Origin of the sequence: Cyanobium sp. Cruz-8D1 (assembly GCF_024345975.1) — a bacterium.
GTDB lineage: Bacteria > Cyanobacteriota > Cyanobacteriia > PCC-6307 > Cyanobiaceae > Cyanobium.
This window is the reverse complement of record NZ_JAGQCD010000019.1, coordinates 1-54,911: the sequence shown is the minus strand read 5'-3', so window position 1 is coordinate 54,911 and position 54,911 is coordinate 1. Positions and strand designations below refer to the sequence as shown.

Genomic DNA, 54,911 nt, shown 5'->3' with positions numbered 1-54,911 from the left:
TTGACGATGGCGTTGAGGGCCTCGTTGCGGCCCTGCATGTCGTCGGACTTGACGGTGAGCAGTTCCTGCAGGGTGTAGGCGGCGCCGTAGGCCTCCAGGGCCCACACCTCCATTTCCCCGAGTCGCTGACCGCCCTGCTGGGCCTTGCCGCCCAAGGGCTGCTGGGTCACCAGGGAGTAGGGGCCCGTGGAGCGGGCGTGGATCTTGTCGTCGACAAGGTGCACCAGCTTGAGGATGTGGGCGTAGCCCACCGTCACCGGCTGGTCGAAGGGTTCGCCGCTGCGGCCATCAATCAGCTGGATCTTGCCGGGATTGGTGGGGTCGTAGACCCACGCCTTGCCGGGCAGCTTGGCGGCTTCCTCGAGGTAGGCCTGCACCGTCTGCTTCGACTTCTCGGGGCCGTACATCTCATCGAACGGCACCACCTTGACGCGGCAGTCGAGGTGGGACGAGGCCCAGCCCATCAGGCATTCGAACACCTGACCCACGTTCATACGGCTCGGCACACCCAGGGGGTTGAGCACGATGTCGATGGGGGTGCCATCAGGCAGGTAGGGCATGTCCTCCCGGGGGAGGATGCGGCTGATGATGCCCTTGTTGCCGTGGCGGCCGGCCATCTTGTCGCCCACCTGGATCTTGCGGCGCTGGGCCACGTAGACCCGCACGACCATGTTCGCGCCCGGCGGCAGTTCATCGCCCTGCTCGCGGGTGTAGATGCGCACGTCGACGACCCGGCCCCGTTCGGTGCTGGGCACCCGCAGGGAGTTGTCGCGGACGTCGCGGGCCTTTTCGCCGAAGATGGCGCGCAGCAGCTTTTCTTCCGGCGGCTGGTCGGATTCGCCTTTCGGGGTCACCTTGCCCACCAGGATGTCGCCGGATTCGACGTAGGCGCCGATGCGGATGATGCCCATCTCATCGAGGTGGCCCAGGCTCTCCTCGGCCACATTCGGGATTTCCCGCGTGATCTCCTCGGGGCCGAGCTTGGTCTGGCGGGCTTCGATCTCGTACTTCTCGATGTGCACCGAGGTGTAGAGGTCGTCCTGCACCAGCCGATCGCTGACAAGGATGGCGTCCTCGTAGTTGTAACCCTCCCAGGGCATGTAGGCGATCAGCACGTTCTGGCCGAGGGCAATCTCACCGCCTTCGCAGGCCGAGCCATTGGCCAGCACCTGGCCGGCGATCACCGGATCGCCCTGGCGCACGATCGGCCGCTGGTTGAGACAGGTGTCCTGGTTGGAGCGCTGGTACTTCTGCAGGAAGTGGGTGTGATCCCGGCCCTGGTCGTCACGGATGACGATGGCGGTGGCATCGACGAAGGAGACGGTGCCATTCACCTTGGTGATCGGCACCATGCCGGAGTCACGCGCCACCTGGGTTTCCAGGCCGGTGCCCACCAGGGGCCGCTCGGGCCGCAGCAGGGGCACGGCCTGGCGCTGCATGTTCGAGCCCATCAGGGCGCGGTTGGCGTCGTCGTGCTCCAGGAAGGGGATCAAGGAGGTGGCGACCGAAATCACCTGCACCGGCGACAGCTGGACATAGTCCACCTGCTCGGGGGGAACCTTCTCGAAGTCCTGGCGGTAGCGGACCGGCACCAGGTCGACGGTGATGCGGCCGGTGGCATCGGTGGGCACGTCACCGGGAGCCACCCGGCATTCATCCTCCAGGTCGGCGGAGAGGTAGAGGGGATCGCCCTGCTTGAGCACGATGCCGTCTTCCACCCGCCAGAAAGGGGTTTCGATGAAGCCGTACTCGTTCACCCGGGCGTGGGTGGCGAGCGAACCGATCAGACCGGCGTTGGGGCCTTCCGGCGTCTCGATCGGGCAGATGCGGCCGTAGTGGGAGGGGTGGATGTCGCGCACGGCGAAGCCGGCCCGCTCCCGGGTGAGACCGCCTGGGCCGAGGGCACTGATACGGCGCTTGTGGGTCAGCTCGGCCAGGGGGTTGGTCTGGTCCATGAACTGGCTCAGCTGGCTGGAGCCGAAGAACTCCTTCACCGCCGCCACCAGGGGCTTCGGGTTCACCAGCTGGGCGGGGGTGAGCGATTCGGTCTCGCCGACGGTCATCCGTTCCTTGATGATCCGCTCGAGGCGGTTCAGACCGACGCGCACCTGGTTCTGCAGCAGCTCGCCCACCGAACGCACCCGGCGGTTGCCGAGGTGGTCGATGTCATCGAGGCAGGCGCCGCCCACATCGAGCTCGAGGTTGATCAGGTAGTCGATCGTGGACAGAACGTCCTCGGCGGTGAGCGTGCGCACCGCATCGGGGATGGTGAGACGCAACTTCTTGTTGATCTTGTAGCGACCCACCCGGCCCAGGTCGTAACGCTTGGGATCGAAGAAGCGGCTGTGCAGCAATTGCTGACCGCCACTCACCGAAGGCGGTTCACCCGGACGCAGCTTCTTGTAGAGCTCCAGCAAAGCCTGGTCTTCGGAGCTGATGCCCTCTTCGTTGGAGGCCTCGATCGACTTCTGGTAGTACTCCGGGTGACGCAGCTTGTCGAGCACGTCGTTGTCGGACAGGCCGATGGCCCGCATCAGCACATGGGCATTGATCTTGCGGGTCTTGTCGACGCGGACGTGCAGCAGGTCGTTCTTGTCGGTCTCGAATTTCAGCCAGGCGCCGCGATTGGGGATCAGGCTGGCGTTGAAGGTCTTGCGGCCGTTCTTGTCCTGTTCGTCCTTGAAGTAGACGCCCGGGCTGCGCACGATCTGGTTGACGATCACCCGCTCGGCGCCGTTGATGATGAAGGTGCCGCGCTCGGTCATCAAGGGAAGCTCCCCGATGAAGACTTCCTGCTCCTTGATCTCGCCGGTTTCCTTGTTGACCAGACGACAGGTGACATACATCTGGGAGGCGAAGGTCGCATCGCGACGCTTGGCCTCTTCCACGTCGTGGCGGGGGCGTTTCAGGCGATACTGATCGCCAATGAAATGCAGCTCCAGCTTGCCGGTGTAGTCGGTGATCGGAGAGAAGCTGTCCAGCTCTTCGATCAGGCCCTTCTCCAGGAACCATTTGAAGCTCGCCCGCTGTACCTCCACGAGATCGGGAAGGTAAGTGACGGTCTTGGCGACCTGGATCGCGCTGCTCATGCGGTGAACCTGCAGGAACGGTGGTGGTAGGGCGGACCTGGACGGGGAAAGGCGATTACGCTGAGACCTGCCTGGAGGAGTGCCCGGTGACGGGCCATGCCAACAGGCGCCTAGCTGTGGCGTCCGCCCATGGGAATGGGACGAACAATCCAGCTGAAGCGCTTACAGGGCTCGCTGCGATATTGCCGACTCAGTTGCCGACTCAATGGATGCCGTCGTGGACAAAAAGAGCGCTTCCGCTTCCAGGCCAATAAGACATCATACAACCTGGTGGGGCAGGCGGAACAGACGGGTGGAGTTGGCGGTCGTCGCCTGCGCCACCTGCTCCAGCGTCTCGCCCCGCAGGTCGGCCACCCTGGCCGCCACGGCGGCCACGTAGGCGGGCTCGTTGCGCTTGCCGCGGCGGGGCACCGGCGCCAGGAAGGGACAGTCGGTTTCGACGAGGTAGCGATCGGCCGGCACCAGGCGGGCACAGGCGTGGATCGGCTCGGCCTTGGCAAAAGTGACCGTGCCGCTGAAACTGATGTAGAGGCCAAGCTCCAGGAAGCCTTCCATCTCCTCGGGGGTGCCCCCCCAGCAATGCATCACCCCACGGGGGCAGGTGCCCTGGCGCTCCCGCCGGCGCAGCTCGGCCAGCATCGGTTCTGCCGCATCCCTGCAGTGGATGATCACCGGCAGATCCAGGGCTACAGCCAGATCCAGCTGGGGACCCAGGGCCGCCAGCTGCTCTTCAAGATTCGTGGCGCGGAACAGATCCAGGCCCAGTTCACCAATCGCCACGACGCGGTCGTCGGCGCAGGCCGCGGCTTCCAGCACGGCAGCGGTGTCGCTGTGCCAGTGCTGGGTGTCAAGGGGATGGACCCCGACCGCGTAACGCAGCTCCGGGAAGCGGTCGGCCAGGGCTCGGATCGCCCCGATCTCCGACGGCTCCACGCAGGCATGGACAAGGGCCTTGACCCCCGCCTCCCGCCAGCGTTGAGCCACTTCGTCGAGATCCGCCTCAAAGTTGCGGAACACGATGTGGCAGTGGCTGTCCACCAGGGATGGAGCAGCCTCGGAGCTGACGGCCATGGGGTGGCGCTCAGGCGCCGGTGCTGCCGGCGGCCGAGGGCTCCAGCACCTGCTTCACCGCCACGCTCAGCCGCGACTTCTGGTTGGCGCCGGTGTTGCGGTGCACGACCCCGACCTTGACCGCCTTGTCGATCTTGCTGAAGGCGGCGCTCATGCTGGCCTGGACGGCGGCCTTGGCCTCCTCTCCTGGCTTCTGGCCGTAGGAGCTGCAGGCCGTCAGGCAGCGCTTCATCAGGGTGCGCAGGGCGGACTTGTAGGTGCGGTTGCGCAGTCGATTGCGTTCGGCGATCTCGATGCGTTTCTTCGAAGACTTGTTATTGGCCACAGGCGTAGGGGCGCTGACTCGGCAATCGCGGATCCTACCTCCTGGAGCCTGGCGGGTCCTTGGCCCTAATTTTGTGGTGGCCCTTCGCCTCCGGCACCGACCCGTGGTTGCTTCCACCCCGACCAGCAGCAGCAGCGCCGCTGACGCCTCCGCGGCGCTGCCACCGCTGCGGATCGCCTGTCTGCGGGCGGGGCCACAGGCCGGTGAACGGCTCGAAGCGATCGCCGCCCGCACCGAGGGTGCCCGGATGCATCAGGAGGAGGAGACAGTCGCGGCGATCCTGGCCGAGGTGCGCCAGCGCGGCGATGCCGCCCTGCTGGAGTTCAGCGAGCGCTTCGATGGCCTGCGGCCCGATCCCCTCAGGGTGCCGCCGGAGCGACTGGCCCAGGCCTGGCAGGCCTGCCCCGAGCTCCTGCGCCGGGCCCTCGACCTCGCCCACGAGCGGATCCTCGATTTCCACCGCCGCCAGAAGCCCGCGGATCTGGCCGTGGTTGGCCCCCATGGCGAACGGCTGGGACGCCGCTGGCGCCCGGTGCAGCGGGCGGGGATCTACATCCCCGGCGGCCGGGCCTCCTACCCCAGCACCGTGCTGATGAATGCGATCCCCGCCCGGGTGGCCGGCGTGGAACGGCTGGTGATGGTCACCCCGCCCGGCCCCGGCGGCGAGCCGAACGCCACCGTGCTGGCGGCCGCCCACCGGGCCGGGGTGGAGGAGGTGTACCGGGTGGGGGGCGCCCAGGCGATCGCGGCCCTGGCCTACGGCACCGAAACAATCCCCGCCGTCGATGTGATCAGCGGCCCCGGCAACCTCTACGTCACCCTGGCCAAGAAGGCGGTCTACGGCAGGGTGGGCATCGATTCCCTGGCCGGCCCCAGCGAGGTGCTGGTGATCGCCGACCACACCGCCAGCCCCGCCCAGGTGGCCACCGACCTGATGGCCCAGGCGGAGCACGATCCCCTGGCGGCCGCCATCCTGATCACCACCAGCACGGGGCTGGCCGCCGCCCTGCCGGCCGCCATCGAAGCCCAGCTGGTGCGGCACCCCCGGGCCGCCATCGCCCTGCAGGCGCTCAACGACTGGGGCCTGATCGTGGTCTGCGGCGATCTGGCCGAAGCGGCGGCCCTCAGTGACCGTTTCGCCCCGGAACACCTCGAGCTGCTGGTGGCGGACCCCGAAGCCCTGGCCGATCGCATCCGCCATGCCGGCGCCATCTTCCTCGGCCCCTGGTCGCCCGAGGCGGTGGGCGACTACCTGGCCGGCCCCAACCACACCCTGCCCACCTCAGGCACCGCCCGCTTCGCCAGCGCCCTGAGCGTCGAGACCTTCCTGCGTCACACCAGCCTGATCCAGTTCAACCGGGCGGCCCTGGAGGCCACGGGCCCAGCCGTGGTGACCCTGGCCGAGAGCGAAGGACTGCACAGCCACGCCGAGTCCGTGCGCCAGCGGCTTCAGGCCGACTGACGGCGCCACAAGAACGGCGCCGTGATCAACGCCGGGGCAGATCCCTCACCCGGGGCTCGCCGTCGACGATCTCCCCCACCAGCACCTGATCGGCGAGATTGACGAACAGACCGTTCTCGAGCACGCCGGGGATGTTGTTGATCGTCGCCTCCAGGGCGGCGGGGTCGCCGATGCCCCCTTCGAAGGCCACATCCAGCACCAGGTTGCCCTGGTCGGTGACCACCGGACCGGCCTTGCGCACGGCCATGCGCAACGCGACGGAACTCCCCATGGCGGTGAGTTCATCCCGCACCTGGCGCCAGGCGCCGGGCAGCACTTCCACCGGCAGCAGGAAGCCAAGGTTCAGGCGCTCCACCAGCTTGGTGGCATCCACCACGATCACGAAGCGATCGGCCCGGCGGGCCACCAGCTTCTCCTGCACATGGCAGGCCCCGCCCCCCTTGATCAGCTGGAAGGAAGGATCCACCTCATCGGCGCCGTCGATGGCCAGATCGATGCTGGTCACAGCGTTGAGGGCCATCAGGGGAATGCCCAGCTCGGCCGCCAGCACCTCCCCCTGGAAGGAGGTGGTGACACCGACGATGCCGGTCAGCTCGCCCTGGCGCAGCTTCTGGCCGAGGGCACGGATCATCAGGGCGGCCGTGGAGCCTGAACCCAGCCCCACCACCATGCCGTCACGGATCTGATCCACCGCCGCCGTCGCCACGGCCTCCTTCATGCGGTCCTGAAGATCGGACATCGAGGTCTGCCGGAATCGGGCCAGACCGTAGCAAGGGGGACTGTCCTGTCCCCCCTGGGACCTAGCCCGCCTGGGGCAGGGCCGCCGGCCGGATCGAGAGCTGCAGCTCCCGCTGGCCCCGGACCACTCGCAGCGGCAGGGGTTGACCCACCTGGGCCTGCTCCACCTGGTGCAACAGCGCCGAAGGGGTGTTCACCGGCTGGTCGGCAATCGCCACCACCAGATCACCACGGTGCAGCCCGGCCGCCTCGGCCGGGCTTTCCGGCAGCACCCGCTGCACCAGGGCCCCGTCCCGCTCGGGCAACTGCAACAGGGCATCGGGATCCTTGTTGTTGTCCCGGGCCATCCGGGCCGTGAGCGGCACCAACTGGAGGCCGAGATAGGGATGCACCACCGTGCCCCCCTCGCCGAGCTGGTCGGCCACCCGTTTGGCCAGGTTGATGGGGATGGCGAAGCCCAGACCGGCCCCAGGCCCGGAACGCACCAGGGTGTTGATGCCGATCACCTCACCAGCGGCGTTGATCAGGGGGCCGCCGGAATTACCGGGATTGATGGCCGCGTCCGTCTGGATCAGATCGAGGCGCTTGTCGGCGAAACCGAGACTGTTGATGTCGCGGTGCAGGCTGCTGACGATCCCCAGGGTGACGGTGCGCTCCAGGCCATAGGGGCTGCCCAGGGCGATGGCCCAGTCGCCCACTTCGAGGGCCTCGGAATCGCCCAGGGGAGCGGCGCTTAGTGGGGCCTTACCGGTGATGCGCACCACCGCCAGATCGGTGACCGGGTCGCTGCCGACCACCGCGCCATCCAGCTGGCGGCCATCCGCCAGGGTCACGGTCACCCCATCCACCTTGTCGACGACATGGGCATTGGTGAGCACCAGGGCGCGGCGCCCATCGATGACCACCCCCGAACCCTGGCCCCGTTCCCGCGTGCTGCTGGAGGGGTCGCCGAACAGATCCCGCAGCAGGGGATCGAGCAGGGCGGGATCGAAGGCGGGCCTGGCCACGTTGCGCTCGGTGTCGATCCGCACCACTGCCGGAGCCACTCGCCGGGCGGCGTCGGCCACGAAGCTGTGGGGGCTAAGGGCCGGGGGGGCCGTCTCGAGGGCCGCCGCGGGCAGGGGAAGGGCAGTCAACGCCAGCAACAGGGCCAGCAGCGCCAGGCCCCGCAGCCGCCGGCTCAGGGAAGACAAGGGATGGGAGCGTTGCATCCGGCGAGGCTAGGGCCGTCGAGCGGCGCCCAGCGCAGCAACCGCTGCCGCAGGACGCCGTCCTCGCCGATGTGAAGCCAGCGCCCGCCTGGGTCGTCCGGACGTTCCAGGGGGCAGGGCTGCACCGCAGGGAAACTGCGCAGAGTGGAGGGACAGCCCAGCAGGGGCACCTCCGGCCGGCCGGGCAGTTCCCCTTGCCAGTGCTGGTGGACATGACCAAAGACCAACCCCCGCAGACCGGGCAGCGGCCGCAACCCATTCAGCAGGGCCTCGCCATCCCGCAACCGGATGGCATCCATGCCGGCATCGCCGATCGGCACCGGGGGATGGTGGACGGCCACCAGCAGGGGCTGGCCCGCGGCCGGCGCGGCGTCGTCCAGTTGGCGCTGCAGCAAGTCCAGCTGGAGCGGGCCCAGTTCGCCGGCGGTGTCACCGCTGCGGTGGCTGTCGAGCAGCAGCAGCCAGCCCTGGCCGCAGCGCACCAGGGCCGGGGCGATAACGGCGCGGCGCCCCAGGGCGGCGCGCAGCAGGGCGGGTTGGTCGTGGTTGCCCGCCAGCAACGCCACCGGCAGCGGCAGCGTCTGCAGCAATTCCCCCAGGCGGACATAACCGCCCCAGCTCTCGTCATCGCAGAGGTCGCCGCTGATCAGCAGCAGATCGGGGGCCTCCCCGAGCGCCCGAAGCTGGCCGAGGGCCTCCTGGAGTGCATGGCGCAGCAGGTCCAGCGCCGGCCGGCCATGGCAGCGGCCGGCGGGATCGGCGAGCAGATGGGGATCGCTCAGTTGAAGAATTCGCATGGGAGACCGCTCCGGCCGGCCCCGGGCAGGACCGCTCGACCTGAATCGGCTTAACTTTGCCCCCAGTCCTCCCCGAGGCCATGGCCACAATCCCTCCCGGAACCAGGCAGCGCTGCACCCTCTGCAAGGTGGAGATCCAGGGGATGGCCGGAGGCAACGACCTGGTGCACTTCAGCCAGGGGGCTCCCGGCAGCCGCGCCAAGCTCTGGGCCCGGGTCTGCCAGTTCCTGCGCACGCCTGAGCAGTGCGGCCAGTGCCTCAACCAGGACCTCAGTCAGCGGGGCGAGGTCAGCGCCAACGATTACTACGCCGAGGCTCCTGTCCTGGAGCTTCCCAGCCCCCCGGGGGGCAATCCCTTAGGGTGAATCCATGCCCGCCGGGCATCACCCTTTTTCCCGGATGACGTTCCCCCTGACAGGGGCAACGCCTCTGGTCGGGGGCAGTGAACACTGCAGCGCACGGCGGACCATCCCGCCCGCGCCGCCTGTCCTTGCCCGATCCCCTTACCGACGACCTGGAGACATTGGCCCGGCCAGTGGTCCAGGAAGCGCACCTCACGGTGCAATCGGTGGAGGTGCTGGCCCATCGCATCCCCCTCACGGTCGTGGTGCGGGTGCAGCGCGCCGATGGCACCGACGTGAATCTCGACGAGTGCGCCGCCGTGAGTGGTCCCCTTGCTGAGGCCATCGAAGCGTCGGGTCTGCTGACCATGGCCTATGTGCTGGAGGTGAGCAGCCCCGGCATCGGGGAAGAACTCCTCACCGACCGGGACTTCGTCAGCTTCCGTGGGTTTCCGGTGGAGCTGATCCGCCAGGAGGCCGGCGCTGCGGAGGTGCGCCGCACCGGCCTGTTGCTGGGCCGGGATGACGAGGTGGTGCAGCTCAATGAGCGCGGCCGCATCCTGCGCATCCCCCGCGACGAGGTACTGCGGGTGCGGCTCAGCGAAGCTCCACCCGATTCCTGAGCCGCCCCGGTTCACCTGAGCCGCTCCGGTTCATCCTTCTTCCCTTTCATCCCAACTGCCTCCGAGTTCATGGCCCTGGTTCTGCTCCCCGGTCTCAACAACCTGATCGAGGACATCAGCGACGAGAAGAAGCTGGCTCCCCAGGTGGTGGAGGCGGCCCTGCGGGAGGCACTGCTGAAGGGCTACGAGCGTTACCGCCGCACCCTCTACCTGGGCATCAGCGAGGACCCCTTCGAGGAGGACTACTTCAGCAACTTCGACGTCGCGCTCGATCTCGAGGAAGAGGGCTACCGGGTGCTGGCCAGCAAGATCATCGTCGAGGAGGTGGAGAGCGACGACCACCAGATCGCCATCGAAGAGGTGCGCCAGGTGGCGGAAGACGCCCAGATCGGCGACACGGTGGTGCTGGACGTGACACCGGAGAAGGATGATTTCGGCCGCATGGCCGCCGCCACCACCAAGCAGGTGTTGGCCCAGAAGCTGCGGGACCAGCAGCGCCGCATGATCCAGGAGGAATTCGCCGACCTGGAGGATCCCGTGCTCACCGCCCGGGTGATCCGTTTCGAGCGCCAGAGCGTGATCATGGCCGTCAGCAGCGGCCTGGGCCGGCCAGAGGTGGAGGCGGAGCTTCCCCGCCGCGACCAACTTCCCAATGACAACTACCGCGCCAACGCCACCTTCAAGGTGTTCCTCAAGGAGGTCAGCGAGGTCTCCCGTCGCGGCCCCCAGCTGTTCGTCTCCCGGGCCAATGCGGGCCTGGTGGTCTATCTGTTCGAGAACGAGGTGCCTGAGATCCAGGAGGGCTCGGTGCGGATCGTCGCCGTGGCCAGGGAAGCCAATCCCCCCTCCCGCGCCGTCGGCCCCCGCACCAAGGTCGCTGTCGACAGTGTGGAGCGGGAAGTGGATCCGGTGGGCGCCTGCATCGGCGCCCGCGGCTCCCGCATCCAGCAGGTGGTGAACGAATTGCGGGGCGAGAAGATCGACGTGATCCGCTGGTCTCCGGATCCGGCGCAGTATCTGGCCAACTCCCTCAGCCCAGCGCGGGTGGAGATGGTCCGCCTGGTGGATCCCGAAGGGCACCACGCCCACGTGCTCGTGCCCCACGACCAACTGAGCCTGGCCATTGGCCGGGAGGGTCAGAACGTTCGCCTGGCGGCCCGGCTCACCGGCTGGAAGATCGACATCAAGAATGCCCAGGAGTACGACCAGGTCAGCGAGGACCAGACGGTGGCGACCCTGATCGCCCAGCGCCAGGAGGAGGAGGCCCTGCAGGCCGAAGCCGAGGCCCGTCTGGAGGCCGAGCAGGCCACCCGGGCCGAGGAAGATGCCCGCCTGCGTGAGCTCTACCCCCTGCCCGAGGACGACGGGTCCTACGAACTCGAGGAGGGCGAAGACGGCGTTCCCGCCCAAGAGCCCATCGACGAGCAGGCCGAGCCCAGGGCCGATTCCGAAGACCCGGCCCCGACCGAAGATCAGGCCGAGGCCGTCACCGGCGAGGACGTCCGGTGACGTCGCCCGCGAGGCGCCCGGTGCTGCGCCGCTGCGTCTCCTGTCGTCGCCTCTGCGACCGCAGCCAGCTCTGGCGTGTGGTGCGTCAGGCCGACGGGACGGTGAGCCTGGATCGGGGCATGGGTCGCTCGGCGTACCTCTGCCCGGAGCCGAGCTGCCTGGAGGAAGCCCGTCGCCGCCGCCGCCTCCAGCGCGGCCTCCGCTGTGCCGTCAGCGATGCCATCATCGTCAGCCTCGAGGCACGTCTCGAGCGATCGGCCCCGCAACCTCTGAGGCAAGATGAATCATGGTCGCAACGTGTGTGCGGCCCCGGGGTCCTTTCGGCCCCACCGTACGGAGACCTTTCTGAATGACCAGCAGCGGCAAAGTGAGAATCTACGAGCTGTCGAAGGACCTGGGCCTGGACAACAAGGACGTGCTCGATGCCGCCGAGAAGCTCTCCATTGCGGCCAAGAGTCACAGCAGCTCGATCAGCGATGACGAGGCGAGCCGCATCCGTTCGATGATCGGTGTCAACGTCGGCAGCCAGACCCCGTCGCGGACCGAACCTGCGGCGCCCGCCCCCCCGGCCAAGGCGATCCTGGCGGTGAAGAAAGCCGCGCCGGCACCCGTGGCGGCTCCCCGGGCCAGCACTCCGCCCGCCGCGACGGCACCCGCCACCCCGGCCCCGCCCGCGAGCCGCCCCCCCGCACCGCGTCCTGCGCCAGCGGCCTCCGCTCCCGCACCCTCCCGTCCCGAGCCACCTGCGGCTCGCCCCAGGCCCGCCGGAGCTCCGGCACCGTCCCCGGCCCGGCCGCGACCGGTGGAAGCCGGCAAACCGGCCGTTCGTCCGCCCACGATCATGGGCAAACCGGCTGCTGCGGCCCCGGCGCCCACTGCCCCGGCCCCGGCCCCCACGGCGCCCGCTGCCGGCGGCCTGCCGGCCCGCCCGCTGCCGGCGGCCCCGGCCCGCCCCGTTTCCCTGGCCCCACCGGCCAAACCCCTGGCAGCACCCAAGCCCACCAGCCCGGCACCGGTGAACCGCACCTCCCAGCCGCCCGTGCGCGTCGGCTCCCCCCAGCGGCCTCCCGCCCCGGCTCCGGGCCGACCCGTGCAGGGCGCCACGGGAGCCGCACCCACCCGCCCCCCGGCCACCCGGCCCCAGCTGGTCGGACGTCCGCAGCCCGGCCAGGGCGCCACCAGCAGCCGGCCGGCCCCACCGTCGGCCCGCCCCCAGCGTCCTGGCACTCCCGCACCGATCCGTCCCGGCAGCCCCGGCTCCAGGGCCGGCTCGGCCCCGGGCCGGCCCGGCCCCACGCCGCTTGAGCTGGTCGGTAAGCCGATCCGCCGCGACTCGGCGGGTCCCGGCACCACCGCCGCCGGGCGTCCGGCAGCCCCCGGCCGCCCGGGCATCCCGGCCGGCATGCGCAAGCCGATGGCCCCCGGCGAGCTGATGCAGCTCCAGAAACCCACCGGCCGTCCCACCGCCCCGCCGCCGCGCCGCCCCGACCGGAGCGAGGGCGGCAGCGAAGCCGGAGGGGAGACCGAGGGCGTGACGCGTCCCACCGCCACCCCGCCGGCGGCCCCCCGTCGCCCTGGGTTCCGCCCGCCCACGCCGGCCGGCGCCCGCGCCCCCGGTGCACGGAGACCCGACTGGGACGACAGCGCCAAACTCGAGGCCCTGCGCAGCCGCACTCCCCAGAAGCAGCGCCAGAAGGTCCACATCATCGGCGAGAACGATGATGCCCTCACCGCCGAAACCGGTGGCTACGCCGGCGAGCAGGAAGCCCTGGTGCTCCAGGCCAGCCTGGCCCGGCCAGCGAAGCCCCGCACCGCGCGCGGCGCGCAGGCCAAACCCACGGTGGCGGTGCGCAAGCGCAAGAAAGAAACCACCCGCCAGCGTCAGCGCCGCCGTGCCATGGAGCTGCGGGCCTCCCGCGAAGCCAAGGCCCAGCGTCCCGAGATGCTGATCGTGCCCGAGGGCAACCTCACCGTGCAGGAGCTGGCCGACCGACTCGGGGTGGAGAGCTCCGAGATCATCAAATCCCTGTTCTTCAAGGGGATCAGCGCCACCGTCACCCAGACCCTCGATCTGCACACGATCGAGACCGTGGCTGAGGAGTTCGGCGTGCCCGTCCTCCAGGACGACATCGAAGCCGCGGCCAAGAAGACCGTGGAGATGATTGAGGCCAGCGACCTGGCCCACCTGATCCGCCGGCCACCGGTGGTGACCGTGATGGGTCACGTCGACCACGGCAAGACGAGCCTGCTCGATGCCATCCGCAAGACCCGGGTGGCGGCGGGCGAAGCCGGCGGCATCACCCAGCACATCGGCGCTTACCAGGTGGATGTGCCCCACGGCGATGAAACCCGCAAGATCACCTTCCTCGACACCCCGGGCCACGAGGCGTTCACCGCCATGCGGGCCCGTGGCACCAAGGTCACCGACGTGGCCGTGCTGGTGGTGGCCGCCGATGACGGCGTCCGCCCCCAGACCCTGGAGGCGATCAGCCACGCCCGGGCCGCCGAGGTGCCGATCGTGGTGGCGATCAACAAGATCGACAAGGAAGGGGCTCAGCCCGAGCGGGTCAAACAGGAGCTCTCCGGCCTCGATCTGGTGGCCGAGGACTGGGGCGGCACCACCGTGATGGTCCCCGTCAGCGCCATCAAGGGCGAAAACATCGACAAGCTGCTGGAGATGATCCTGCTGGTCACCGAAGTGGAGGACCTGCAGGCCAACCCCGACCGGATGGCCCGCGGCACCGTGATCGAGGCCCACCTCGACAAGGCCAAGGGTCCGGTGGCCACCCTGCTGATCCAGAACGGCACCCTCAAAGCCGGCGACGTGCTGGCGGCGGGGCCGATTCTCGGCAAGGTGCGCGCCATGGTCGACGACACCGGCAAGAGGGTCAAGCAGGCCGGCCCCTCCAGCGCCGTGGAGGCCCTCGGTTTCAGCGAGGTGCCCACCGCCGGCGACGAGTTCGAGGTGTACACCGACGAGAAGAGCGCCCGGGCGGTGGTGGGCGACCGGGCCAACGAGGCCCGGGCCACCCGCCTGGCCCAGCAGATGGCCTCCAGGAGGGTGTCCCTGGCCTCGATGTCGGGCCAGGTCAGCGAGGGCGAACTGAAGGAGCTCAACCTCATCCTCAAGGCCGATGTCCAGGGCAGCGTGGAGGCGATCCTCGGATCCCTCGAGCAATTGCCCCAGGAGGAGGTTCAGGTGCGGGTGCTGCTGTCGGCACCGGGCGAGATCACCGAAACGGACGTCGACCTGGCCGCGGCCTCGGGCGCCGTGATCGTGGGCTTCAACACCTCGATGGCCTCCGGTGCCAAGCGTGCCGCCGATGCCACCGGCGTCGACGTGCGCGATTACGACGTCATCTACAAGCTGCTGGAGGACATCCAGATGGCCATGGAGGGCCTGCTGGAACCGGAGCTGGTGGAGGAGAACCTGGGCGAGGCGGAAGTGCGGGCCGTGTTCACCATCGGCAAGAGCGCCGTCGCCGGTTGCTACGTCACCAACGGCAAACTGCAGCGCAACTGCCGCATCCGGGTGCACCGTGGCAAGGAGCTCGTCTATGAAGGCGATCTCGATTCTCTGCGTCGCAACAAAGACGACGTCAAGGAGGTGGCCACCGGCTTCGAGTGCGGCATCGGCTGCGACCGGTTCACCGGCTGGCAGGAGAGGGATCGGGTCGAGGCCTTCAAGCTGGTCACCCAGCGCCGGACCCTCAGCACCTGAACCCGTGACGCCCCGCAGCGAGCCCCTGCTCTGGCTCCAGCTGATCTCCTTCGGGGTGTTGCCGCTCGAGGCCCTGCTGTTGCTGCTGGTGCTGGCCGGCAGCGACCCCGGCCCCCTGCCGGGGCTGGAGAGGCTGTTCTGCTGGGCGATCGGCGCCCTGGCGCCGGCGCTGCTGCTGGTGCGGCGCCCGGCCGACGTCTGGTCGTTGCTGCTGTTGCAGACACCCCTGCGCGGCCGTCGGGAGCTGCAACGCCGGCTCAGTCGCCTTCAAGCCACCCCGGCTCTGGCGCTGGCCACGGCCGGCGGTGCCGCCCTGGGCCTGCCCCTGCTGTGGTGGATCGACCGCCAGGCCGCCGTGGCCTCCCCCATGTCCCCCTTCAGCTCCTGTCCCCGCCTGGTGGCCCTGCTGCTGGCGGCCCTGCTGCTGGCGGTGATGCTGTGGCAGTGGCAGCAGCTGGTCCAGTCGTTGTGGCTGCTCAGCCGCAAGGCCGAGACCGTGGCCGGGACGCCGCCGCTCAGCTTGGCGGAGCTGGAGCAGCAACGTCTCTGCCTGGGCCTGCCGCTGCTGCTGCCGGAGCCCCTCCTGCTGCCGGAGCCCCAGAAGCTGCCGGAACCCTCAGTCGTCGTCCCGGTTGCGGTCGAACCAGAGCAAGGCACCAAAGAGGCTGAGGGCTCCGACCTGGATCAGCAGGTCCCCTGAGGCCACCTCCGAGCCGGCGGAGGCCCGCAGCGCCATGGTCGCCAGGCCCAGACCGGCGGAAGCCACCAGAGCGAACCACAGCGCCCGTCGCAAGCCCCGCCAGGGCGTCCTGGCTTCCGCCAAAAGGCGACGACGCAGCTCCGGATCCAGGGAACTCTTAGGGTCGGATCCCATGGAATGGCACGCAGCAGGAGTCGATCCGACGAATGCTAGTTTCTTGACCGATGCCGGTGTAGCTCAGGGGTAGAGCAACTGATTCGTAATCAGTAGGTCGTCGGTTCAAATCCGATCACCGGCTTCTCGGCTCAGCCCGCACCGATACCCGTTCCGATCCGTTCCCCTGAGGCGGCGTTGGTGGCGATACTCGGGCCATGGATGAACTCAGGACGCGCCACGAGCGGCTACTGGAGAGCCACCACACGGCTCTGCGTGAGGCCGCCCAACGGCTGCTGGCTGAAGCGACCTGGTCGCTGGCTGCCACGGCCCTATTGCTGGCGTCCGACGACCCGGACCGCAGCCGGGTGGCGGCGGTAGGGGATCTCGGCCGCTGGATCGACCATCTGGGGCCGGACCTGGACAGCTTCGTGAGGCTGCGGCGCCAAGGGATGGGGACCGAAGAGGCCTACGGCCAATGCCGCGAACTGGAGGGGGACTCCTTTCTGCTCGCCTGGCAGGCCCTGCAGGGAAGACATCCACTGGTGAGTCACGATGATCTCAACCACTTCGCCATGCTGTCCCAACAGGGATTCTCCAGAACACCCCGAAACCTGCTTGTGGTGGTCAACTGGGGTGACCAGGTGACGGCGTTCCTGGTGTCCTGTGATCGCGTTAAGAGGGAGACATAACGTTCTGCAGCCTGAGCAAGCACCCGGCGAGGGCGTGATTTCTGCCGAGCGACTCTCCGATCACTCGTCGTCTTCGGAGAATCCGGCGGGAATCAGGCGGATCTGCTTGCGGCCCAGCTTGATCTCGAATTCATCGCCGGGCCTGAGATCCAGCATGGCGGTGTAGGCCTTGCCCACCAGAAGATTGCCGTTGCCCTGGACGGTGGCCACGTAGCTGAGCTTGCGACCACCTTTGGACGCACCCTTGCCACCACCTTCACCGAGGCTGACGCCCTTGGCTTCCAGCAGGGCCTCATAAAAAGCCGTGAAATTCAGACGTTCAGCCCCATCCTTCTTGGTGCTGACGTAGCCGCAACCACGCACCAGATCGGATTTCGAGACATCGCCCAACTCCTTGACCTTGGCCAGGAGATCAGATCCGGTGAGCATGGGGAACAAAAAAGACCTTACAAGACGAACTATAAAGGTTTATCGGCTTGTCGTCATTAGGCGAACTGCCGATACTCGCCAGGGTCGGAACTCGCCCCTGGACCATCTGATCTGTTCAAGGCGGGGCCTAGCAGGGCTAGGGCCCGGCCCCCAGGCAGGGCCGCGACACAGCACAAAGGGCTACTCCACCTTGACGACGTCGAAACCGTCGCTCCCGAGGCGATTCAGTTCGCCGGCAGCGCGCAGAGCCGCCTCATGGGTGTGGAACAGATAGGCCCTCGCCGGATCGCTGACGTCCCCCAGGCCCTGGTCGTCGGGACGGATGGAGACGTAGGAGCCGTCGGAGAGGCGCTGCAGCACATAGCGCTCGGCCTGGGTGCACTCCAGGGGATGGGCTGGATCTATATCGGGTGCCCAGAAATGCATCACAACCCCTGTGGGTGGCTTCTCTGAGCTACTCCAGTGAACCGACCTCTCGCGAGCCGGCGCCACATGTCGTTGCAACCTGCCGACACCAGGTGATCACGTCTCATTACCGCCGAAATCGTCGTCGTAGCCCTGGTAAGGCTCGAATTCATTCCAGCCGGGACTCGCGTTCTGGAGCAGTCCATAGCGGGCGTCGACATCGTTCATCAGGGTGTTGCCGGTGGGCACCGTGTCGCAGGTGATGGAGCCATCGGCGCCAGTGACGCAATTCTCGAACTGCACGTTCGCCAGGGCTTGTCCAGCCCCCCCCATCTGAGACAGCAGCAATCCACTGACCAGCGAGATGGCTCGAAGTGTTGGGGACAGCGCAGATGCCTGTCGGGGGTGCTGTTTGTTCGCCATCGTCGGGGAGCCTCTACTGGGATGATGGCACCGCTTCAACACACGCACCCATGTACACCGACTGGACCGCCGTGATCCTGCTGCTGCTCACGGCGGCGCCCCTGGCGGCGGTGGTGGCCACCACTGCCTTCTTCATCTGGCGGCGGAAGCGGACGCAGCGCTGACGATCCGGAAGAACAGTCCGTCACCGCCCATCGCCCGGGAGTGCCCTTGGCCCAGGCAATCCAGACAGGTGCGATAACGCTGATCGTCAATCCTCAGCAGGCCGCTGCCGCCGCACTGGGGACATCGGCACGGGGCCTGGGGATGGCTCCTCGAATCGGCGGAGGGAACCTGGAGGGACATGGCCGGGTGGCGAGGGATTGTTCTGATCTCCTCACTGTGGCCGACCAAGACCCCTTGAATCCCGAAACCTTCCTTAAGCCTTTCCCCCCTTGTCCCGCTCCGGGTGCACGCAGGCGGCCAGGGTTTCCGGGGACAGGCCGGCCGCCAGCTCACTGGCACTGAGACGACTGCCCGCTGGCACCAGTCCCAGGCTGGCCGCCAGGCAGCCGATCACCGCTGGGGCGTCAAGGCCGCGGCTACGCAGACCGGCCAGCCCCTCGGCCCCCTCACGTTTGCTCAGTCGCTCGCCCCTGGCGTCCCGCCAGAGAGGCACATGGACATAGACCGGCGGCGGAGCACCGAGGGCGGCCATCACCGCGACCTGGGCCCCGGTGGAGGCCCAGAGATCGTCCCCGCGCACGACCTCGCTGATGCCCATCAGCAGCTCGTCGACGGCGGTGGCCAGGTGGTAGGCCACCACGCCATCAGCCCGCCGCACCACCACATCCCCCACGGCGGTGGGGCCGTCCTGGCGGCCGCAGGGACCGCCGCGCTCCTCCCAGAGGAGGACACCGGGCTCGAGGCGCAGGCGCCAGCTCGGCAGACGACCGGACTGCTGCCCCCATAAGGGCGGCCGATCCCGGCAATAGCCCGGGTAGACAGCCAGGGCCCCGTGGGGCGCCGAAACGTCGGCCAGAAGTCGCCGGCTGCAGCGGCAGGGGTAGAGACAGTCGGCCTGGCGCAGGGCCGAGAGGACCGTGGCGTAGAGACCGCGATGGTCGCTCTGACGCAGCACCGGACCGTCCCAGTCGAGGCCGAGCCAGCGCAGGTCGGCGACGATCGCGGCCTCGGCACCCGGCCGGTTACGGGGGCCATCGAGATCGTCGATACGCAGCAACCACTCCCCGCCCCTGAGCCGGGCTTCAAGCCAGCTGAGGAGCGCGGTGCGGAGGTTGCCCCGATGCAGAGGGCCGGTGGGGGAGGGGGCGAAGCGGGTTCTGTACCCCTGTTGCCGCCGTCGCAGACCCGCCTCGATCTTGACTTGGAGATGGAGGGGGACCCGCAGCGCCGGGGTCGAAGCCCCGGCGACCGCTGCCATGGCCAAACGAACGCTGGAGCAGATCAGCCCTGAACCTTGTCCTTGAACAGCTTGCCGGCGGTGAAGGCGGGCACGCGCTTGGCGGGAATCTTGATCTTCTCGCCGGTTTTGGGATTCAGACCCTGGCGGGCGGAACGCTCCCGGGGCTCAAAGGAACCGAAACCGAGGATGGACACCTTCTTCCCTTCGACCACCGAATCAACGATGGTTTCGATGGCGGCATCCACCACGAGGGAGACGTCGGTCTTGGTGAGCTCCGTGCGGGCAGCCACGATGTTGACGAGATCAGCTTTGTTCATTGTTCTGGAGAAGCCTCCGGATAAGTGGCGATGGCGGGGTTCGGGACGTCGAGTGTTGGAGGCGAATCGGAAGTCCCCGACCGCCCGATGCGCTCAGCGCGCCAATCGTATGGGTCTTGCGGCGGGGCCGCAACCAGAAAAGTCCACTCATGACAGCGGTTTGGGGGCCATGGGCCCGCCGGGGGGCTGAAGAGCCAGGGCCTCCAGATCCAGGTCCCATAGCTGGGAGGCACCCTGCTCCACCAACTTCGCCCCCCTCAGGGCCCCCAGTCCGGCGCCGCTGGCGATCCAGTCGGGGGACCCGGCCGGCAGCCACTGGCGCAGGCGTTCCAGGCTCCGGAGCTGGCGTCCCCAGTGAAAAGTGCCCCCCTGGCGCAGGGGGGCCACGCGGCCCGGCGCCAGCGGCACCAGCAGTCGGCCGCAGAACAGCCCGTCCGGGCCGACGCCGCCCAGCGGGGAGACATGCACGACACAGGCCCCGGGGGAGGGTCCGGGGGTCCAGAGCAAACGCACGTCCGGGCCGAGCCGGTGCTCGCTGGTGAAGGTATGCAGCGGATCCACACCGGGCAGGAGGTAGGCCTCCTGCTCCTGCACCACAACCGGCCATCCCAGGGCCTGCTGCAGGCGGCGGCAGCGGCCATGGCCGCCGCGGCCGGTGAGCAGGATCCAGGCCCGGGCCTCCCCGCCCGCGCCCTGCGGCTGGCGCGGGCGGTCGGCCAGGAACTGCAGGTTGGCCCGGGTGAAGGCGGGGCAGTCGATGAGCAGATCGGCACTGGACGCCTCGAGCAGCCAGGCACTGCCCCCCTGGCTCTCCCGGCTGGGGGCGAACAGCCACAACCCCGGCCGCACCCGCTGGGGCGGTCGGCCCTCCTCGGGCGGCAGCAGGGAAGCTTCAGCACTGGCCATGGCCCCATTGAACCCCCGGCGGCAGCTTCCGGAAGCCCGACCTACCCTTGGAACAAACCCAGGCCAGTGATTTGTCGGCGACCCGGATCGGACATCCCTGGCCACTGGGGGCCTCCGTCACGCGCCGGGGCGTCAATTTCTCTGTGGTGGCCCCCCTGGCCACGCGCATCGAGCTGCTGATCTTTGCCGATGGTGAGGCACGGGAGCCCCTGGAGGTGATTGAACTCGACCCCGGCCACCGCTCAGGCGAGCACTGGCATGTGGAGGTGGAGGGCCTGGGCCTGGGCTGCTGTTACGGCTACCGCGTCTTTGGCCCGATCCAGCCTGGCAGCCACGGCTTCAATCCCTCCAAGGTGCTGCTCGACCCCTGCGCCAGGGCGATCACCGGCTGGGACGGCTACCAGCGGGGCGCCGCCGTCGGCGCCGTCCCCAACGCCTCCGCCTGCCTCAAGGGGGTGGTCACCGAACGGGACAAGTTTGACTTCGACGCCGCCCCCCGGCCGCGCCATTCCTGGCAGAAGAGCGTCATCTATGAACTGCACGTGGGCGGCTTCACCCGCGGCAACGGCTGCCCGGTGCCGGCGGAACGGCAGGGAACCCTCCTGGGGCTGATCGACACCCTGCCCTACTTGCAGGAGATGGGGGTGACGGCCATCGAGCTGTTGCCGGTGATGGCCTTCGATCCCCAGGACGCCCCCAACGGACGCTTCAACCACTGGGGTTACAGCCCCGTCAGCTGGATGGCTCCCCACCCGACCTACCTGGTCGACAGCGATCCGCTGCAGGGCCGGCAGGAGGTGCGCCAACTGGTGACCGCCTGCCATCAGGCCGGCCTGGAGGTGATTCTGGATGTGGTCTACAACCACACCAGCGAAGGCAACCAGCAGGGCCCCACCCTGAGCTGGCGGGGGTTCGGCGACGCTCTCTATTACCACCAAAGCGCCAGGGGCGACTACCTCGATGTCAGCGGCTGCGGCAACACGATCGCCGCCAACCGCCCCCTGGTGCGGCGCCTGATCCTGGAGTCCCTGAGGTGCTGGAGCACGGAGCTGGGCATCGACGGCTTCCGTTTCGACCTGGGCATCGCCCTGACCAGAGGCGAGGGGCTGGCTCCCCTTGATGCACCCCCCCTGTTCGAAGAGATGGAGGCGGATCCTGATCTGAGCGATCTGAAGGTGGTCAGTGAGCCCTGGGACTGCGGCGGCCTCTACCGGCTGGCCGACTTCCCCGCCCGGCGGGTGGCCAGTTGGAACGGCCGCTTCCGCGACGATGTGCGCCGCTTCTGGAAGGGGGACGACCGCAGCACCTGGACCCTGAGTCAGCGGCTGTCCGGCAACCCGGACCTGTTCAACGGTCAGCCATCCCCGGTGGGGGGCACGATCAATTTCCTCACCGCCCACGACGGCTTCACGCTGGCGGATCTGGTGAGCTTCGACCGCAAGCACAACCTGGCCAACGGCGAGAACGACCGTGACGGGGACAACCACAACAACAGCTGGAACCACGGCATCGAGGGTCCCAGCACCGACCCGGAGGTGCAATCCCTGCGCGACCGGCAGCTGCGCAACCTGCTGGCCTCCCTGCTGCTGGCTCCCGGGGTGCCCATGCTGCTGATGGGGGATGAGGTGCGCCGCAGCCAGGGGGGGAACAACAACACCTGGTGTCAGAACAACCCCCTGGGCTGGATGCACTGGCAGCCGGACGAGGGGGACCTGGCCCTGCGCCGCTTCCTGAGGCGCCTGATCCAACTGCGTCAGCGGCTGGCCCCCCTGCTCAACCAGGAGCTGCCCCCCACCCCCAGCGGGCAGGTCAGGGGAGCTGGAAGCCTGCCCCTCTGGCGGGAATGGCACGGGCTCGAACTGGGCAAGCCGGACTGGGCCAGCTGGTCCCACTGCCTGGCCTGGAGCCTCCACGACGTCAACATCGGCCCCTTGATCTGGTGTGGGATGAACGCCTACTACCAGCCGATGCAGTTCGCTCTGCCTCCCCAACCGGCCGGCTGGCGGCGGGTCATCGACACGGCCATCCCCGGCGACCACGACTTGCCGGCGACCCCCGAACCCTGGCTGCCGGCGACCGCGCCCCTGGAGAGCCGCAGCCTGATGCTGCTCGTGGCGACGCCCCTGCTCGAGGAGACGCTCGCGGGCGCCACGCCCAGGGCCAGGAGCTCCGTGGCCAAGGCCGCTGCGGCAAAGAAGAAAGCGGGCGGCGGGAATCGAACCCGCATCATCAGCTTGGAAGGCTGAGCTATAAATCGCCCAGTCTCATTGCTAGAGCTGGCTTCTCAACAGCAGAAAAGCCCTATGTGAGATGTTTGGTGAGATGTTTTGCCCCTGAAAGCTGCCTAACGGCCAGGAAGGCCTCGGAGCTGGCCCATCAAACAAATTGCGACCGAGACCGGCGTGGGACGTGCGAGACCCCCCGCTGACCAGCAGGCGTCTTGTTCAAGGGAAGGGGAGCTTTCTTGAATTAGGCGCAGGCGAATTCAAGGTTCGAGCAGAAGTCCCCCGCGTCCACGCGCGGCACCGGGGGCACCGAACCGCTCTGGTTGTTCTGCTCCACCGGGCTCGGCCATGAAGACGGCCATGCCGTAAAGCTCTGCAGACACCGAAAGGCTCCGGTCGGCGACGGCCGTCCTTCAGCGTGCCACGGCTACGCCGTGGCCTGCATCGGCCAGCCGCCGCCGCCCTCCGCTCCGGGGCCGGTGTGGGGGTGGCGGGCAGGGCCGCTCTCCCGCGGCTGCGGTGGCCGGGCATTCGCCCGCATCAATGGGGCAGGGGAATGCTCCAAGTTTCCTCGCGCGACTGCGCGGCCAGCTGGGCATTCAGTGCTGAATCTGGCGGTCTTGCTTATCAGCTTTCAGGCCGCTCGCACATGGCTTTGTTTTGCGTAGATCCATTGCCCCGCAGCCACTTTGCTCGCTACTTAGTGCGTTTGTACTGGTAGAATAAGGGCTGCGCCAAAGGCCACGAGCCCATCGCCTGCGGCAACGAAATTCTCGGACAACTTGCCCCGTTCGTTTGCTCTGTAGCTCATGAGCTTGTCCTCTGCTGCAGTGGCCCAGGCCGCTGCATTGCCTCTCCCTGGTCTCCTGCCGCCGCCGGTGCTGGCGCATCGCTCGGTCGTCATCGTCGCCGCCGGTGGCCGTGATCTCGTCTGGCCTCAGGAGCGCATCGCCTCCGCCCTGCTCCAGCGCAGCGGTGGCCGGCCTGTCCATCTGCTGCTTCATGGCGGGGCCCGTGGCGCTGATCGCGCCATCGGTCGTGCGGCCCATCAGCTCGGCTGGCGGGTTCAGTCCCTCGCCGCTGATTGGCGCCGCTATGGCCGCAGTGCTGGCCCCATCCGCAATCGCCTTCTGCTTGAGCAGGCCCTGGTGGAAGCCCAGGCCCACACCTCCCCAGCCTTCAGCGTCTCGGTGCTGGTGATTGCCTTCCCCGGTGGGCCGGGCACGGCCTCGCTGGTTCAGCAGGCCCGCCGCTGCTCCTTCCGTTCGCCGGTGCCGGTGGTGGTGATGGAAGTGCCGCCGCCGTTCTCGCCCGAGCCCCTCGCCGCTTGAGCGGCAATCGCCGCCCCGTTCTTCTTGTCCCTAATCCCCATTCACCACCCCATGGCCGTTCTTACTGCCCCCGCTGCTCCTCTCTCCTCTGCTCTCCCCCAGGCCGCCGGGCCGTCCTGCTCCCTGCAGCGCACCGGCTCCTTGTGGCAGCTGGGCATCGAGGCCCAGGAGCTCACCACCGCCATCGGCCAGCTGGCCCAGCAGCTGGAAGCCGACGACGAAGATGCCCGAGCCCAGGCCCTCGCCGAGCTGGAGGCCGCCCTGCTGGCCGAGGAGGGCAACAAGGCCGCCCTGGCGGCCAAGGCCGATGCCACCTGCTGGGTGATCGAGCACCTGCGCGGCCAGGCCGCTTACCGCCAGCAGCAGGCCAAGCGGCTCACGGAGCTGTCGCGTTCCGATGGCAGTCGGGCCGATGCCCTGGAGGAATCGCTGGTGCTGGTCCTCACCCGCCTGCAGCCGGCGGCCACCCGCTTCTCGTTCCCGAATCACGAGCTCAGCAGCCGCAAGTCCTCGGCCGTCGTAATCGCCGACGAGCAGGCCCTCGATCCGGCGTGGCTCACGGTCAAAACCACCAGCCAGCCGGATAAGGCCGCCATCAAGGAAGCCCTCAAGGCCGGCCGCCAGATCACCGGCGCCCAGCTCCTCTCCCGCCGCAGCTGGCGCATCACCTGAAGGGCCAGGGGGGCAGAACCCCCCTTTCACGTGGGTCTGCTGCAGGAGCGGGCCCATGTGTTCCCCATCAGAGCCATCACTGGTACCCATTACCCATCACGAGAAGCCATGGATTTATCCCGCTACGCCAGCGCCACCAGCAACACCAGCCCCACCAGCCCACGGCCCAGGGGCCACATCTGGTCAACCCGCCTGTGCAGCTGGGTGGTGCCGATCACCCGCAAGGGCAGCCGTAGGCCCTCGCTCCAACACATCCACTGCAGCGAGCCGCCCTGCTGGCTGCTGATCGAACCCCTCAACCCAGAAGCCGCTGCGCTGCCAAGCGCACCTCACGGTGCGACCAGCTGAGCCGCTCACCTGCCATCCCTCCATCACGCCTCACCTCCTTCACCTCATCCCATCGCCGTCATGACCTGCACCTTCTCCCCTGAACAGATCACTGCCCTCGCCGCCCCCCTCGATCGCGCCAAGGTGCGCCAGCGGGAGCAGGGCCGCAGCTCCGTCAGCTATCTGGAGGGCTGGCAGGTGATCGCCGAGGCCAATCGCATCTTTGGCTTTGACGGCTGGCAGCGCGAAACCGTCGCCCTCCGCTGCGTCAACCAGAGCGAACGGACCATCGGCCGGGACCAGCGCCCCGGCTGGGGCGTTACCTACACCGCCCGCGTGCGCATCACCGTCGGTGAGGGCACCGGTGCCCAGTTGATCCGCGAGGGCAGCGGCGCCGGCCACGGCATCGACGTGGACCTGGGCCAGGCCCATGAGTCCGCCCTCAAGGAGGCCGAGACGGACGCCATGAAGCGGGCGCTGATGACCTTCGGGAACCCGTTTGGCCTGGCGCTCTACGACAAGGCGCAGCGGCAGGTCAGCAGCGCAGCGGGCCAGGGTGATGGAGCCCAGCGGCCAGGAGGGCAGCAGCCTCCCGTGAGCCGGGCGGCGGCTGGCGCTCCCTCCCCCACCACTGCATCCCCGGCCCAATGCCGCACCCAGGCCACGGCCTCGACTTCACATCCCCCGGCCCTGGTCGACCCCGGCCAGGTGGCCCTCGATGCCGGAACGATCCAGCGCCTCCACAGCACCCTGCGGGCGCTACCCCGGCCCCAGCTGGAGAGCCTCACCCGGGCCTTCCGCAAGCGGTTCCAGGTGCCCGACGAGGCGGTGACGATCGCCGATCGGATCAACCAGAAGTGTCACCACGACTGGATTGAGGCCTTCCTCGTGTCGCACCGGGAGGTGCGCTGAGGGAAAAATTCCGATAGGGATGCTCGTCAGGACACCAAAGGGCCTTGCTGACAGAAGACCGGCTCTATGGCACAAGGGTTGCAGGTTGCATCCTTTGCAGCTCCCGCAGGTCGTCCACGATCAGCTCGGCCGCCCGTTCGGCCGCATCGAGAAACGGCAACAGGGTGCGCTGCGCTCCGATGAATTCCAGCTTCACCAACTCGGCCTCGTCGTGGGCGGTGGCGATGAACTGCCCCCGGAAGCCCGCAGATTCCAAGCCATGGCGGATGGCCGCATTGCTCTCCAGAGAGGGCAGGGTGCTCACCACCACGGTGGCCGAGGACAGCGGCAGGGAGGCCGTGAACTCAGGGTCCTCCGAATCGCCGTACTGCACCGGTAGTCCCTGCGCAGCGGCCAGCCGCAGGGCCTGGGGGTCGAAATCGATGCCCAGGATCGACAGATCGTGGGCGCGCAGCTGACGGACAATCGCGCTGCCGTAGCGGCCTAAACCCAGCAGAACGACATCCACCTTTGCGGGCCCACTGATGCTGCCCTTCAGTTCGCTGAATGGGGTTGCCCGCTGAAAGACGCGCAGCGGTCCTTCCAACCAGGCATAGAGCCGATCAGATCCCAGGATCATGTAGGTGGAGAGAGCAATCGTGATCACACCCACCAGCGTGATGAGGCTCACTTCCGCCTCGCCGATCTGGCCAAGCCGCAGACCGAGCGCCGCCAGGATCAGCGAGAACTCGGAGATCTGCGCCACTGTGAGACCCGCCAGGAAACCGGTACGGCGCCGGTAGCCCATCACACCCATGATCGCCACGACGATCAATGGATTGCCCACCAGCACAAAGATCGACAGCACAATGGCGGGCCCAAGTTGCAGCCCTGCTGCTGAGAGGTTGAGACCTGAGCCCAGATCAATGAAGAAGAACAGCAGCAGAAAATCGCGCAGGCCGGTGAGCCGTGAGGCGATCGCTTCGCGGTAGGCGGTAGAGGCGATCGACACACCGCCCAGGAAGGCTCCTACCTCCTTGCTGAACCCCACGCCATCGGCCAGGGCCGCCAGCCCCACCGCCCAGGCCACGGCAAACAGCACCAGCAGTTCCTGGTTCTGAGCCAAGCGGCCCAGCAGCGGTGGCATCACCCAGCGCATGGTGGCAACGGTGCCCAGCACAAACGCTGCGCCCACGAGCAGCAGCCGGATCGCCTGGGCGACAAAGCCACCGCCGCCCTGCTCCGGGTTGAAGGACGTAAGCAGGATCATCGCCAGGATCACGGCGATGTCCTGCACCACCAGGAATCCCACGGCGATGCGGCCGTGCAGTGAATCGATTTCCCGTTTATCGGAGAGCAGCTTGACGATGATGATCGTGCTGGAGAAGGTGAGGCACACGGCGATGTAAATCGCCTTCACGGGTGCAAAACCAAGCCCAAGGCTGAGCAGAAAGCCGAACAGCGCGGTGAACACGATCTGCCCCAGACCGGTGGCCAGAGCCACCGGCCCCACCGAGCGGATCAGCCCCACATCGAGCTTGAGGCCCACCACAAACAGCAGCACGGCGATGCCGATGCTGGAGAGCAGCTTGATCTCACTGCCCCCGGAAGCCCAGCCCAGCACCGCCGGACCGGCCACGATGCCGGTGACGATGTAACTGATGATCAACGGCTGGCGCAGCTTCAGGGCCAGGACCCCGATCACACCGGCAATCACCAGGATGGCGGCCAGCTCGTGAAAGACAGTGCTGAAGGTCATGGGTGCTGCCCAAGCTGTGGTCATGCTCAGAGGGGCCCAGCATCGGTTGGGCTTCACGCAAGGAAGTGATGCGCTGCCTGGCTGCAGTTCACGCGCATCTGAGCCAACCTCAGACGGCCTGAGCCGGCGGAGAGCGCATGTGGATCAACCTGGCGATGCTGCTGGCCGGCGTGCTCCTGCTGCTCGGCATCGCCTCCAGCAAGTTCTCCGCCCGGCTCGGGGTGCCCGTGCTGGTGCTGTTCCTCTCGGTGGGGATGCTGGCGGGCTCGGAAGGCCTGGGCCGCATTCCTTTTGAGAACTACAGCCTGGCCAACAGCATCGGCAGCGTTGCCCTCGCCCTGATCCTGTTCGACGGCGGCCTGCGTACGTCGATCACCTCGGTGCAGAAGGTGTGGAAGCCAGCCCTGGCCCTCTCCACCATTGGTGTTCTGATCACCTCCCTGATCACGGGCCTGGCGGCCGCCTGGGTGCTCAAGCTGCCGCTCCTGCAGGGGCTGCTGGTGGGCAGCATCGTCGGCTCCACCGATGCGGCGGCGGTGTTCTCGGTGCTGCGCAGCAGCGGCCTCAAGCTGCCCGAGCGGCTGACCTCCACCCTCGAAGTGGAGAGCGGATCGAACGATCCGATGGCGATCTTCCTCACGCTCGGCCTGATCGGCGTGATCACCGGCACCACCGATTCGCCCCAGGCGCTGTTGTGGCTGTTTGTGGGCCAGTTCGGCGTGGGCACCCTCGCCGGGCTGCTGACGGGGCGCCTGGCCACCTGGTCAATCAACCGCATCAACCTCGACTACCCGGGCCTCTATCCACTGCTGGCCCTCGCCTTTGGTCTGGTGGCCTTTGGGCTGGCGGCGGTGCTGGGCGGCAGCGGCTTCCTGGCCGTCTACATCGCCGGGATCGTGCTGGGCAGCAGCTCGATCGTGTTCCGGCGCGGCATCTTCTCCTTCCACGACGCCACCGCCTGGTTGGGGCAGATCGTGCTGTTTGTGATGCTGGGACTACTCAGCTTTCCCAGTCGCCTGCTGGCGGTGGCCTGGGAAGGGCTGCTGATCGCCCTGGTGCTGATCCTGGTGGCCCGGCCCCTGGCCGTGTGGGCGTCGGCGCTGCCGTTCCAGTTCCGCCGCCGCGAGCTCACCTTCCTCTCCTGGGTGGGCCTCAAAGGGGCGGTGCCGATCACCCTGGCCACCTTCCCCCTGCTGGCGGGGGTGCCCAAGAGCGGCCAGATCTTCAATGCCGTGTTCTTCGTGGTGCTGATCTCAGCGATCACTCAGGGCTGGTCGCTGCCGCTGGTGGCCCGCTGGCTGCAGATCGGCCGACCCGCCGATCCCACCCCGGCCATGTCGGTGGAGATCAACGCCCTGCGCCAGGTCGATGGCGAGATCCTCGATTACACCGTGAAGGCGCGAACCCACGTGGCCGGCCAGCGGCTGCGTGATCTGGCCCTGCCCGATGGCGTTGTCGTCTCGCTGATCCTGCGGGGCCGGGAGGTGGTGATGCCCCGCGGCACCACGGTGCTGATGCCGGGTGACCATGTCTTTGTGGCCATGCGCATGAATCTCGAGCCGCTGATCGATCGCCTGTTCGATCCGGATCCAGAGCCCGCCGAGATTCCGCCGGGCCTACGGCTGAGCTTCCACTCCGCCACCAGCGTGGAGCAGCTGCATCGCTTCCTCGGGTTGCCGGTGCCGCATGGAATCAGCCCGGAACGAGCGGCACAGAGCCTCGGGTTCCTACTGGCGCAAGCTGCCCCGCAGCGCCAGCTGGCGATCGGCGCTGCCTGCCTGCATCCAGGCACCGATCCAGACCATGTGGCTGTGACCCTTAGGTCGGAGAAGGTCTGAAGCTTCCAGTCGCCGAAACACTGTCACCCAGGGACATCTCACTGAATGAGGTCAGCTTCCCGTGAGGATCAATGGCTGGAAGGACCGCTCCGCGAGTTGCTCAGCCACTTGATGCTGAACTTCCTCACTCTGTTGGCTCAGGGGCAACACCTCCAGGCATGGACTCCCACAAGTCAGGTTGATCTCCTGGCCCTTCATCAACGGCAGAACCCTGGGATCCTCAAAGCTGGAGCTGGTCGCAAAGACCAGATGCCTGTCGTGGTCCGCATCAAAGACGTACCCCACGACGTACAACGTTCCGTCGGGACTGGTCGAGCTGGTCACCACCTCGTGGAGAAAAGCTCGGGTTGGTTGCACAGCCATCGCTGGTTGTCCTCTTCAAGCGAGGGGGCTGGTGCTGCACCAGAGCCGCATCCTTGGTGATGCAGAGCGGTCCGCCGCGTCTTCGCTCGATCGCTTCTGGCGGAGCGAGGGGCGGGAGGACGTGGACTGGTCAGGCGGCGTGGAAGGCCCGGAATCACTGGCCATGGGCTGACTGCAGAGTCATGAACAAGGGCCCGCATGGGTAGAAGCAGAGGGCTCCAACTCCCCCCGGCCTTTCTCGTTCCGAAAGGCCGGCCCCGCGGACTTCAAGGTCTAACACCGGGTTTTGGGGCCCAACACCACCGGTAGCGTCAAGCGCCTTTACGACTTGCCACATTTGGTGGTCAGCCGTAGGATCGCCCCCTGGTGATCTGGCTCCGGGAGTTTCGCGGCTGGGCATCCCGAGAACCGCCATAACCTCCAGCCAAACCCGAAACTGAGAGCCCTTGCGCCGCAACAGTTCTCATTCATTCTCAACAAAGGCCTGTGTCAGTCGAGGAACTGGCTGCCCGTATCGCCTTGCGCCTCGCTCAAGCCTGGATGGATCGCGGCGTGACTCCATTGCTCGATCCCTTGCTAGTACGCTTGTACTTCTATGGAGTCGCTGATGGCGCTTCATCGTCCCCGCCCGATAGGGCCAGCCGATCGGATCGATCTCCCTGCTGAGGAGTGGCCGTTCCTCGACCAGGAGGTGCTGGTGCAGGCACGGAGCCACAAGGTCTGCATGACTTGCCACTGGTTCCAGCACCAAGCGAGTGTGAACTGCATCCCGCTGCTCACCTGCCAGCTGCACCAGGGCTTGATCGCCCACGGCGAGCACCTCACCAGCCGCTGCCAGAGCTGGACCGACGACATGGCCCGCCAGGCGGGCAGGGCTCCGGACGTGGCTTGATCTGCCATGGACGACGAGGACACCGAAACCCGGCTGGGCCGGCTGACCTGCATCGATCCACCAGACGAGTTGCGTCAGGCAGGCGGCGGTCATGGGGGCTGGCCATGGGGCTGGCGATCACGCCACCCGGCCTGCCCCGGCTTGCGCGCCACGCAAGGGCTGACGCGAGGCACTCCGCTGCGCTGCGCGCCCCTTGCCTGGCGCTGGCGGCGCCGGGGCTCAACGGCGATGTCGTTCGCCAGCCCAGCCATGGCCGCCACTCCCCTCAGCCGCTCCTGCCCGATCCGCATCATTTCGGTGCATCTCCTTGATGCCGCCGGCCAGCTGCTGCGGGTGCTGTTTCTAGATCGCGAGGGGCACATCTCCGCCGAGCCGCACTACGTGCCCCGTGAGCAGGCCCTGATCCTGGCTGCCAATCAGCAGCGGGTGCTCGGGCCTCAGGCCGAGGTGCGGGTGCTCTGAGCACCCGGTGCCGGAGGCTCCTTTGCCTCCGGCTTTCTCCTGCCTGCCCCGGCTGGGGCTTGGGCTCCTTGGCAAGAGCAGGTGCCATGCACCGCCATCAGCGGCGAGCCCCATGACTGCAACGCAACTTCCATCCACGTCCAGCAGCACTGCGCTGCCAAGCGCACCTCTCGGTGCGACCAGTCCCCAGCACCCCAACCGGCTGCCGATTCCGGCCATCCCCGCCTATGAGGTGCTGCTCCAGCAGCAGGAGGAGAGCCGGGGAGTCTTCGGGCGGATGCTGCTGAACTGGCGGCGCCGCAACGGCTGGACCCAGTACACCGCCTGCAGCTGGGCCGAGGCGATCGGTGAACCCTCGCTGGTGATCTCCTACGGCAACCTGTCGGTGATCGAGCAGGGCAAGGCAGGGGAACTGCGGCACCGGGCCTTCTGGCAGCTGTGGGAGCTGAACCGCCGCATCGCCTCCGGTGAGTGGGGGCGCATTGGCGATGCCGAGCTGCGCCGCAAGCTGGAAGGCGCCACTCCCATCGGCGATGACGCCGCGCCGGTGTGGGGACCGCTGGAGTTCTGGGCCTGCTACTGCGGCCTGCGGCCGGTGCCATCCGCCTTTGCCTCCACGCCAGCTCCCCTGATCGGTGCGCGGCAGGCTGCTGTCCTGAGCAGCCGCTGGCGCCGCCAGCTCCAGGCCCTGATCGAGGAGCACCAGCTCGATGCGGCCGTTGCGCTGGACGACCTGATGGCCCTGGCGGCAGAGGAGCACCGGCGCGACTTCTATGCCGTGCTCACCGGCTTTCGCCGCTACAGCCCCGCGGAGTTGTCGGTGCTGTGGGTGGAGAAGGATCGCTACCGGCCAGAGCTGTGGCTCGAGCAGTGGCAACGGTCGCTGCCGGCCGCGAGGGCCGCAGCGGCTTGATGCCGTGAACCCGTTGATGGTTGGCGCGAAGACCTTTCAGAGCGACCGCAGCAAGGCCTCATAGGCCTTGTGTGACCCCACCCAGAACCAGATCAACGTGCCGTCCTTCAGCACTCCGACGGCCCGCCAGTCGAGATCGACACGGGCCGAGTAGATCGGAAGCGTTGTATGGACCTTCTTGAATCTCAGAGAAGGATGGGCCGGGTTCTGTTGCCAAAGCCTGTAGGCACGCCTGATCTTTCGTCTCCTTTCGAGAGGCGCCTGGGTATAGAGCTGTCTGAACTGATCAGTCGTAACTGAGTTCACTGCAGCTCATCGATCGGCTGCACCCGGCCAGCCTGGAATTCTTGAATGGCTTCACTGGCCATTCGCTCCAGCAGGTTCTGCGATCCGGAGAACAAGGCGCTCCAGCGCTCCTCTGATTCCATTTCCTCGAGCAGGATCGCCGCCAGCACGTTCTGCTCCTCTTCTGGGAGCTTGGCTGCGGATGCCACCGCTGCAGACAGAGCTTGCGTCATCGGTTCCGCTCAAGGTCAGTGCACCCATTCCATTCTGTCAGGGTCAGCCAGCGGTCACTGGCAGGGGGGCTGCAGCACCATGCTCAGAGCGGCTGCTCGATGGCATCCAGGGCGGCATCGGCATCGAGGCCCGGGTCGCCGTCTGCCAGGAAGCTCTCCAACCGCTGATCGATCAGCTGCCGGTCGACGTCGGTGAGCTCAGGGCCGTTCTGCTCGGCCGCGATCGAGTCCCACAGGGTCAGCAGGTCATTCACCACAGGCCATGCCGGCAGGACTGGAGGGCTGGGACCTTTCAACCGTAGCGGGGGCATGGGGGCAAGTCGCCACTGGGCCGGCGCACACCCACCGCATCCCTCGGCCGATCCTCACGCCGCATCAAGGATCGGGCCATGCGCCCTCCGGTGTCGGGCGTCCTTGCCACGGCGCTGCGGCCGGCCGGTGGGGGTGGGGTTCTTCGCCGTCTCCCAGATGGCTTCCCCGCTTTCTCCCTCCCGCCGGCAGCAGGCGCAGGCCCTCAGCCGTTCTGCCCTCAAGGCCCGTGATGCCTTGGTGCTGGAGCACCTGCCGCTGGCCGATGCCATTGCCTCCGCCACGGCTCGTCGCCTGTTCCCGCTGGTGGAGCGGGAGGATCTGATCCAGGTGGCCAGAGAAGCCCTGGTCCGCTCCGCTCCGCGCTGCAGAGCCAGCGAGCCGGCAGCTCCCTATCTGCGCCGCTGCATCACCGGGGCCTTGCAGCATCACCTGCGCGATCGGGTGCGGCTGGTGCGCATTCCCCATCGCCTGCATGAGCAGGGCCAGTGCCCGCTGGGGCACTTCAGCCTCGATGCCAGCGCTGATGGCGAGCCCTGCCTGCTCGATCAGCTGGCATCCCCTGAGCCCGAGCCAGCTTCCAGCTGGGCTGAGCAGCAGCTGGCGCTGGAGCAGCTCGTCGAGCAGCTGCCAGCCGGCCAGGCCACGGCCCTGAGGCTCACGCTTCTGGAGGGCCTGTCGCTGCGGGCCGCTGCCGAGCGGCTCCAGATCAGCGCCATGTCGGTGCAGCGGGCCCAGAAGAAGGCCATCGCCGCCCTGCGCCAACAGCTGGCAGGTGGGGGCTGAGGCCCCTCCCTGCAGCAGGGCTGTGGGCCGGCCTGGCAAAGGCCCATGGAGGGCTGGCCGATCTGCCTGCGGCGGCCCCAGCAATGCCGATGGCACCACCCCAACTGAGCAGCAACACCGCCCCGATCCTCGCCCTGGTCGGCGCTGAGATCCTCTCGCTGATGACCTTTGTCGGGGTCTGCGAGGTCCGCGCCAAAGACATTGCCCTCTGTGAGAGCCGCTGGGCGTTGGCCCTGCCGGCGATCGCCCTGGCAGGCCAGTCGGCCGCCACCTACTTCATGGACTCCGGCCGGGGGCATGGCCCCGGAACCGGTGGTCGCGGTCCAGGTGGCGGCGGCCCCGATGGCGGCATCCCATCTGGCGTGGTGCGGCACCTGCCGCCCAGGAACCGGCTCGGGCAGTTCCGCTCGAACGCCAACGACGAGGACGGGGACGATGCGCTGGCTGCTTGATCTGGCCATCGCCTTCCTGGCCCTTGGCGCTGTGGAGGCCGTGGTGAAACCGCTGGCCCGGCGGTTTGTGCAGCGCCGCATCCTGGCGGTCGCGCCGCTGCTGTTTCGTCAGCTCGATCCCCTGCTGCCGGGGCTGCTGCAGCGCTGCTCCGGCGCCGAGCTCGAGCAGGTGGTGCGCCAGAAGCTGGAAGCCCTCACCGGCGAAAGCTGGGCCAGTGACGAATTGGCACCGCTGTTTGCCCTCTTCGATCCGCGGGCTGCAGCGGATCACGCCGTGGGACAGATGGGCGACGAGGCTTTTGCGGCCTGGCTGGAGGGGGCGTCGCCGGACGATCTGGAGCGGTTGCAGCCATGAGCAAGGCACCTCTGCAGGGGAAGCCTCCGATCCCCACCAGCAACTACGTCAGCCACTACGACCCGGCCAAGAGCCATCACCGCGCCTGGCTGCAGGCGGTGCTGGACCTGTTGGTGCAGCACGAGCCCCAGGCCCTGGCTGAGGGCAGTGAGCTGCGGAACCTGTGGAAGGCCGCGGTGGAGACCAAAGCGCCGGCAGCTGCCGTTCTGCGTCACCCCAACCCGCTGGTCGGCGTGCCCCGGTTCAGCCAGCGCGATTCAGCCCAGCTGGCCCAGCGCGACCGCACCTGCTTCTCGTCCAGCTGCGCCATGTTGCTGGAGACGATCAAGCCCGGCACGCTCCAGGGCGCCAATGGCGACGACCAGTACCTGGCGGTGGTGCAGCGCTTTGGCGACACCACCGACGCCAGCGCCCAGCTGCGTGCCCTGGCTCACTACGGCGTCACAGCCCGGTTGGTGCAGAACGCCGACTTCCAGCTGATCGAGCAGCAGATCAACCGGGGCATCCCGGTCCCCTGCGGCTACATCCACCGGGGCCCTGTCGATCGCCCCACCGGCTCAGGGCACTGGCTGATCGTCTATGGCCACACCCCAACCCATGTGGTGGTGAACGACCCCTGGGGAGAGCCGGATCTGATCAGCGGCACCACCCTCAACGCCAACGGCATGGGGTTGCGCTTCTCCCGGCTGAACTTCGGCAAGCGCTGGATGGTGGAGCCGATCGGCGGCGGTGCCTATCGCTATGCCCCAGGCAGGGGGTGGAGCATCGTTGTCGACAGGCTCTCCTGAAACCGCAAAGAGGTCTCGCTCCGGGTCCTCTCCAGTGTGAGGCTCGCCTGGGATCCAGCTCTCGCTGCGATCCTGCCCTGCAGAGGGCTCGAGGCCTGCGGGCCCATTGCAGGTGGATGGAGCTGGCTCAGCCGATGCTGATGCGCCATGCCACGGCCATCAGTGGCCGCTCCAGGTGCGCAGCAGGCGGCGCCACAGCGATGGCCTGAGGATGCGGCCGCGCACCACCAGGCTGATCTCGGCAAACAGAGTCTCCAGACGGTCGGCATGGCAGATCGCACCCAGGTCTGCCGGCCGCTGCTGCGGCGTATCGAAGTGGAGGTTGAGGATGCCGATCGGCAGCGTCTCCAGCATCACCAGACGGCCGTAGAGGAAGGCAATGCGGTTGCGCAGCAGGTAGTCCAGACAGGGTGTGGGCAGATGGGGGCCGGCCTCCACCAGCCGCCAGCCACCGTTGGCGTGCTCCAGCAGGTCCTGCACATCGGCGCGGATGCGCTCCATTGGCATGGAGCGTGACTCCACATCCAGCGGCAGCCGGCCCGGTGCGACGTAACAGCTGAGGATCGCCACCCGGGTGTAGCCGTAGCCGGTGGTGAGCAGCTCGGGGTTGTAGAAGGTGCCCAGGGCAACGCGGCTGGCGCCGGTGAGCACGGCCACCTGGGCGAGCAGTTCCACCAGGTAGCGGGCGTTCTGCTGGGAGCCGAGCAGGAAACCAAAGCGGCTGAGCACCATCTGCCGCAGGAAACGGCGCCAGATCAGCCAGCCGCAGATGCCAAGCAGCACCAGGGCATCAGCCGAGACGCTCAGATCCAGGGTGGGCAGGGGCCAGCGCCCTGCCGGCACCGGCGTGTGTTGTGGCGGAGGTGTTTCGGCCTGAATGGCCGAGGGCTCGGGATCCGGTGCAGGCGCACGCATGGGCGGGGAGGGCATCGCGACGCGGCCCAGCTGGCCGCTCACCAGCACTTGCCAGCGAGCAGGCGGATCCAAGCGATCAAGGCTCCCCACTGGGCTTTGCCAGTTACCGCCTCAGCAGTAGCGATCTGCTGCGTTGTGAGGTCGGCGGCGCAGGCCCTTCCATGCTCCGCGCCTGGGCAAGGGTTTCACCAGCCAGCCGGAGTGGACGTTGGGCTCCGCTGCGCTGCGCCATTGGCTGGTGGCTGGCCCTTGCCTGGCGGCGCGGCTGCAGGGCGGGTCCTGCGTCACCTCTCCTGTGGCTGCTGCCGAGTCCCACCGTGCCTCCCTGTCTTTCCCGTCGGACAACGGCAAAACCGGCCCGATTGCTGTCTCCAGCACCAGCCGCCACACCTGCCCCTCCACCTGCCCCCTGGCCGGTGATCAGGGTTGCTATGCCGAAGCTGGCTTCCACACCCGGCTGCACTGGGATCGGCTCAGCCGAGGCGAGAGCGGTCTGCCGGCGGCGGCCTTCATCCAGCAGGTGCTGGCGCTGCCGGCCGGGATCCTGTTCCGCCATTGCGTGGCCGGTGATCAATGGCCCGAGCCGGCTGATCCGCTGCGCATCGATCAGGCCCTGTTGATCCAGCTGGCTCGGGCCACCCGCCATCTGCGGGCGGCCTGGTCGTTCACCCACTTCCCGATGGGCCCGGCAAATCAGGCCGCCGTGCGGCAGGCAGCCGCCAGGGGGCTGGTGATCAATGCCTCCACTGAGTCCCGCTCCGTCGCGGCGGCGCTGCAGCGCCAGGGCATCCCGGCGGTCTGCGTGGTGCCCCCCGATGCGCCAGCGGTGTTCCGCCATGAGGGCGTGCGCTTCGTGGCCTGCCCCGCGAGCCGCCGGGGGAGAGGCGGCCGCAAAGTCCAGTGCATCAGCTGCGGAGGTCGCTTTGGCCTTCCCCTCTGCGCCCAGGCCGATCGCACGTTTGTGATCACCTTCCCGGCCCATGGCCCCCGCGCTGCGGCAGCAGCGGCCCATTGCAGTTGAGGGGCCTGCCCCCTGTGGGGCTTGCTCGGGTCCTCTCCAGTCTGGGGCCTTCCTGACGTCAGGCCCCCCCTGGGATCGGTCCCGTCGCTGCGCCTCTTTCGGCGCCGAGTCCATGGCCATGCTTTCTGCCGCTGCCTCGCCGTTCTGCCGGCCTGAGGAGGATCCGTTCCTGCTGCTTGAGTCCAGCCTCAAGGCGATCGAGCGGATTCTGCAGCTGCGGCGAGGGCTGCCGCTGCGCCGCACCTGGATCGAGCAGCCCTATGGAGAGGAAGAGATCACGATCCTGGAAGAGGAGGTGATCCCGGCGATCCAGCAGTGCCTGGCGCGGGTGGATGAGCTCGATGAGCGGCTGATGGCTCAGCAGGAGCTGCTGCAGCGTTGCCAGCTGGAGGCCGAGCGTGAGGCGCTCTCTGGGCTGCGGCTGCAGATGGGCTGATCGGCACGGGCCTTCCGGGAGCCCGGATCCCGGATTTTCTCCCACCACAGGGGACGGACTGGCGTGGGGCCGGGCAGGCTCCTGGCCAGCACGCTTCATTCATCCTCCTAAATGGCGCTCAGATCACCCCATCACTGCTTGTCTCATCCAGAACGGCCAAAAGCTGAGCCAAGACATCTCGAACCTCTGGACCTTTGGTGGGATCCATCACCGCCGCGAATGTGCGTGCGGTCACCCGACTCTCGATCTCCTGCAGTGCATTCATGGTGTCCATCAGGAGCTGAATGGAGATGTCGGCCGTGGACAGGGTCCAACGCTGCTTGGCACGGTGCAGGCCCCCTGCCAGGGGGTGATGTGGCTGGGAGATCTGGCCCAGCTCTCGCCCCAGGGCGGTCTGCCCTCCGGCGGACGGGCCCAGTTCGCCGGCTGCTTGGTGCAGCACTTCGGGGCGGACTATGGCCCGGGCGGCATCGGTTTATTGGTGCAGCCGCTGCTGGGTGAGTCGATCCAGCTGGTGCTCAGACCCCACAGCGTGCTGGTGCTCCGTGATGGCGACAGCTTGAACCTGATCGCCGAGCGCTACGGCACCACCGTGGCCACCTTGCGGCGTAGCAACCCTCAGCTGGAAAGCACCCAAGCGATCACGGCAGTCGATGGCGACTCTCTGGCGGTGCTGGCCGGTCGCCATGGCACCACCGAGACCAAGCTGCGCAGCCTCAACCCTGTGCTGCAGCAAAGCGAGGCTTACCTCAACGCCGAGGGGGAGACCTTGAGCAGCGTGTCGAGCGAGCAGAACCTCAGCCTCTCGCTACTTCGTGAGTTCAACCCGGAGCTGAGCAGTTGGCCCAGCGAGGAACCGTTGCCGACGGGCACCACCCTGCTGCTGCCTGTCTATCGCTCCACCACACCGATCCCGGCCGGGATGCAACTGCTGGTGCCGGGTTATCTGCCCTCCACCCAGCTGCCTGCGGGGGAGTGGATCTATCTGCCGGCCAGGCGCTTTATTCCCGTGCTGGATGAGCTACCGGATCTGGCGGGCTGATGGAGAGCCCAGCGGCTCAAGCCGCCTGCAGGGCCAGATGCTCCACGTAGGCATCGAAGTCGCGGTCGAGGAGCTGCGTCATCAGCTGGTCCTGGCGACAGCCAACGCCATCAGTAGCCGCACCCGCGCTCACAGCCCAGGCACTAAGGAGGGGGAGAAGACAAGGCCCAGGGCCCGATAGCGGCGAATGGATGCTGACCTCCATCGAAACTTGCCGTTACAGCATGCGCATAGTCAAAATCCGCACAGAACGGTATTCCAAGACACCAAATTGTCTATGCGGTTTTTGCATTAAATTCAGCTAAACCTTTAGATCGACTGTGCCGCAATGGATTAGCAGAATCTGATCCGTGATGATTAATTGCATTAGCCGCATTAGGGTTGAATCAGCCCTTTGCTCAGCTGCGCATCCACTGCAGTTCCACCCCTTCCTGCGCGGTAGCTCTTAGCCATGGACCGGTCCACCAGCACGAAGCTTCTACTGGACCTACTGCTGCGCCAGGGGCATCCGCTACGGCAGGAATGGGCACTGATCGCCTGCCAGGCACCACATCAGCAGGCCCGGGGCCGGAGTCAGCCAACAAGGGCTAAACCATGAGATCACCGCCGCCGCCCGCCGAACCAACCCCTGAACTCCAGCCCGTCGACGTCCGCTACGAGCACACTCCGGGCCTGCCCGCCCTACTGGAGCAACTGGAACTGTCGGTGCTGCTCTCCACCTACCAGGCCGGGCGGGTGGTGAGCGTGGGCAGCCATGAGGGCCAGCTACGCATCGGCTTCTCACGCTTTGACCAGGTTATGGGCCTGACCCGCACCGCCACCGGAATCGCCGTGGGCACGCGGGATTGGATCTGGAGCCTGCCGGCAAGCCGGGAGATCGCCCCCAACATCAAGCCCGAGGGCGAGCACGACATGGCTTTCCTGGCCCGGAGCTGCCACCACAGCGGCTCGCTGATGGGCCACGACCTGGCCTGGGGCGGCGAGGGGCTGAGGGATTCCCTAAGCCACATGCCTAGAACTGAGATGCTGCTAGAGAGCGGTCCTCACAATCCGCGCTGCTGGCTTTAGGCTGGATTGTGGACGGTGGGCGTGATCCAAGCACTGGCCCGGCTTCTGAGCTCCCTGGAAAAGGCGCTGGGCTGGTTGCTTCCTCCCCCTGCCTCTACCGGATAGGCCAACGGAAATCATCCATCTCTTCTCGACTAACACCACCCCCCACATCAGCCATGGCCACCTCAGACCTCACCACTCTCGAGATGCTCCTGCAGGATTGGCGAGAGCTCCTGAGCCTGTGGGCGCAGAACGGCACCCTCACGCGTGCGGCTCAGGAGGCATTGCAGCTGGAGGGGGAGCCGGAGAAGCTGCGTGAGCTTGTGGGGGAATGGAGCCAAGGCGACTTCAGAAACCTTCCGCCGGTGGTGTTGCTGCCAGCCAGTGCCATGCCAGGTGCTGCAGGGGCTTATGCGATCAGCACAGGCACGATTTATCTGAACCAGGATTGGCTGAAGATCGTTAGTTGGGAGCAGGCGACCGCGATTCTGACTGAAGAGCTAGGACATCACCTTGATGGGATGTTCAATAGCATGGACACACCAGGGGACGAGGGAGAGCTTTTCGCAATCCGGCTCCACAGACTTGGATTAAATGCCGAACAATACACTCGGCTCATGGTGGAGAACGACTTTTTCTTCACCATGGGGGGTGACGGATTGCTGTCTCTGGAGGCATCCGCCTTGTGGACAAGACCAGTCGCTTCGAATGTTCCAGTTGTTGCCACCTTCTATGAAAGGTTTGCAGATTATAATGGCGATCGAATTCTAGATCAACACAATGGACTCGACTTTGACGCCGCAATAGGTGCACCAATTTATGCATCAAGAAGTGGCCTCGTCAGAATAAGGCCGTTCATGGCCAATGGATACGGAAACTATATTGATATTGATCACGGGGACGGTTTTATATCCCGGTATGCGCATCTTGACAGATTTTCGGTCGCCAACGGCTCTAATGTTACTCAAGGGCAAAAGATTGGAGAGATGGGCAATACTGGCTTCGTTATAAAGGGGCCGGGAGGAGATGGATCACATCTTCATTTTGAGATCAGAAACAATAACGTGCCTCTAGATCCTCTTCCACTAATTACGGGATCTGCCCCGCCGCTAAATCCGCCTCCACCTGCGGCCACAGACGCACGCCTTGTGCTACCGATTTTTGATCCAGCCTATTACCTGGCAACCTATACCGACGTAAGAAATGCCTACGGCGCTTCCAATCATGATGGGGCGAGTTCACACTGGCTGCAATTTGGAATCAACGAAGGGCGGCGTGGCTCTTTAGTATTTGATCCCAAGGACTATCTCCAGAGATATCAGGATGTCGCCAACGCTTACGGCACCACAAACTACGCCGGAGCAATCAGCCATTGGCTGGAATGGGGCCTGAAATATGGCCGTAGAGGCTCACAAGAGTTTGACCCCATCTACTATATGGCTGCCCACCCCGACGTGGAGGCAGCCTATGGAGTCATGAACTTCAGCGGCGCCATCAGTCATTACTACCAATGGGGGAAGCCCGGCGGTTGGTACGGCTCAGAGTGGATCACCGACCAAAATGCGTTTCAGCTTTGGTACTACCTCAATAATAATGCAGACGTCAAAGCTGTCACTGCAAATGCCAACCAAGAAGTGGAGGCAACTCGCCATTGGTATTTCATTGGCATCAATGAAGGGAGAAGAGGATCAGCCAAACTTGACTCAAAGTTTTATCTTGCCAACAATCCAGATGTAAGAGCAGCCTATGGCGATGGAAATTACCGTGGGGCAATAGATCATTATCTCCTCTTCGGGAAACAGGCCGGAAGGACAGGAGCCAATGACACACCTCGCACCCTATCCATCAGCGACGCAAATGCAAGCGAGGGAAACAATGGCATAAGAGAGATTTCCTTTGTTGTCTCGCTTAACATTGTCAGTGGTGAAACTGTTGCTGTCAATTTCAACACTTCCAACGGCACTGCAGCGAGTGGCAGTGACTACTCGGCGTCGAGTGGCTCATTGAGCTTCGCGCCTGGCGAAACGTCCAAGACAGTTGTTGTACAGATCAATGGTGATTCAACTCATGAGGGTGATGAAACATTGTATGTGAATCTTTCGGGAGCGTCGAATGCTGCCATCAGCCGCAGCCAAGCAGTTGGAACAATCTTAAATGATGATCCCGCTAATAATACTCCCACAGCCCTTGGCATCTCAGTCAACAGCTTCAACGAAAACATCGCTGCTGGTTCCACCGTCGCAAACCTGACCACGACGGACCCCGATGCTGGCAACACCTTCTCCTACAGCCTCGTTTCCGGCATCGGAGACACCGACAACAACGCCTTCTCCATAGCAGGCAACCAGCTTTCGATCAAGTCATCCCCTGATTTCGAGGCGAAGAGCTCCTACAGCATCCGCGTCCGTAGCACCGATCAAGGCGGGCTCTCGTTCGAGCGGGCGGTGATCTTCAATGTGATCGATGTAAATGAGCCTGTTATCACTTTATCCATTTCGCCGACCTCGGTTACAGAAGATGGCACCAGCAATCTGGTATACACCTTCTCCCGAACAGGAGCCACTACCACTGCCCTGACGGTGAATTACACGGTGGGTGGCACAGCAACGCTCGGCACCGACTACACCGGCATTGCAGCCACGCCAGCTGTCAAGACGGTGATCTTTGCGGCCAACTCCTCCACCGCCAAGGTGACGGTCGATCCAACAGCGGACACCACCATTGAGGCGAATGAAACCGTAGCGCTGACCCTTGCCACAGGCACGGGTTACAGCATCAGCTCCACCGCAGCAGTAGTGGGGACGATCATCAATGACGACATTCCCACCACCACGACAGCCATAACTGCCGTCAATGACAACGTTGGTCTGATCCAGGGCGTTGTTGCTGCTGGCGCTCGCACTGACGACACCACACCAACCATCACCGGCACCATTAGCGCGGCACTGGCTGCTGGTGAAACCCTGCGCATCTTTAACGGCGCCACCCTGCTAGGTAGTGCCACGGTCAACAACACCAACAGAACCTGGAGCTATATCCCCACCCTGCCTGCTTCTGCTGGAACCACCTACAACATCACCGCACGGGTGGCTGATGCCGCCGGCAATCTCGGCACGGCGTCTGCTGTTCGCTCCTTCATTGTTGATACCACTGCACCGGCCACCGCCGCCGCGATCACTCGCGTGAGCGACAACGTTGGGCTGATCAAAGGCAACGTGGCCGCTGCTGGTCGCACCGATGACCGTACCCCCACCATCACCGGCACCATCGGCGCTGCTCTGGCTGCTGGTGAAACGCTACGCATTTTTAACGGCAACACCTTGCTGGGCAGCGCCACCGTCAATAACACCAACAGGACTTGGAGCTATACACCCACCCTGCCCGCCACCGCTGGCACTAATTACCGAATCAACGCACGGGTGGCTGATGCCGCCGGCAATCTCGGCACGGCGTCTGCTGTTCGCTCCTTCATTCTTGATACCACTGCACCGGCCACCGCCGCCGCGATCACTCGCGTGAGCGACAACGTTGGGCTGATCAAAGGCAACGTGGCCGCTGCTGGTCGCACCGATGACCGTACCCCCACCATCACCGGCACCATCGGCGCTGCTCTGGCTGCTGGTGAAACGCTACGCATTTTTAACGGCAACACCTTGCTGGGCAGCGCCACCGTCAATAACACCAACAGGACTTGGAGCTATACACCCACCCTGCCTGCTTCTGCTGGAACCACCTACAACATCACCGCACGGGTGGCTGATGCCGCCGGCAATCTCGGCACGGCGTCTGTGGCGCGCAGCTTCGTTCTTGATACCACTGCTCCATCGGTGGCGGCCTTCTCGCCCCTCGACGGGGCTATCGGTGTCGACCCTGCCGCCAACATCCTGCTCACGTTCCGGGAAACCATTCAGCGCGGCACCGGCACGATTCAGTTGCGGGTTGGCTCGGCCACTGGACCTATCACGGAAAGCTTTGAGGCCGCCACCAGCAACAGGCTCAGCCTCAGCGGCGGCCGCCTCACAATTAACCCCACCAGCAACCTGGCACCCAACACCCGCTACTTCCTCACCCTGCCGGCCGGGTCCATCACCGATCAGGTGGGCAACCCCTTTGCTGGCACCAGCACGTACGACTTCCGCAGCGCCAATGTCGTTTCTGGCGGTCCCGCCAACGACATCCTTTCCTTCTCCGCCACCGTTGATCGCCTCACGGGCTTGGGCGGTGTCGACACGTTCCGTCTCACCTCCCTCAGCCATTCCCGGTTGCCAGCCAGTCCAACCACGCCCATCGATCGGATCACCGATCTGGTCACCGGCGTCGATCGCATTGATGCGCCGGTGGTGCGCAACCTCGCCCAGGCGCTGAATCCCGTGGCAAGGGGCTCCATCTCTCAGCTCAGCGCCAGCGCGATCACGGCCCTGCTTACTCCTGCCAATTTCCCCGCCCTCACCGCCACCTCCACTGGCGGCGTGGCCAGCTTCTCCTTCAACGATCCGGCCAACGGTGTGCGCACTTTCCTGGCGATCAATGATGACATCGCTGGCTTCTCCGCCGCCAGCGATGCCATCATTGAGATCACTGGCTTCACTGGAAACCTCTCTCAATTGCAGGTGTTCTGAGCCTGAAGTTTGCGATTCTTCTCCCAGCATGCGTATCTTTTCCTCGTTGCTGTGACGCAAATTAAATTCCACCGAATCAGCCACTCAAATGGCTTGATTGTATTATATACGTTGACACCAAATATTCAACTGGGCTTCATGCGGTTATCCGTCTAGCCAGGCCTGGTCAGAAACAATATAAGCTCCAGTTGCCACATTCACTCGCAGACTTCTTCAAGTGCCAAGCTGTCCTGAAACTTCTTAATCCTGGCCTAAACGTTGCTCATGTCTGCGGGGTCCTAGTGCGTCCGAAGCCACCTATCGTTGTTGCCATTGCTACAAGATGGAATGGAAGCACCTGAGACTTGGTGACAATTGGCCTGACCAATAGAGCACCTGCACCACAGTTTTCTCTTGATGGTCTTACCCCAGCCCCGGCTGCAGGACCAAATCCTCTTTTTGACGGCAGAAAGCGCCATCGGCTGAAGCGGGCGTAGCCATGACAATCGGAGCAAGCCCTCCCGCTCCCAGGCGCTACCGGTCCATCCGCGACAGCGCTGCTCCACCCAGCAGCGCAAGCAGCAGCTTGAGAGTGGAATCAAAGCCGCCCTGAAGCTGCTCCAGCGTGCCGGGGCACACCTGCCCGACAGGGCGGCCATCGAGCGCCCGCTGACCGCAGACCCCAGCAGCAAGGGAATAGATCAGCAGCTGGGTGCCGATTACCACCGCCAGGATCTTGAAGACGAACCGCTCACGGTCGAACGGCGGCTTGGGCGGGCGGGGTGCTGGGTTGGCTTGCATTGGTGCTCCTCCCCTGCGATCAGGCCCCAGTGGGCGGCAGCACCAGCGCGCCGCTCTGCACCAATCCCCAGACCCTCAGGGCCTCCGCCTGGCGGCGCTCGGTGTGGGGCGTGCCTGGCCTGAAGTAGCCCTGAGCCTCTGCAGCCGAACCGGTCCAGTAGGCCGCTGCCTCTGCTGGATCCATGCAGGAGGGGCGGTCCTCAAATACCCGGGTCCAACCGATCAGCGAGCCCTCGGGCGGATCGTGCATGCCGGCGTACTCCTCCGCGAAGTACAGCTCCTGCCAGCCGTTGCTGTTGGGCTCCATCCCCTCAGCGATGGCCTGGAGCCGGGCAGCGTCGTAGGCGGTGCGGCGGACGCCCGTGTACTGCATGGCCCCGCGGCCGGCGCCGCTGCCTGCTTCCACCACGTCGAGGTTCTCCAGCTCCGGCTCGCCGGTCTCGACCACCATGCAGCCGAGGAAGCCGCAGGCCTCCTCGGCCGTGAGCGGCTGGATGACGCCCAGGCTGGCCTCGGTGACGGCGCTGCTGCAGAAGAAGTCCAGCCAGTGCTGCAGGTTGGCGTGGGCCAGGGATGGCTGCCCAGAGGTGCATCCCCCTGGGGCCTGGCCCGGCGTCACTTTTTTTCCTGGAACACCCCGACATACACCGTGCCCTGGCGGTACAGGGGCAGCACGCGATCACGCAGATCGGCGTTGTGGATGCGGATGCACCCAAGCGTGGGATGTAGCGGCTGCTGCGGTGCCCAGGCCATGGGCCAGCCGCAGGCCGATCCACCGCCGTGGAGCATGATCCCGGCCCGGCCAACGGCCACCTCCTGGCCCTCCATCTCCTCCATATCGAAGGAGTACCAGCCGTAGGCCATGGCGGTATCGGAACAGGGCGGATTCTGGTTCTGCTCGTAGTCCGCATAGAGCCGCCCGAGCTTGTAAAGCCCAGGTGGGGTGTCGGTTTTGGTATGGCTCCAGTCGGTGTCCGCCCTCTGCCCCCGGGCCAGGCAGGGAACCTTCCAGAGGATCTGGCCGGTGTGGTCGTAGGCCTCCATGTCCTCGTCCCAGTCGTTCACCAGCAGGTAGCTATCGCCGGGTTTGACCGGTGCCGGCTTCTGCGGCCCGACCATGCCGACCTCTTCTGAGCCGCGGGGATCGAGCCCACCGGCGGGAGCAGGCGTCTCTTCGCTGTAGGTGAGCGCCCAGGGGGCCTGCTCATCGAGTATCTCTGCGCCCTTGTCGCTGCTTCTGATTGCGGCATGTAGATCAAGAACGCCTCGCTGCTGCTGGGCCTGGCCTTTGAAATAGCGGAAGCGATCGGCAAACCGCTCGGCGCTCATCGGGGTGGTCATGGGATGGGGCCCGCCATTGCAAGAGCGGTTGGGTTCAGGATCTCAACTACACGGACGTGGCTCAAGAGTCCGGTCGGGACATCCTTCGGGTCCGCTCCTTCCCCTTCTGCTGATCAGGTCCCCCTGGGCCAGAGCAGCCCGGTAGCGGGTCGCGTCGGTCCGCCTCCCGTTTCACCGCCACCTCCTCCGGTTCCTCCTCCCCCGCCGCCGGAGCCGGAGAGCAGCGGACCCTGCTGCGGGTGGTGACGTGCGCCCACTGCACTCATGGGCGGGAAGTTGCGGATGAAGTCTGCCGTGCCCGTCACCAGCTGCCAGCCCTGAGGGGGAAGGCTGCTGATGAAATGCAGCTCGTTGCACTCACGCCAATGGCTGAGGGTCAGGGGTGAGCTCCAGGGACTGCTCTGGTTGTGGCCAGTGCCTGCTGGCACCCACAACCACACATCCCGCTCGCTGGAGCGCTGCCCCAGCTGCAGCATCACCCCATCGGGGCGGGTGACCTTGCCGAAATGGGTGCTGGCGCCGCGGATGGTTGTGGAGCCGATGAACAGCGGCGCCGGCAGCTCGATCAGCGGCGGCGGGGTATCGAAGAGCCCCTGGGCCTGCAGCACGAAGTCGTAGTGGCCCAGGGCGATGCCGCTGCGCAGCTGGTGCCCGTTGGCAGTGATGCTTGAGCTGATCGCTGAGGGCAGACCGCCAAAGCGATCGCCGGAATAGCCGAGCAGCACCACCTGCCCGTAAAACTGCTTGTCGGTCTTGGGGAAGACGGCGATCGAGTTCCAGCCCGTGGTGCCCGGGCTCTTGTAAAGGGCATGGCAGCTGTCGCGGTGCAGCGCGTCGTTGCCGCCGGTGGTCTTGAGGGCCCAGCAGAAGAACTCCTTGCCGGGGGTGGTGTCCTGGGCGATCAGCAGGATCGCGCCGATAGAAGTAGCCCCGGCGAGGGTGCTGTCGATGTAGGCCAGGCCGGTGCTGTTGCCGGTGGAGCTGCTGTAGGAGCCGTAGCCGCCGTTGCTGGTGGTGTCTGAGAAAGTGATGGCCTTGGCACTCCCGAAGACCGCACTGCTGCTCGATTGGGTGTCGCCCTGGGATGTGGTGCTCTCGGTGAGGAACCACAGGTGGGCCGGTTCAACGGGATGGCCCAGCTGCCAGGTGAACCCCCAGCGATTGGCGGTGGCATCGGCGTGGGAGCGGATCACCGAGAGGGGCGAGCTGGTGTTGCCGGGCAACGCGTTCACGGTTGCAGCAAAGGCGCGGAAGGCCCCGTCGAGCTGCATGCCGATCGAAGCCGGATCCTTGCTGGTCCACTTCCAGCTGCCCGGCGGGAAGGACTGGCAGAACACCTGAAAGGTCATGCCGCCGTACCTCCCTCGCCCCCTTGTGGGGCGGGTGCGTCTTTGGTGCGGAGCAGCAGGCCGTGGCCGCCGATCGCCAGCCACTCGCTACCATCAGGTGGCTTGTAGTAGCTCATCGCTGCGCTGCTCACGTTGAGGGCCGCGAAGTCGGGCGGCAACAGCAGCGGCTCCCAGAACTGGGCCGGTTCGTTGGCGCTCTCGTAGTAGCTCCAGTCGGTGGTGGCGAGCACCAGTTCCGCCGGCCGGCGGATCATCACCGGTGCCATGAAACCGTCACGCAGCAAGGAGCGGGATCCAGAAGGCTGGCCGGAGCGAGCGTTCCAGCTCACGGCCCGCAACGCGTCAAAGGTGGTGGAGGGAGGCGTGCCCGCCAGGATCCAGTTGCCGGAGACCTGATCGCGGGCGATCAGCAGCGGCACCGCCTGCCTGTTCGTGAAGCGGTGCTGGCTGTAGGCGAAGACGAAGTATTCAGCTCCCGGCGCCAGCGACCAGGCAACCTGCGCGTTGAAGGGCAGTGGTGTGGTGCTCCAGTCACCGGAGGCCCAGCCCACGGTGGCTGAGGGATAGATCCAGCCCTGCTCGTTGTCGGCGCCGACGAATGGCTCGCTGTTGCCGATGCCGGGCATGATCCGCAGGCTGGTGCCGGTAAGGAACACCTCGAGGATCAGCACCGCCGGATTGCCGCCCGGTGTGAGCTGCGACAGGGTCGCCTCGATGCGCCAGCCGCAGGGATCGCTGGCGGTGGACTCGGGGTTGGGCGCGGTGGCGATGCGCAGCTGGTGCTGGCTCACCTGGGCGTTGGCCGCCGCAATCCAGTTCTGCAGGTAGCCATTCACCTCCACCGCCACCGATGGCCAGGTGGTGTCAGTGCCGAGGCGGCTGATGTCGATCAGGGTCCGGCTGCTCATCGGGTTGGCCTCATCTCAAGGCGCCAGCACGACGGCGGTCACGGTCACGGCGATGGCGGCCTGGCTGGTGCCGGTGTTGCGCACCAGCGCCCGCAGCAGTGGCGGGCTGTTCGGGGCCGAGGCTCCATCGGCAGAGAAGTAGGTACCGCCCGGCGGCGCGGTGACCGTGAGAGCAGAAGCCGTGGTGACCAGATCGAGCAGCACGCCGCTGCTTGGCGCCGGGTCCTGGGTGATGGGCCGGCTGCCATCGGCCTCCCGCGCCGCCGCTGAGCTGTAGAAGCTCACCCAGCCCGGCGCATCGGTGCTCACGGCCAGGAAATGGCCCAGCCGCCCCAGGCCCGCCAGATCGAGCAGGGCACTGGCCCCCGGCAGCAGTGGCGTGGTGGTGTGGGTCACGCTCACCTGCTGGCCGGGGACCTGGGTGCGCGGCAGCCAGTTGGCCATAGCTGTGTGCCCTGCCGCTTACGGCAGGACCTCGATGCGGCGGATCGCCCGCACCTGGGTGCCGGATGCACCCGTCTTGTTCGCAGCGAACTGATCGCCCATGTAGGTCATCCGCTGGAAGGCGGTCCCGCTGGCGGCCTGGGTGGAGGTCCAGTGGAAGAAGGAATCGTCGCCGTAGTTCTCGTCGAAGTGCTTGAGCGACTCAGCACCGCCGTCGCGGAAGGCGAGCACCGCGGTCTGGGGCGGATTGCTGTCGGTGTAGTTGCCGCCCTGGGGCACCGCGTAGGGGTTGGCGCCATAGCCCTCCCCGAAGTAGGTGCCATTGGCGGTCGCATCCGTCTTGAACGCCCGGTAGAGGATGTCCCACTCCTGGGTGGCGGGCAGATACCAGTCGTCGTAGTTGCCGATCGAGAGCGAGCGGCAGAACTGCGCCGCCGGGTGGCTGGCGTTGTTCATCGCCTCGCTGTTCGCCCAGCCATCGAACACGCTCGTGGTGCCGGTGGACGAGGTGTTGGCCGTCTTCCAGGCCAGGTTGAGCGCCGAGCCAAAGGCCTTGGGCGAAATGATCAGGGCATGGGTGGCCACGCCATTGGCGGTGTGGCTGATCAGACCGGCGTAGTAGCCGCCCTGGAAGGAGCTGCCGATGGCCGGCAGATCAGCCACGCGGATCGGGCCGAGCTGAAAGACGGTGCCGGTGAGCAGGTCGAGGTAGAGGTCGCCATCGACGGCGCCGGGGATCGAGGAAGGCGGTGCACCGGTGCCGGTGAACCAGCCCGTGCCGCGGGGACCGATCAGGCCATCAGAGCCAGCAGGGCCCTGGATCCCTTGCGGACCTTGAGGGCCGGCCGGTCCTTGGGGACCAGCAGCACCAGCGGGGCCCGCCACACCGGCAGGACCCTGGGGACCCTGGATCGAGCCGCCGTCCACCCAGCTGCTGCTCTCGCTATCCCAGACCCGCAGCGAGTCATCGGCTTGGACGATGTAGGCATCGCCCTGGTCCGGGTTGGAAGGCAGGTTGGCGATGGCCGCCACCGATCCCTTGAAGTTGATGCCGATGCCGGCCGGGCCCTGGATGCCCTGGGCGCCGGCAGGGCCAGCCGGACCAGAGGGGCACGCCGGACCTTCCGGTCCCTGCAGCCCGGCAGGGCCTTGCGCACCCTGGGGACCAGCAGGACCCTGGGGGCCCTGCACACCAGGTGAACCCTGCGGGCCGGCAGGCCCCTCAGGACCGCGGATTGAACCGGTGGAACTCCAGGACCCCATGGCAGCCAGGCAGCGCTGTTCTGCTGGCTATTGCCACGTTCAGTTGGGAGTGGTTCAGGGCTTGGCTGTGAACAGCAGGAGGGTGCGGCCCCGCTCGTCCTGAAGCAGCAGGTTCTGTTTGTCGATGCTCCAGCGCCGCACCCGGCCCAAGGCCTCGCTGTAGCGCCGCTCGAAGGCCATCAGCTCTGGCGGGCAGGCCATCTGGGTGCTGGCCAGCTTGGAAAAGCTGAGCTGCTCGCCGCTGAGGCGAAAGCCGCCCATCAGTCGGTTGCAGCCGCCGCTGCCGCTCACGCGCTCCTGATCACTCGCCAGCAGCAGCTCGGCCGGCTTGCCGGGGGGCTGGCTCAGGCTGGGGCCATCACCGTCCTGCAGTGCCTGGAGTGTCCAAAGGGTGCCGCGCAGGGAAGGAGAAGCCATGGGATGCGGGGCGGGAGTTGGAGTTGTTTTGGCCTGGCCGCAGCCCTGGCCGGGATGCACCCCCACAAAGCGCTCAACCACAAGAGTGCGCTGCGGCGGCCGGCCGGTCTCCATCGAGGGGCGACTGGTGATCAGGCCCTCCAGATTCACCAGCATCGGTTTCCCTGCTGCGCCAGCCGGCAGCGCCTTGAGGTAGGCCCGCTCGAGGGCCCGGAAGTCGCCTTCCATCGCCACCGGCAGCTGGACGCCGGTGGCGCAGAGCCGGATGCTGGCGGCATCGGCGAGGTAGCGGAACATCCCCTGCAGATGCAGGCGGGGCTCGATCGGCGCATAGGCCCCCAGCCGCTGCAGGCGATCCGGCTGGAGTGAGGTGATGGGCTGACCCTGCAGATCGAGCTTTCTCAGGGCGCTGCCGGCGTCAACGGGTTGGAAGAACAGGGGCGCTTCCCGGCCTCCGCGGAGCACCAGCCGGTTGCTGCCGCTCTCCAGCCGCCAGCGGCCGATGTCATCAAAGCTGTTGGGCGCTGGTCGATCCAGAAAGGTCTGGCGCAGCTGGTAGGCGCCATCGCTGGAGAGATCCACCTGCCAGCGCGTGGTGCCGCCGGCATCCGGCAGATCGCCGCGCCAGCTGGCCGGCAGCCGGCCCACCGGTGAGGAGGCCTGGGACGACCGCGGGCCGCCACCCACCTGCACCAGCTGCAGAGTCAGCGGCTGGCTGGGCTCACCGGTGAGCACCGGCGTGATCGTGTCGGTGGTGAACAGCAAGCGCTCGCCGCTGCGCACCGTGGCGCGAACGGAGTAGCGGCCGCGGGGGGTGATGTCCTGGTCGCGGTAGGGGATGGAAAAGCGGAAGGGCGACTGACCAGCAGGCTGCAGCCGCACACGGCCGAGCTCGGTGGCCGGTGCATCGGCGCGGGCGATGTCGATCAGCACAGCCTCGAAGACCGCATCCGGTGGCAGGGCGATCCGCTCCCGGATGGTGGCCATGCCGGTGATGGTGCCCGCGTGCGCTGGGCGGATCAGCATCACGACTGCCAGCAGGGTGGTGGCAGCGATGGCAGTGGTGCGCAGCTGATTCAAGACCGCAACAGCTGGAGGATCTCCCCAGCCTGCTGATTCAGTCCTGCCACCGCAACAGAAGCCCTGGACGCCTTGGCCGGCAGCTCAGCTGAACTGCACGGCCACCGTGAGCGCCTGGGGTGAGCCGCTGATGGCGGCGACATCCAGCCACAGCCAGTGCTCTGCTGGGATCTCTGGGGCCTGAAAGCTGGTGATCGCGCTGCCGGTGGTGGTGCTGGTGACAGTGATCGGATCCGTCGTGGCGGCTGTGCCAGCAGCGGAGACATCGGCGCCATGACGCAGCGAGAAGGAGCAGCTGGGGCTGGTGCCGCCGCTGAGCACCGCATCCACCCGGCTGATGGTCAGGGCCTGGGGTGCCCGCAGCAGGATGCGCCGGTCATTGACCTGGGGGCTGGGCATCGAGAGCACCAGCGGTGTCATCGGCCCTGGCGGGCCGAGCAGCGAGGCGAGCTGACGCCAGGAGAGGGGCATGGAGAGCAGGGGGCGGCGTCACTGGCTCTTGCCAGCGGCCGTGGGCCGGGGTCCCCCAACTCCAAGCGAACTCCTAATCGACGCCAAATTTGGAGTTGCCTTCAGCGCTGCTCCAGGAGCTGGCCGAGTCGCTGGGAAATCAGCTGCAACTGCTTCTGCTGGCGTTGCTGCTGATCTCCACCGGCCCCGGGTGCCCCGACGTCATAAATGGCCAGCAGCAGCCCCTGGCCGCGCCCTGCACTGCTGCAACCCACAGGACAGACCAGGATTACGCCGTTGCTGCCTGCCGGCGAACGCACCGCCAGCGGCAGAGCGCCGGCTTCATCGCTGGCGCACAGGCCCAGGGCAGCGTGGCCGAGGGCCTCGGCCATCTCCACACCCAGCAGCGGTTGCTGTCCCGGCGTCAGAGCCAGCTGGCCATGGCGCCCATCAGCGGCCAGCACGGTGACGCTGCTGCCGCCGTCCCACTGCAGCAGCGCCAGGGTGTGGAGGCCGGAGCGGTTGGCCTCGATCGCCGAGCGCAGCAAGGCCTGGATCTGGGTCTGTCTTGCTACCACCTGCTCCTGCAGGGTGGCGGCGGTGGTGGTGCTCATCCGTTTGGCCAGGTCCGGCTGCAGGGTGATCAGCAGCCAGGCGGTGTAGAGCACCAGGCCCAGCAGCACGATCCGCGAGAGCCGGTAGAGCAGCTGCCAGGGATTGCGGGCATCGAGCACCTCACCCACCGCTTTTTGCAGCGCATCGCTGGTGGCACGGGTGAACACCTCCACCCGTTCGGCCAGGCCCTTATTGGTGTCAGGCACGGCGATCAGGCGGAGAGTTCGTAGACCTGCCCCGACAGGCGGTCCAGGTAGAAGTCCCCCACCGCCGGCGCCGGCTGCAAGGTCGTGGGCGGCGGCCCATCGCCGGAGTACCAGCGGGTGGCGCGGCTGCCGACGCCCGATTCCTGCACCACTGCCAACGCCGGCTCGCCGCTGCTCGGGTCCGGCATGAAGCCAAGGCCCCCATTGGGATGGAGCCGCAGACGCCAGACCACGGCATGGCGGCCGTCGTAGGGCTCGCCAGTGATGCCGCCGCTGGGGATCAGCGGCTGGATCACACCGCCAGTTCCGCCACCGCCATCGCGGTGGTTGAGCAGCTGCTGGGGCGGCACCGGGCAACCCACCAGGGCGACACGGAGGGTGGCGATCAGCATCCCCAGCTGCACCTGCACGGTCACATCGGCCCGCTGGGCATAGACGTGCCGGAGCCGTGGGGCGGTGCGGGAGATGGCAGGCCAGGGGACGACGTTGCTGCTGCCGTCGCCCCAGGTCACCGAGATCGGTGAGGGGATGGTCTGCCGAGGGTTGATCAGCAGCTCGATCGCCGCCGAGCCGATCGGTTCGTTCCAGCGGGTGTCGGCCGGCAGCCAGAACAGCTCCAGGTCATCAGCAGGGATCGGTCCCTTGCGGTAGCCGAGCTCGGCCCAGCGACTGAACTCCATCGGCAGCACCCATTGCTCCACCCCAGGGCAACCGATAGGGGGAAGCAGCCGTACCCTTTGGCCGCCCACGGTTCTGGGTTGCTGGGGCAGGGGGTAGGGCATGGCCAGCAGCTCGGGTGGTTCAGATCAGCGGGTCGTCGAAGAGGTCGTCGGGCAGGGCGGTGAGAGCCAGCTCTGCATCGGGCGATGGATCAACAGCGAGGTCGGGATCTGGATCCGGCTCTGAGCCGCCAGCAGCAGGGGGTTCAGCGTCCTGCTCCTGTTTGCTGAGCTCTTTGCCGCTTGCATCGCTGTCGCTGTTATCGCTGACGGTGCCGGCGCCGGTGTCAGCCGGTTCCACGGGCAGGGCCTCGTCCTTGCGGCGCCGGCCTCGGCGACCGCGGGTTGATGCAGGTTTTGCATCGTCCTGCTCAAGCAGCTCGCCTGCAGGCGCGGCAATGGGTGCCGGCAGCTCTGCTACGGCGACCCCATCTGCTTGAGCTACTGCTGTGGCCTCGGCCCCGGCCACCCGCCAGCCGAGCCCCAGCCAGCCGGGCAGATGCACCGGCCAGACGTAGCGCTCCTGGCTGCCCAGGCGGATGCGCAGCATCCCGGCCGGGAGAGGTCCCTGGGCGGCCATCCCTGTCATCTGTGGTCCTGCCATGGTCAAGCCGGCAGCGTGGCGGTCAGGCCCACCACCATCCCCTCGGGCGTCGAGGGGGTGACGACGGCCTTGGCAAAGCAGAGCGCCGGCAGGTAGGCGTTATCCACATCGGCCGTATCGAGCAGGATGTCGTGGCCGGAGATGTAGGCCTCCACCCGACCGCCCTCCGCCGGCACAGCCACGGTGGCGACGGGGACAAAGGTGCCCATCGTTCCGTCGCGCAGCTCAGGCGCCAGGTGCAGCACCACCGTCACCGCATCGCTGTGGCCGGGGTGGGAGACCAGCAGCGAGAACTGTGACGCGGCATCGAGCTTGGTGTTGAGTTTGACCACCTCACCGCTGCTGAACACCTTCTCGGTGTCGCGGGTGGCGGAACGGTTGGTCCAGCCCACCAGCACCGTGGCGGCATCGAGAAGGGCGTTGGCTTTGAGGCGAGTCATCGGGCGATCTCCAG

General features: G+C 66.7%; 56 protein-coding genes, 1 tRNA gene and 1 pseudogene (1 of these 58 running past the window's edge). 27 read left to right on the top strand and 31 right to left on the bottom strand.

All coding sequences use genetic code 11. From position 1 onward, the window contains the following. The 3 genes from rpoB to rpsT all read right to left on the bottom strand — a co-directional run. Window positions 1-3,089, bottom strand: partial view of a DNA-directed RNA polymerase subunit beta gene (rpoB, locus tag KBZ33_RS12610; RefSeq protein ID WP_254954605.1) — the 5' portion only. Its footprint begins 202 nt before the window's first position; 3,089 of the gene's 3,291 nt are visible here — the first part of the coding sequence; the start codon lies at window positions 3,087-3,089; its stop codon lies off the left edge, out of view. 258 nt (window positions 3,090-3,347) lie between these two features. After that, entirely contained in the window at window positions 3,348-4,160 is an 813-nt protein-coding gene (locus tag KBZ33_RS12605) for a TatD family hydrolase (RefSeq protein WP_254954606.1), read from the bottom strand. A 10-nt stretch (window positions 4,161-4,170) separates the two neighbouring features. Next, window positions 4,171-4,485 carry a 30S ribosomal protein S20 gene (gene rpsT / locus KBZ33_RS12600; protein ID WP_254954608.1) on the bottom strand — a complete coding sequence of 105 codons (315 nt, stop codon included), beginning with the start codon at window positions 4,483-4,485 and terminating at the stop codon, window positions 4,171-4,173. A gap of 172 nt (window positions 4,486-4,657) precedes the next feature. Here rpsT and hisD point away from each other — a divergent pair, with 172 nt between their 5' ends. Beyond that, window positions 4,658-5,947 (top strand): histidinol dehydrogenase, encoded by a 1,290-nt coding sequence (hisD, locus tag KBZ33_RS12595; RefSeq protein ID WP_396108456.1) that lies wholly within the window; start codon window positions 4,658-4,660, stop codon window positions 5,945-5,947. A 25-nt stretch (window positions 5,948-5,972) separates the two neighbouring features. Here hisD and rpiA read toward each other — a convergent pair whose 3' ends face one another. The 3 genes from rpiA to KBZ33_RS12580 form a co-directional block, all read right to left on the bottom strand. Then, a complete protein-coding gene (rpiA, locus tag KBZ33_RS12590; RefSeq protein WP_254954610.1) occupies window positions 5,973-6,686 on the bottom strand; it encodes a ribose-5-phosphate isomerase RpiA in 714 nt (237 codons plus the stop codon). 61 nt (window positions 6,687-6,747) lie between these two features. Next, window positions 6,748-7,896 carry a trypsin-like peptidase domain-containing protein gene (locus KBZ33_RS12585; RefSeq protein ID WP_254954611.1) on the bottom strand — a complete coding sequence of 383 codons (1,149 nt, stop codon included), beginning with the start codon at window positions 7,894-7,896 and terminating at the stop codon, window positions 6,748-6,750. Next, window positions 7,866-8,693 (bottom strand): metallophosphoesterase, encoded by an 828-nt coding sequence (locus tag KBZ33_RS12580; protein WP_254954612.1) that lies wholly within the window; start codon window positions 8,691-8,693, stop codon window positions 7,866-7,868. The genes KBZ33_RS12585 and KBZ33_RS12580 overlap by 31 nt, the downstream gene beginning before the upstream one ends. An 80-nt stretch (window positions 8,694-8,773) precedes the next feature. Between KBZ33_RS12580 and KBZ33_RS12575 the strand changes: the two genes are divergently transcribed. The 6 genes and pseudogenes from KBZ33_RS12575 (at window position 8,774) to KBZ33_RS12550 (ending at window position 15,587) form a co-directional block, all read left to right on the top strand. Then, window positions 8,774-9,058: a hypothetical protein gene (locus KBZ33_RS12575; RefSeq protein WP_254954613.1), complete on the top strand. Its 285-nt coding sequence runs from the start codon at window positions 8,774-8,776 to the stop codon at window positions 9,056-9,058. Between the two features lie 125 nt (window positions 9,059-9,183). Further along, window positions 9,184-9,657: a ribosome assembly cofactor RimP gene (locus KBZ33_RS12570; protein ID WP_254954614.1), complete on the top strand. Its 474-nt coding sequence runs from the start codon at window positions 9,184-9,186 to the stop codon at window positions 9,655-9,657. A gap of 69 nt (window positions 9,658-9,726) precedes the next feature. Beyond that, complete coding sequence (gene nusA, locus KBZ33_RS12565; protein ID WP_254954615.1) at window positions 9,727-11,166, top strand: transcription termination factor NusA; 1,440 nt, start codon at window positions 9,727-9,729, stop codon at window positions 11,164-11,166. Continuing rightward, window positions 11,163-11,414: pseudogene (locus tag KBZ33_RS12560) on the top strand (YlxR family protein); the annotation flags it as partial. The gene nusA and the pseudogene KBZ33_RS12560, both read left to right, overlap by 4 nt. 101 nt (window positions 11,415-11,515) lie before the next feature. Continuing rightward, complete coding sequence (gene infB / locus KBZ33_RS12555) at window positions 11,516-14,887, top strand: translation initiation factor IF-2 (RefSeq protein ID WP_255011787.1); 3,372 nt, start codon at window positions 11,516-11,518, stop codon at window positions 14,885-14,887. Window positions 14,888-14,891: 4 nt separating this feature from the next. Continuing rightward, complete coding sequence (locus KBZ33_RS12550; RefSeq protein ID WP_254954085.1) at window positions 14,892-15,587, top strand: low-complexity tail membrane protein; 696 nt, start codon at window positions 14,892-14,894, stop codon at window positions 15,585-15,587. Here KBZ33_RS12550 and KBZ33_RS12545 read toward each other — a convergent pair. Continuing rightward, the gene (locus KBZ33_RS12545) at window positions 15,504-15,761 is read right to left on the bottom strand and encodes a DUF3493 domain-containing protein (RefSeq protein ID WP_254954086.1); all 258 of its coding nucleotides are present in this window, start codon (window positions 15,759-15,761) and stop codon (window positions 15,504-15,506) included. The genes KBZ33_RS12550 and KBZ33_RS12545 overlap by 84 nt on opposite strands. 52 nt (window positions 15,762-15,813) lie before the next feature. Between KBZ33_RS12545 and KBZ33_RS12540 the strand changes: the two genes are divergently transcribed. Next, window positions 15,814-15,885 (top strand) — tRNA-Thr (locus tag KBZ33_RS12540). 73 nt (window positions 15,886-15,958) lie between these two features. Further along, window positions 15,959-16,432, top strand: a complete 474-nt coding sequence (locus tag KBZ33_RS12535) for a hypothetical protein (protein ID WP_254954087.1) — start codon at window positions 15,959-15,961, stop codon at window positions 16,430-16,432. A gap of 60 nt (window positions 16,433-16,492) precedes the next feature. Here KBZ33_RS12535 and KBZ33_RS12530 read toward each other — a convergent pair whose 3' ends face one another. From KBZ33_RS12530 to KBZ33_RS12505, 6 genes are all read right to left on the bottom strand, one after another. Further along, the gene (locus KBZ33_RS12530) at window positions 16,493-16,861 is read right to left on the bottom strand and encodes an AbrB family transcriptional regulator (protein WP_254954088.1); all 369 of its coding nucleotides are present in this window, start codon (window positions 16,859-16,861) and stop codon (window positions 16,493-16,495) included. A 180-nt stretch (window positions 16,862-17,041) separates the two neighbouring features. After that, window positions 17,042-17,287 (bottom strand): hypothetical protein, encoded by a 246-nt coding sequence (locus KBZ33_RS12525; protein WP_254954089.1) that lies wholly within the window; start codon window positions 17,285-17,287, stop codon window positions 17,042-17,044. A 96-nt stretch (window positions 17,288-17,383) separates the two neighbouring features. Further along, a complete protein-coding gene (locus KBZ33_RS12520; RefSeq protein ID WP_254963322.1) occupies window positions 17,384-17,599 on the bottom strand; it encodes a hypothetical protein in 216 nt (71 codons plus the stop codon). A gap of 508 nt (window positions 17,600-18,107) precedes the next feature. Continuing rightward, a complete protein-coding gene (gluQRS, locus tag KBZ33_RS12515) occupies window positions 18,108-19,112 on the bottom strand; it encodes a tRNA glutamyl-Q(34) synthetase GluQRS (RefSeq protein ID WP_254954092.1) in 1,005 nt (334 codons plus the stop codon). 23 nt (window positions 19,113-19,135) lie between these two features. Beyond that, window positions 19,136-19,411 carry an HU family DNA-binding protein gene (locus KBZ33_RS12510; protein ID WP_015110525.1) on the bottom strand — a complete coding sequence of 92 codons (276 nt, stop codon included), beginning with the start codon at window positions 19,409-19,411 and terminating at the stop codon, window positions 19,136-19,138. A gap of 147 nt (window positions 19,412-19,558) precedes the next feature. Next, window positions 19,559-20,317 carry an MBL fold metallo-hydrolase gene (locus tag KBZ33_RS12505; protein WP_254954093.1) on the bottom strand — a complete coding sequence of 253 codons (759 nt, stop codon included), beginning with the start codon at window positions 20,315-20,317 and terminating at the stop codon, window positions 19,559-19,561. Between the two features lie 71 nt (window positions 20,318-20,388). Between KBZ33_RS12505 and KBZ33_RS12500 the strand changes: the two genes are divergently transcribed. From KBZ33_RS12500 to KBZ33_RS12480, 5 genes are all read left to right on the top strand, one after another. After that, window positions 20,389-22,563 carry a glycogen-debranching protein gene (locus KBZ33_RS12500; protein WP_254954140.1) on the top strand — a complete coding sequence of 725 codons (2,175 nt, stop codon included), beginning with the start codon at window positions 20,389-20,391 and terminating at the stop codon, window positions 22,561-22,563. Between the two features lie 788 nt (window positions 22,564-23,351). Beyond that, window positions 23,352-23,873 (top strand): SLOG family protein, encoded by a 522-nt coding sequence (locus KBZ33_RS12495; RefSeq protein WP_254954094.1) that lies wholly within the window; start codon window positions 23,352-23,354, stop codon window positions 23,871-23,873. Window positions 23,874-23,924: 51 nt separating this feature from the next. Then, window positions 23,925-24,545 carry a siphovirus Gp157 family protein gene (locus tag KBZ33_RS12490; protein ID WP_254954095.1) on the top strand — a complete coding sequence of 207 codons (621 nt, stop codon included), beginning with the start codon at window positions 23,925-23,927 and terminating at the stop codon, window positions 24,543-24,545. Between the two features lie 108 nt (window positions 24,546-24,653). Beyond that, entirely contained in the window at window positions 24,654-24,893 is a 240-nt protein-coding gene (locus tag KBZ33_RS12485) for a hypothetical protein (RefSeq protein ID WP_255011785.1), read from the top strand. A gap of 60 nt (window positions 24,894-24,953) precedes the next feature. Then, window positions 24,954-25,784, top strand: a complete 831-nt coding sequence (locus tag KBZ33_RS12480; protein WP_254954097.1) for an RAD52 family DNA repair protein — start codon at window positions 24,954-24,956, stop codon at window positions 25,782-25,784. A gap of 64 nt (window positions 25,785-25,848) precedes the next feature. Here KBZ33_RS12480 and KBZ33_RS12475 read toward each other — a convergent pair whose 3' ends face one another. Continuing rightward, window positions 25,849-27,522: a cation:proton antiporter gene (locus KBZ33_RS12475; RefSeq protein WP_254954098.1), complete on the bottom strand. Its 1,674-nt coding sequence runs from the start codon at window positions 27,520-27,522 to the stop codon at window positions 25,849-25,851. Window positions 27,523-27,659: 137 nt separating this feature from the next. Here KBZ33_RS12475 and KBZ33_RS12470 point away from each other — a divergent pair, with 137 nt between their 5' ends. The 4 genes from KBZ33_RS12470 to KBZ33_RS12455 all read left to right on the top strand — a co-directional run bounded on the left by KBZ33_RS12470 (window position 27,660) and on the right by KBZ33_RS12455 (window position 31,990). After that, the gene (locus KBZ33_RS12470; RefSeq protein WP_254954099.1) at window positions 27,660-29,360 is read left to right on the top strand and encodes a potassium/proton antiporter; all 1,701 of its coding nucleotides are present in this window, start codon (window positions 27,660-27,662) and stop codon (window positions 29,358-29,360) included. 970 nt (window positions 29,361-30,330) lie between these two features. Next, window positions 30,331-30,615, top strand: a complete 285-nt coding sequence (locus KBZ33_RS12465) for a galactose oxidase (protein ID WP_254954100.1) — start codon at window positions 30,331-30,333, stop codon at window positions 30,613-30,615. Window positions 30,616-30,621: 6 nt separating this feature from the next. Then, window positions 30,622-31,077: a hypothetical protein gene (locus tag KBZ33_RS12460; protein WP_254954101.1), complete on the top strand. Its 456-nt coding sequence runs from the start codon at window positions 30,622-30,624 to the stop codon at window positions 31,075-31,077. Window positions 31,078-31,189: 112 nt separating this feature from the next. After that, entirely contained in the window at window positions 31,190-31,990 is an 801-nt protein-coding gene (locus KBZ33_RS12455) for a hypothetical protein (protein WP_254954102.1), read from the top strand. Between the two features lie 302 nt (window positions 31,991-32,292). On the opposite strand, the gene KBZ33_RS12450 is transcribed toward KBZ33_RS12455, so the two are convergent. Both KBZ33_RS12450 and KBZ33_RS12445 read right to left on the bottom strand, forming a co-directional pair. Then, the gene (locus tag KBZ33_RS12450) at window positions 32,293-32,484 is read right to left on the bottom strand and encodes a hypothetical protein (protein WP_254954103.1); all 192 of its coding nucleotides are present in this window, start codon (window positions 32,482-32,484) and stop codon (window positions 32,293-32,295) included. Between the two features lie 107 nt (window positions 32,485-32,591). Further along, window positions 32,592-32,762, bottom strand: a complete 171-nt coding sequence (locus KBZ33_RS12445) for a hypothetical protein (RefSeq protein WP_254954104.1) — start codon at window positions 32,760-32,762, stop codon at window positions 32,592-32,594. A 160-nt stretch (window positions 32,763-32,922) separates the two neighbouring features. Here KBZ33_RS12445 and KBZ33_RS12440 point away from each other — a divergent pair, with 160 nt between their 5' ends. From KBZ33_RS12440 to KBZ33_RS12425, 4 genes are all read left to right on the top strand, one after another. Continuing rightward, window positions 32,923-33,603, top strand: coding sequence for a sigma-70 family RNA polymerase sigma factor (locus KBZ33_RS12440; protein WP_254954113.1), 681 nt, complete (start codon window positions 32,923-32,925; stop codon window positions 33,601-33,603). 89 nt (window positions 33,604-33,692) lie between these two features. After that, window positions 33,693-34,055, top strand: coding sequence for a hypothetical protein (locus tag KBZ33_RS12435; protein WP_254954114.1), 363 nt, complete (start codon window positions 33,693-33,695; stop codon window positions 34,053-34,055). Then, window positions 34,039-34,410, top strand: coding sequence for a hypothetical protein (locus KBZ33_RS12430; protein ID WP_254954115.1), 372 nt, complete (start codon window positions 34,039-34,041; stop codon window positions 34,408-34,410). Before KBZ33_RS12435 ends, KBZ33_RS12430 begins: the two co-directional genes overlap by 17 nt. After that, window positions 34,407-35,198 carry a C39 family peptidase gene (locus KBZ33_RS12425; RefSeq protein WP_254954116.1) on the top strand — a complete coding sequence of 264 codons (792 nt, stop codon included), beginning with the start codon at window positions 34,407-34,409 and terminating at the stop codon, window positions 35,196-35,198. Before KBZ33_RS12430 ends, KBZ33_RS12425 begins: the two co-directional genes overlap by 4 nt. Window positions 35,199-35,357: 159 nt before the next feature. Here KBZ33_RS12425 and KBZ33_RS12420 read toward each other — a convergent pair whose 3' ends face one another. Next, window positions 35,358-36,185, bottom strand: coding sequence for a hypothetical protein (locus KBZ33_RS12420; RefSeq protein ID WP_254954117.1), 828 nt, complete (start codon window positions 36,183-36,185; stop codon window positions 35,358-35,360). A 136-nt stretch (window positions 36,186-36,321) separates the two neighbouring features. Between KBZ33_RS12420 and KBZ33_RS12415 the strand changes: the two genes are divergently transcribed. Together KBZ33_RS12415 and KBZ33_RS12410 are read left to right on the top strand one after the other, a co-directional pair. Further along, the gene (locus tag KBZ33_RS12415) at window positions 36,322-37,134 is read left to right on the top strand and encodes a hypothetical protein (RefSeq protein WP_254954118.1); all 813 of its coding nucleotides are present in this window, start codon (window positions 36,322-36,324) and stop codon (window positions 37,132-37,134) included. Between the two features lie 112 nt (window positions 37,135-37,246). Beyond that, the gene (locus KBZ33_RS12410; RefSeq protein WP_254954119.1) at window positions 37,247-37,570 is read left to right on the top strand and encodes a hypothetical protein; all 324 of its coding nucleotides are present in this window, start codon (window positions 37,247-37,249) and stop codon (window positions 37,568-37,570) included. A gap of 118 nt (window positions 37,571-37,688) precedes the next feature. Here the strand turns inward: KBZ33_RS12410 and KBZ33_RS12405 are convergent, their stop codons facing one another. After that, window positions 37,689-37,844: a hypothetical protein gene (locus tag KBZ33_RS12405; RefSeq protein WP_254954120.1), complete on the bottom strand. Its 156-nt coding sequence runs from the start codon at window positions 37,842-37,844 to the stop codon at window positions 37,689-37,691. Between the two features lie 54 nt (window positions 37,845-37,898). On the opposite strand from KBZ33_RS12405, the gene KBZ33_RS12400 reads away from it, so the two are divergent. The 3 genes from KBZ33_RS12400 to KBZ33_RS12390 all read left to right on the top strand — a co-directional run bounded on the left by KBZ33_RS12400 (window position 37,899) and on the right by KBZ33_RS12390 (window position 44,281). Then, a complete protein-coding gene (locus KBZ33_RS12400) occupies window positions 37,899-38,612 on the top strand; it encodes a LysM domain-containing protein (protein ID WP_254954121.1) in 714 nt (237 codons plus the stop codon). Between the two features lie 594 nt (window positions 38,613-39,206). Next, window positions 39,207-39,680, top strand: coding sequence for a DUF4915 domain-containing protein (locus tag KBZ33_RS12395; RefSeq protein ID WP_254954122.1), 474 nt, complete (start codon window positions 39,207-39,209; stop codon window positions 39,678-39,680). 158 nt (window positions 39,681-39,838) lie between these two features. Further along, window positions 39,839-44,281, top strand: coding sequence for a peptidoglycan DD-metalloendopeptidase family protein (locus KBZ33_RS12390; RefSeq protein WP_254954123.1), 4,443 nt, complete (start codon window positions 39,839-39,841; stop codon window positions 44,279-44,281). Between the two features lie 513 nt (window positions 44,282-44,794). Here KBZ33_RS12390 and KBZ33_RS12385 read toward each other — a convergent pair. The 13 genes from KBZ33_RS12385 to KBZ33_RS12325 all read right to left on the bottom strand — a co-directional run. After that, window positions 44,795-45,061 carry a hypothetical protein gene (locus KBZ33_RS12385; RefSeq protein ID WP_254954124.1) on the bottom strand — a complete coding sequence of 89 codons (267 nt, stop codon included), beginning with the start codon at window positions 45,059-45,061 and terminating at the stop codon, window positions 44,795-44,797. A 19-nt stretch (window positions 45,062-45,080) separates the two neighbouring features. After that, window positions 45,081-45,680, bottom strand: coding sequence for a phage tail tip lysozyme (locus KBZ33_RS12380; protein WP_254954126.1), 600 nt, complete (start codon window positions 45,678-45,680; stop codon window positions 45,081-45,083). Further along, complete coding sequence (locus KBZ33_RS12375) at window positions 45,677-46,402, bottom strand: L,D-transpeptidase (protein WP_254954128.1); 726 nt, start codon at window positions 46,400-46,402, stop codon at window positions 45,677-45,679. Before KBZ33_RS12375 ends, KBZ33_RS12380 begins: the two co-directional genes overlap by 4 nt. A 113-nt stretch (window positions 46,403-46,515) precedes the next feature. Continuing rightward, complete coding sequence (locus tag KBZ33_RS12370; RefSeq protein ID WP_254954129.1) at window positions 46,516-47,751, bottom strand: hypothetical protein; 1,236 nt, start codon at window positions 47,749-47,751, stop codon at window positions 46,516-46,518. After that, on the bottom strand, window positions 47,748-48,659 hold the full coding sequence (locus KBZ33_RS12365) for a hypothetical protein (protein ID WP_254954130.1): 912 nt from the start codon (window positions 48,657-48,659) through the stop codon (window positions 47,748-47,750). Before KBZ33_RS12365 ends, KBZ33_RS12370 begins: the two co-directional genes overlap by 4 nt. A 15-nt stretch (window positions 48,660-48,674) precedes the next feature. Further along, window positions 48,675-49,103, bottom strand: coding sequence for a hypothetical protein (locus KBZ33_RS12360; protein WP_254954131.1), 429 nt, complete (start codon window positions 49,101-49,103; stop codon window positions 48,675-48,677). Window positions 49,104-49,121: 18 nt separating this feature from the next. Continuing rightward, window positions 49,122-50,366 carry a hypothetical protein gene (locus KBZ33_RS12355; protein WP_254954132.1) on the bottom strand — a complete coding sequence of 415 codons (1,245 nt, stop codon included), beginning with the start codon at window positions 50,364-50,366 and terminating at the stop codon, window positions 49,122-49,124. 54 nt (window positions 50,367-50,420) lie between these two features. Further along, on the bottom strand, window positions 50,421-51,863 hold the full coding sequence (locus KBZ33_RS12350; protein WP_254954133.1) for an META domain-containing protein: 1,443 nt from the start codon (window positions 51,861-51,863) through the stop codon (window positions 50,421-50,423). 84 nt (window positions 51,864-51,947) lie between these two features. Continuing rightward, on the bottom strand, window positions 51,948-52,334 hold the full coding sequence (locus KBZ33_RS12345) for a hypothetical protein (RefSeq protein ID WP_254954134.1): 387 nt from the start codon (window positions 52,332-52,334) through the stop codon (window positions 51,948-51,950). Between the two features lie 101 nt (window positions 52,335-52,435). Continuing rightward, window positions 52,436-53,134 carry a hypothetical protein gene (locus tag KBZ33_RS12340; protein ID WP_254954135.1) on the bottom strand — a complete coding sequence of 233 codons (699 nt, stop codon included), beginning with the start codon at window positions 53,132-53,134 and terminating at the stop codon, window positions 52,436-52,438. Window positions 53,135-53,139: 5 nt separating this feature from the next. Continuing rightward, window positions 53,140-53,916: a hypothetical protein gene (locus tag KBZ33_RS12335; protein ID WP_254954136.1), complete on the bottom strand. Its 777-nt coding sequence runs from the start codon at window positions 53,914-53,916 to the stop codon at window positions 53,140-53,142. Window positions 53,917-53,935: 19 nt separating this feature from the next. Further along, window positions 53,936-54,457 carry a hypothetical protein gene (locus tag KBZ33_RS12330; RefSeq protein ID WP_255011783.1) on the bottom strand — a complete coding sequence of 174 codons (522 nt, stop codon included), beginning with the start codon at window positions 54,455-54,457 and terminating at the stop codon, window positions 53,936-53,938. 2 nt (window positions 54,458-54,459) lie between these two features. Next, a partial coding sequence (locus KBZ33_RS12325) for a hypothetical protein (RefSeq protein WP_254954138.1) occupies window positions 54,460-54,911 on the bottom strand: 452 nt, incomplete at its 5' end.

What these genes read in the sequence shown, in the direction of transcription:
- KBZ33_RS12455 (WP_254954102.1), top strand. Translation starts at nt 31,190, where the DNA reads ATGACTGCAACGCAACTTCCATCCACGTCCAGCAGCACTGCGCTGCCA.
- KBZ33_RS12605 (WP_254954606.1), bottom strand. Translation starts at nt 4,160, where the DNA reads ATGGCCGTCAGCTCCGAGGCTGCTCCATCCCTGGTGGACAGCCACTGC.
- KBZ33_RS12495 (WP_254954094.1), top strand. Translation starts at nt 23,352, where the DNA reads ATGAGCTTGTCCTCTGCTGCAGTGGCCCAGGCCGCTGCATTGCCTCTC.
- KBZ33_RS12505 (WP_254954093.1), bottom strand. Translation starts at nt 20,317, where the DNA reads ATGGCCAGTGCTGAAGCTTCCCTGCTGCCGCCCGAGGAGGGCCGACCG.
- KBZ33_RS12490 (WP_254954095.1), top strand. Translation starts at nt 23,925, where the DNA reads ATGGCCGTTCTTACTGCCCCCGCTGCTCCTCTCTCCTCTGCTCTCCCC.
- KBZ33_RS12525 (WP_254954089.1), bottom strand. Translation starts at nt 17,287, where the DNA reads ATGCATTTCTGGGCACCCGATATAGATCCAGCCCATCCCCTGGAGTGC.
- KBZ33_RS12370 (WP_254954129.1), bottom strand. Translation starts at nt 47,751, where the DNA reads ATGACCTTTCAGGTGTTCTGCCAGTCCTTCCCGCCGGGCAGCTGGAAG.
- KBZ33_RS12480 (WP_254954097.1), top strand. Translation starts at nt 24,954, where the DNA reads ATGACCTGCACCTTCTCCCCTGAACAGATCACTGCCCTCGCCGCCCCC.
- KBZ33_RS12485 (WP_255011785.1), top strand. Translation starts at nt 24,654, where the DNA reads ATGGATTTATCCCGCTACGCCAGCGCCACCAGCAACACCAGCCCCACC.
- KBZ33_RS12585 (WP_254954611.1), bottom strand. Translation starts at nt 7,896, where the DNA reads ATGCAACGCTCCCATCCCTTGTCTTCCCTGAGCCGGCGGCTGCGGGGC.
- KBZ33_RS12545 (WP_254954086.1), bottom strand. Translation starts at nt 15,761, where the DNA reads ATGGGATCCGACCCTAAGAGTTCCCTGGATCCGGAGCTGCGTCGTCGC.
- KBZ33_RS12475 (WP_254954098.1), bottom strand. Translation starts at nt 27,522, where the DNA reads ATGACCTTCAGCACTGTCTTTCACGAGCTGGCCGCCATCCTGGTGATT.
- KBZ33_RS12365 (WP_254954130.1), bottom strand. Translation starts at nt 48,659, where the DNA reads ATGAGCAGCCGGACCCTGATCGACATCAGCCGCCTCGGCACTGACACC.
- KBZ33_RS12385 (WP_254954124.1), bottom strand. Translation starts at nt 45,061, where the DNA reads ATGCAAGCCAACCCAGCACCCCGCCCGCCCAAGCCGCCGTTCGACCGT.
- KBZ33_RS12425 (WP_254954116.1), top strand. Translation starts at nt 34,407, where the DNA reads ATGAGCAAGGCACCTCTGCAGGGGAAGCCTCCGATCCCCACCAGCAAC.
- KBZ33_RS12405 (WP_254954120.1), bottom strand. Translation starts at nt 37,844, where the DNA reads ATGGACACCATGAATGCACTGCAGGAGATCGAGAGTCGGGTGACCGCA.
- infB (WP_255011787.1), top strand. Translation starts at nt 11,516, where the DNA reads ATGACCAGCAGCGGCAAAGTGAGAATCTACGAGCTGTCGAAGGACCTG.
- KBZ33_RS12395 (WP_254954122.1), top strand. Translation starts at nt 39,207, where the DNA reads ATGAGATCACCGCCGCCGCCCGCCGAACCAACCCCTGAACTCCAGCCC.
- KBZ33_RS12410 (WP_254954119.1), top strand. Translation starts at nt 37,247, where the DNA reads ATGGCCATGCTTTCTGCCGCTGCCTCGCCGTTCTGCCGGCCTGAGGAG.
- KBZ33_RS12375 (WP_254954128.1), bottom strand. Translation starts at nt 46,402, where the DNA reads ATGACCACCCCGATGAGCGCCGAGCGGTTTGCCGATCGCTTCCGCTAT.
- gluQRS (WP_254954092.1), bottom strand. Translation starts at nt 19,112, where the DNA reads ATGGCAGCGGTCGCCGGGGCTTCGACCCCGGCGCTGCGGGTCCCCCTC.
- rpiA (WP_254954610.1), bottom strand. Translation starts at nt 6,686, where the DNA reads ATGTCCGATCTTCAGGACCGCATGAAGGAGGCCGTGGCGACGGCGGCG.
- KBZ33_RS12460 (WP_254954101.1), top strand. Translation starts at nt 30,622, where the DNA reads ATGGACGACGAGGACACCGAAACCCGGCTGGGCCGGCTGACCTGCATC.
- KBZ33_RS12530 (WP_254954088.1), bottom strand. Translation starts at nt 16,861, where the DNA reads ATGCTCACCGGATCTGATCTCCTGGCCAAGGTCAAGGAGTTGGGCGAT.
- KBZ33_RS12470 (WP_254954099.1), top strand. Translation starts at nt 27,660, where the DNA reads ATGTGGATCAACCTGGCGATGCTGCTGGCCGGCGTGCTCCTGCTGCTC.
- KBZ33_RS12430 (WP_254954115.1), top strand. Translation starts at nt 34,039, where the DNA reads ATGCGCTGGCTGCTTGATCTGGCCATCGCCTTCCTGGCCCTTGGCGCT.
- KBZ33_RS12355 (WP_254954132.1), bottom strand. Translation starts at nt 50,366, where the DNA reads ATGGGGTCCTGGAGTTCCACCGGTTCAATCCGCGGTCCTGAGGGGCCT.
- KBZ33_RS12360 (WP_254954131.1), bottom strand. Translation starts at nt 49,103, where the DNA reads ATGGCCAACTGGCTGCCGCGCACCCAGGTCCCCGGCCAGCAGGTGAGC.
- KBZ33_RS12330 (WP_255011783.1), bottom strand. Translation starts at nt 54,457, where the DNA reads ATGGCAGGACCACAGATGACAGGGATGGCCGCCCAGGGACCTCTCCCG.
- KBZ33_RS12520 (WP_254963322.1), bottom strand. Translation starts at nt 17,599, where the DNA reads ATGGGGGGGGCTGGACAAGCCCTGGCGAACGTGCAGTTCGAGAATTGC.
- KBZ33_RS12435 (WP_254954114.1), top strand. Translation starts at nt 33,693, where the DNA reads ATGGCACCACCCCAACTGAGCAGCAACACCGCCCCGATCCTCGCCCTG.
- KBZ33_RS12345 (WP_254954134.1), bottom strand. Translation starts at nt 52,334, where the DNA reads ATGCCCCTCTCCTGGCGTCAGCTCGCCTCGCTGCTCGGCCCGCCAGGG.
- KBZ33_RS12535 (WP_254954087.1), top strand. Translation starts at nt 15,959, where the DNA reads ATGGATGAACTCAGGACGCGCCACGAGCGGCTACTGGAGAGCCACCAC.
- KBZ33_RS12465 (WP_254954100.1), top strand. Translation starts at nt 30,331, where the DNA reads ATGGCGCTTCATCGTCCCCGCCCGATAGGGCCAGCCGATCGGATCGAT.
- nusA (WP_254954615.1), top strand. Translation starts at nt 9,727, where the DNA reads ATGGCCCTGGTTCTGCTCCCCGGTCTCAACAACCTGATCGAGGACATC.
- KBZ33_RS12580 (WP_254954612.1), bottom strand. Translation starts at nt 8,693, where the DNA reads ATGCGAATTCTTCAACTGAGCGATCCCCATCTGCTCGCCGATCCCGCC.
- KBZ33_RS12575 (WP_254954613.1), top strand. Translation starts at nt 8,774, where the DNA reads ATGGCCACAATCCCTCCCGGAACCAGGCAGCGCTGCACCCTCTGCAAG.
- KBZ33_RS12335 (WP_254954136.1), bottom strand. Translation starts at nt 53,916, where the DNA reads ATGCCCTACCCCCTGCCCCAGCAACCCAGAACCGTGGGCGGCCAAAGG.
- KBZ33_RS12510 (WP_015110525.1), bottom strand. Translation starts at nt 19,411, where the DNA reads ATGAACAAAGCTGATCTCGTCAACATCGTGGCTGCCCGCACGGAGCTC.
- KBZ33_RS12390 (WP_254954123.1), top strand. Translation starts at nt 39,839, where the DNA reads ATGGCCACCTCAGACCTCACCACTCTCGAGATGCTCCTGCAGGATTGG.